Raw genomic sequence first — 57,671 nt, 5'->3', positions numbered from 1 at the left:
GATGCATAGAGAAAGCAGCCGCCGGGGCCGCCGCAGAGCCACTTGAGCACGCCGCCGCAGAGAAAGTCCACTCCCAGCGCCTGCACATCCACCGGCATCACGCCCACGCTGTGATAGGCATCGAGCGCCACCAGCGCTCCAACCTCACGCGCCCGTGAACAGATGCGCGCCGCATCGAGGATGTAGGCCGAACGGAACAGCACATGCGAAATGGCCACCAGCCGTGTGCGTTCGGTGATGCTGGTCAGCAGTCGGTCGATGTCGATGCCCAACCCGTCATCGGAGGGCACCTCCACGATTCGCGCACCGAGCCGCGGGGCCAGCGCCTCGTAGGCGTACTTGACCGACGGGAAGTCGAGGGCCGTCATCACGACCTCGTTGCGCTCAGCCGGATAGTCGAGCGCGGTGAGGATGGTGCTCATGCCCATCGTGACCGTGGGCACCATGACCACGCTGCCGGCAGGTGCACCGATGAGGGGCGCAATGCGTGAGCCCATCGTGACCGGCAACTCCCACCAGCCTTCGGCCCAGGCCCGCACGCCACGCGACTGCCAGGCATCGGTGTACAGCTGCAACTGCGCCGGTACCGTGCGTGGCATGGCCCCCAGCGAGTTGGACACCAGATACGTGGACGTGGCGAGAATCGGGAACTCGTCGCGGAAACGCAGCAGCGGGTCGGGCGCAGTGGTCATGAGCGGGTTACGTGGTCGCGGCAGCCGGAACGGCGTGATCAGGTGCCTGAACAGTAGCACGCACACGCACCTTGCGGCGGCGCTCCAGCCAGGCATACAGCACCGGCAGTACGAACAGCGTGAGCACGGTGCTGGTCACGAGCCCCCCGATGACCACCGTGGCCAGCGGGCGCTGGACCTCGCTGCCCGGGCTGGTGCTGAGAGCCATGGGGACGAAGCCGAGACTGGCCACGAGTGCCGTCATGAGCACGGGGCGCAGGCGATCGGTGGCCCCGCGCCGCACGCGGGTCAGCACGTCCTTGCCGGCCATCTGCGCATCGTGGCGGAGATGATTGAGGTGCTCCACCATGACCACGCCGTTGAGCACCGCAATGCCGAAGAGCGCAATGAAACCGATGCTGGCCGAGAGATTGAGGTTGAGCCCGCGCATCCACAGGGCCGCAATGCCACCCACCAGGGCAAAGGGCACGTTGGACAGCACCAGCACGGCCTGCGGCACATCGCGGAAGGACACGTAGAGCAGCGCGAAGATGAGCAGCAGCGCCAGCGGCACGACGATCTCGAGACGCTTCATGGCCCGCTGCTGGTTTTCGTACTGTCCGCCCCACTCGAGAAACACGCCGGCCGGCAGCGGCACCTCGCGCGCGATGCGCGTGCGCACTTCGCTGACGAAGCTGCCCAGGTCGCGTCCGCGCACGTTGCTGAGCACGAGGGAGCGGCGCTGGGCGTCCTCATGGCCGATGACTTCCGGCCCCGTGGTGGACTCGATCTCGGCCACCGCCGAAAGCGGCACCATCTCGCCACCGGGCGCGCGCAGCATGAGCCGGCCCAGTGCCGCAGCGTCGGCGCGGTAGGCTTCCGGGACGCGCACGGCAATGTCCACGCGGCGGAAGCCATCAATCCACTCGGCCGATGCGCGGGCGCCCATGGCCAGATCGAGCGCGAGCCGCACGTCATCCACCGACAGGCCATACTGCGCCAGAGCCTCGCGGCGCACGGCCATGCGCACCTGCCCGCTGCCCTCTGCCACCTCCACGGCCACGTCGGCATTGCCGGGCACCGAGGCAATCACCCGCCTTATGCGCTCGGCGATGCCCTGATTCTGTTCGAGATCGGGACCCACCACCTTCACACCGAGGTCGGTCTTGATGCCGCTCTCCGCTTCGTCGAGGCGCATGGCCATGGGCTGCGTGAACGACACCTCGAGGCCCGGCACCACCGACAGGGCCGAATCGAAGGCAGCCACAAGATCCTCGCGGTTGGTGGCCGTGGTCCACTCGGACATGGGCTTGAGGATGACGTACATGTCGCCCTCGAAGAGCCCCATGGCTTCGGTGGCGAGATCGGGGCGGCCCTCCTTGGTGACCACCGTGACCACCTCAGGGAAGCGCCGCACGATGCGTTCGGAGGCCAGCGACAGCCGCGTGGCGTCGGCCAGATCGACGCTCGGCATGCGCCGCGTGTTCACGAGAATGGCGCCCTCGTCGAGCTTGGGCATGAACTCCGTGCCGATGCGCGTCATTGACCACAGAGCCACCACCACCAGCACCAGTGAACCACCCACGATGGGCAGCGGCCGCGCCATCACACGCGCCAACATGCGGTCATAGGCAGCGGTGAGGCGCACGATCCAGGGCGCCGGCGCCGCGTGCCCGCCACGCAGTGCCCAACTGGACACGGCCGGCACGTAGGTGAGCGCGAGGAAGAGACTGCCCAGCACCGCACACACCACCGTGAAGGCCATGGGCTTGAACATGCGGCCTTCCATCCCGTCGAGCGTGAAGATGGGGATGTACACCGCCACGATGATGGCAATGCCAAAGAGAATGGGACGTCCCACCTCGATGGCCGCGCGCTCGAAGAGGCCGCGGCGGTCACTGTTGCCGTTCTCTTCCAGGCGCCGGATGAAACCTTCCACCATCACAACCGACGCGTCGACAATGAGACCGAAGTCGAGCGCGCCAAGACTCATGAGATTGGCAGAGTACCCGAAGGTGGCCATGCCCACAAAGGCAATGAGCATGGAGATGGGAATGACGCTGGCCACGATGAGTGCCGCGCGTACGTTGCGGAGAAACAGAAACAGCACCGCAATGACCAGCAGACCGCCCTCGATCAGATTCTTGATGATGGTGCGCGACGTACGCCCCACCAGCTCGGTCTGATCGTAGAACGGAACGATCTCCACATGCGCCGGCAACGCCTGCTGGATTTCCGCCATGCGCGCCTTGACGCCCTCAATCACCACCCGCGAGTCGGCGCCCTGCAGCTTGAGCACCATGCCGCTCACCACCTCGCCCACGCCGTCCCTGGTGACCGCACCGTTGCGCGGCAGCGCCCCCCGCTTCACGGTGGCCACGTCTCCAATGCGGACCGGCACGCCGGCGTGGGACCCGATCACCACGCGCGCGAGATCTTCGGGACGTTCCACACGCCCGAGCCCACGCACCGTGTAGCGCTCGCCCCCCTGTTCGAGGTAACTGCCACCAAAGCTCATAGTGTTGGCGGCCAGCGAACGATCGACATCAGCCATGCCGAGCCCACGTGCCGCGAGGCGCACCGGATCGACTTCCACTTCAAGTCGCTCCGTCAGCCCTCCCCAGGAATTGACCTCGGATACACCGGGCACCGTGCGCATGCGCGGGCGCACGACGTAGTCATGCAAGGTCTTGAGTTCGGTGAGCGAGAGCGAGTCGCTGGTCAGCACATACTGATACAGCTCGCCCATTGGCGTGGACACGGGACCGAGGCCCGGTTCGATGCCGGCAGGCAGCGCCGCCTTGGCATCGGCCAGGCGTTGCTGCACCAGTTGGCGCGCAAAATAGACGTCGATGTGATCAGGGAACGGAACCGTGATCAACGACAGACCGAACTTGGAGACGGAGCGTACGCCCACCGCGCCGGGCACCCCCATGAGGTTGGACTCAATGGGATAAGTGACGAGCCGCTCCACTTCTTCTGGCGCCATGCCGGGCGCCACCGTGATGACTTCCACGCGCGTCCCGGTGAGGTCGGGAAACGCGTCAAAGGGTATGCGTTGCAGCGCCACCAGACCCGCGGCCATGAGGGCGAGCGTGAAGCCCACCACCAGGCCACGGCGCTTGAGCGCGAGATGTATGAGCCAGCGCATGGCTCAGTGCTCCCCGCCGCCACCGCCACCGCGGCGGCGCAGCAATTCGGCTTTTGCAATGCCGGCGCCCTGCACAAGTACGGCGGCACCAGCGTCGAGTCCCGCCAGCACCTCCACGCGCTCGGCAGTGCGCCGACCCACGCGCACCCGCGTGGCTTCGAGATGCAGCCCCTCACCACGCTGCTCGGCGCGAAACACCACCGTGTCTCCGTCGAATGCCACCACCGCCGCCGCGGGTACCGTGCGAACCGGTGCCTGCGCCTCACCGCTGATCTCGGCCTGCACAAAACTCTCCGCACGACCGCCCAGCGGTCCGCTGGGCCGCGCCAGTACCTCGAGTGTGCGCGTCACCGAATCGATGGTGGGCGCCACGCGCCAAACCCGCGCTTCGTACGACGCGCCCTGCGCATCGGCGACGGTGTATCGCACACGGAAGCCAGGCTGCACCCCGGCCGCCGCCGACTCCGGCACATGCATGACGAGTTGCAGACGTGAGGGATCGCCCACGGTGAGCAACGGCGTTCCCGGCAGCACCACCGTGCCCGGCTGCGCGTCACGCGAGGTGACCACGCCGCCAATGGGCGTGCGGGTAATCACATCATGTTCATCAGCGCCTTGAGGCAGCGGCGGCGAACCGGCCAGATGCTCCACCAGCGCTGCAGCACGATCGCGCTCCGAAACCGCGCGGGCGTGCGCGCTGACCGCCACGGTGCGTGCCACCTGCGCGCGTTCCAGCTCTGCGCGTGACATGGCCTTGCTGTCGAACAGACGTTGCGCTCGGTCAGACGCACTCTCCGCCAGACGGCGTTCTGCGTCGGCGGCCTCGACCGCCGACTCCGCACTTCGCAGCGCGGCGCGCGCGTCCATGATCTCGTGACTGTGAATGAACACGAGCCCCTGCCCTGCCCGCACACGATCACCCACACGCACCACGACATGGGTGATGCGACCTTCGGTAATGGAGCCGATCGTTTCGAACGCTTCAGGATCGAGCTGCAGGCGGCCCGGCACGGTCACCACCGCGCGCCACGGCGACGTACGCACGCTGTCCACGGTAAACCCGGCGATACGCACGGCCTCAGCCGATAAGGTGGCGGTGTCGGCATGCACGGTAGCGGCGGTCGTATCCGGCGGCGTGTCCGTGCTCTCGCCTCCGCAGGCAGCAAGCACGCCACAGAGCAGAGCAAGTGACCCGGCCGAGCGGGTGCGCAACGGGGAACGCGTAGCGGGAGACAGGAACGATAGCGGGCGGGACGTCATCGGCCACTCGGAGTCGAGGGAGTCAGGAGAGGAAGGTCGAGCGGGCTCTCTGCATCAAGACGAGCCCCGAGCGCCAACTCGAGTTCGAGCCGCGCCATCCAGGCATCGACCATCCACTGGCGATGTGCGGTGCGGGCGTCTACCGCCGCGCGTTCCGCATCGAGCAGCTCGGTGAGCGTGAGGTGGCCCTCGCGGTAGGCAATGCGCGCACTCTGCACCAGTGTGGTGGCGCGCGCATCGAACGAGGCAGCCGCCTCGCGCGTGTCGCGCAGCGCGACATAGTGCTGCCGGGCGCGAATCACGCTCAGTTGCAGGGCGCGCCTGGCATCGTCATGCAGCAACTGCGCTTCGCGCAGCTCGCCTGCGGCCCGTTCACGCGCGCCGTTGTTGCGATTGAACAGGGGCAGCGGCATGGCGACACCCAGCTGGCCGGTCATGAAGCCACCGGTTTCCTTGGTGCCACCCTGCAATTGCACTTCGCCCAACACACCGCGCTGTTCCGCCGAGAGACGTTTGCGCGCCTCTGCCACGGCGAGTTCGCGCGCCAGCAGATCGGGTCGACCGCGCTGAGCGGTTTCCACGGCCAACAGCGAGTCCGGCGCGTCCGGCAGGCCCGGCGCCATGAGGGCCGCCAACTGCGCAGCCTGCACGGTCGCGCCCAACTGCCGGGAGAGGGTGAGCAGAAGCTCGCCTTCGCTCTGACGGGCGCGCACCGCCGTCATCCGTGCCCGGTCGGCCTCGAGCGACGTCCTGAGGCCAACGGCTTCAGCCACCAGGCCTTCGCGCACCCGCGTGGAGTCCACACGTGCCAGTTCCTGCAGCGCCGCCGCCTGCTCGGTCACGACACGGGCCAGTTCATGTGCCGAGGCGGCTTCCAGCCACCCTCGCGCCACCGTCAACTCGGCCATGCGGCGCTCGTGCTGCAGGTCGGCTTGCACACGACCGCGGCCCGCCGAGGAAGCACCGCGCAGGGCCAGCCGCCGGCCCGCGAGATCGAACGGCACATAGGCCGTGGCGAAGATGTCGGGCTGCAGCGGGCTGCCGAGGTTTTCGCGCCGCCACTCAAGGGTGGGGTTGAGCCACTGGGTGCTTTCACGCACCCGGCCATCGGCAATGCGCCCACGGGCATCGGCCAGCTGGCGCAGCAGGCCTTGCTGCCGTGCCATCTCCACGGCGGCGGTGAGGTCGAGTGACGAGCTGTGCGGCGGGGTGCCTGCGGCCTGCGCCGGCAGCTCGGTGCCGACGGCCGGCGACAGCGCGAGGGCCAGCGCCAGGGCCAGAGCGCGAGGCACCGCTGACAGGGGGGGAGTTCGGAGCATTCCCAAAGCTGCAGCCCGTGCATGAATACGACATGAACACGGCGCCACGTTCAGCTCAGAACGTCTGGTGTCACGCCCAGTGCGCCATATCACACGCTGTTGCCCGACTTTTGTATCTGTCGTTCAAGTCCTGGAAGGGGGAAGCCGACACACTGAATCAGCGCCATAACGGCGCCCATGTGACTTCAGCTCCTCGAGCCGTGCCAATTCCTACGCCTGCCATGTCGTTTCCGGTGATCGACGTCGATCACCAGGCTGTTTCCGATCCGCTCGCGCGTCTTATGCGAGCCTACGATCGAGCCATTCGCGCCTGCGAGGCCTTCGATCCGTCTGGCGCACGCCGGTCGATCGGCCTGCTGCGGGAAGCGCTGGACCTCGAGTCGTCGGCGTCGCGCAGTTTCGACGCGCTCTACGCGTGGTGTGAGGATGCGGTGGCGCAGCATGACTTTGTGGGAGCCGCCCAGTGCCTGCGCACGTTGCGGGACGCCTGGCGTCGCGCCACGCAGCCCGATCTGCCCTGGCGCATTGAACCGCGCGCGGATCTGCCGCTGAGCTGAGCGACGCGAGTTAGGCGCGCGGCAGGGTCACGCGGAAGGCGGCGCCCCCCAAGGGACTGTCTTCAATGCGAATGCTGCCGCGGTGCCGCTGCACCACCCAGGCCGCGATGGCCAGGCCGAGACCACTGCCGTCCGCGCGCCGACGTCTCGCGTCCTCGCCGCGAAAGAAGCGATCGAACACGCGTTCACGCTCGGCCGGAGCAATGCCCGGCCCGCTGTCCTCGACGAGCAGTTCGACCTGTGTGTCGTGTGCGGCCACCTTCACGCGCACTCGGCCCGTTGCTTCCTCGGCCTGAGCGTCCTGAGGCGCGGCGTAGCGCAGGGCATTGTCGAGCAGCACCCCCAGCAGACGGCGCAGCAGCACGGCATCGCCCTGTACCGGCGCTTCCTCCGGCGTCTCCATGTCGAGGCGAAGTCCGGCCTGCTCGGCCTGTGGCCGCCATCGCGGCACCTCGTCGCTGACGAGGTCGTCGAGGAACAGATGCTCACGACGCAGCGGTGCGTCGTCACCGGCGGCATCGGCCTGCGCCAGCTGCATCAACTCATCGAGATGCTGCGACACCACACGCAGCTCGGCCTCGAGCGCGCGCAGCGTGTCTTCGTGTGAAGCCGGCGATGCCGTGGTCAGCCCCCCGGCCGCGGCCAACTGCGCCACCTCCACACGCGCGCGCATGCGGGCGATGGGTGTCCGCAATTCATGCGCGGCGTCGGCCAGGAACGCGCGCTGTTGCACGAGCGCCCCGTCGAGTTGGTCCAGCAGCGCGTTGAAGCGCTCGCCCAGTCGGCCCAGCTCATCACCCGGGTTGGCGAGCGGCAGGCGCTCGCCACTGACCGGGGCGATGCGCGCCGCGGCGTCGGCCATCTGGCCGACGGGCCGCAGTGTGCGCCCCGTGAGCCACCACCCCACCATGGCCGCCACTCCAACCAGCGCCGGGATGCCGAAGCCAAACCAGCGATCGATGCGCCGCAGCAGGGCGTGCAGATTGGCCAGCGACGCATGCACTTCCACGTCCCACCCGGGCGCCAGATCCTTGTCGAGCGGAAAGCGTACCGCACGCACCGGCGCCGACAGCTGACCGCGGGCCATGCGCGACACGGTGCCACGTGGCATGGACACGGAGTCGCCAAAATGCGAATCGTCGGGTCGGCGGATATGCATGGCACGGTCTTCAAACACCAACTCGCCGCTGATGTGCGTGAGCGTGGCCTCGATGCTGCGATACTCCGCGATTTCGGTGCGGAAGAACTGCGACACAAGGGCCGCCGAGGCGCGCACCGATTCGTCGAATTCCTGCTGCAGCGTGGCGCGCAGTGCCTGCCGCGTGACCGTGGCCGCGACCAGCAGCAACAGCAGCACCGTGGCCGCATAGAGCAGCGTGAAGCGGGTGCGAATGCGGGAGCGAAGCCCCACGCGCTCAGGCACGGTTCGCACCAGGTGTGGACTCCGGCGGAGGCAGCATGAGCCGATACCCGGTGCCGCGTACCGTTTCCAGCAGCGGCACCTCGCCCTCGGCGTCCACTTTGCGGCGCAGGCGCGCAATGTAGACGTCGATCACGTTGCTCATGGGATCGAAATTGTCGTCCCAGGCGTGCTCGCCCAGATACTCGCGGGTGAGCACCCGACCCGGCGCGCGCATGAGCACCTGGAGAATGGCAAACTCCTTGGTGGTCAGCGGGATGTCGCGCCGGCCGCGTCGTACCATCCGGGTGGCAGGATCGAGGTGCAGATCTCCCACCACCAGCACTGTGGGCGCGTCACTGTCCGGGCGGCGCAGCACCGCGCGCAGACGCGCCACCAGTTCGCGCAGCGCATACGGCTTGACGAGATAGTCGTCGGCGCCGAGGTCGAGCCCGGCCACGCGATCCTCCAGCGTATCGCGAGCCGTGGCCATGACGATGCGCGGCGCCGGCGTGCGCGCACGCAGCGCCGTGCAGATGGCCAACCCGTCATCGTCAGGCAGACGCAGGTCGAGCACCACGGCATCATATGGGCTGACGGCCGCCAGCTCGCGCGCCAACTTCCCCGTGGCCACCGGATCCACCGCAAACCCGTTGGCACGCAGGAAGGCCGCCGCGCTGTCCCGCAGCGTTTCGTCGTCTTCCACCAGCAGCACGCGCATGGGTGTAAGATACCAGTGACAGATGAACCGTGGGTGAACAGCGCATATCGTGGACCGCATGACGTGCACCGTTTGACGTGGACCGTATGACGTGGCAGGAGAGGCAGGCGTGAGTCCGTTCAAGGCACCGGTGGACAGCACCCCGATGGACCGCACCGGCATCCATCAGGCGCTGCCGCGCATTGGGGTGGTACTGGGCGGCGGCGCGCTGAAGGGCATGGCCCACATCGGTGCGCTGCGCGCCATTCGCGAGGCGGGCATTACGCCGCATCTCTTTGCCGGCACCAGCATCGGCGCCATGATTGCCGCCGCCGCGGCCAGTGGCGTCACGCCCGATGTGCTGCAGGAGCGCGCGCTGTCCTTCAAGCGCAAGGATCTCTTCCGCATCAATCACGTCGGCATGATCATGGACCGCATGTTGTCGCGGTCCATCTACCTCGAGGGGCCGCTGCGCGCGCTCTGTGACGAGCTGGTGGCTGACGGCAGCTTTGACGATCTCAAGACCAAACTGCTGGTGGCGGCCGTGGACCTCGAGCGTGGCACCCCGGTGGTGTTCGGACGCCCGGGGTTCCGACAGGTCAAGGTGCGGGATGCCGTCTATGCGTCGTGTGCCCTGCCCGGCTTCTTCCCGCCCGGCGTGGTGGGTGACCGGGTGTGCATAGACGGCGGCACCATGGACAATCTGCCGGTCGAAGTGGCGGGCCTCGACGTGGACGCGCTCATTGCCGTGGACGTGGGCATCGCCAACGTGCCGCTGGCCGCCGGCGTGGCCGAGCAGGGCTTTGCCACGATCTTCATGCGCGCCGCCACGATGATGATGCACGAAATGCAGCAGGCCACGCTGGAGACCTGGAAGGGGCCGCCCATGCTGCTCGTGCGGCCGCCGGTTTCGCACATCGGCTGGTTCTCCTTCCGGCACATCGAAAAGCTGCTCGATCTGGGCTACACGGCCACCCGTGAGGCGCTTGGCCACCTGCTCAATGCCCTGAGCGCCCCGGGCGGCATCTATCCGCGTCGGCTCATGCGCATCGAGGTGGACCGGCCCGCCTGCACCGGCTGCGGCCTCTGCGCGGCCCACGCGCCCCACCTCATGGCGCTCGACGAGGAGCTCAAGGCCTACCCCATGCTGCCCGTGCACGAGTTCTCCCCAGCCGACGGCGGCTTTGCGGGCTGCTGCCCCGTATCGGCCATCACCGTGGCTCCCATCGAGACCTGGGACGAAGCCGGGGCAAGGCTGGCGCAGTCAGCCTGAGCCCGTCAGGGCCGCAAAGGCTGGCCGTCGCCCGTCCCCCGGCCGATATTCCCTGCAGCCTCGTCGGTACCGGATGCTGCAAGTGGCAGCGTCGCGGCGCGATGAGTGGCTCCGTTCCGGACGCGTGGCGCCACCCGTGGGGTCGGCCCGCGCAGGACACTCCCTTCATGTCACACCCCAATTCCTTCGGCGCCCGCTCCACGCTTACGGTGGGCGCCCGCCAGTACACGTACTTCCGCCTCGATGCCCTCGACGGCCTCGCCGGCAGTACGGCCCGCACGCTGCCCTTCTCCCTGCGCGTGCTGCTCGAGAACATGCTGCGCGGTGAGGACAACGCCTTCGTCAAGCAGGCCGACGTCGAAGCGCTGGCGCGCTGGAACGTCAAGGCACCCGTGGACAAGGAAATCGCCTTCCGCACCGCCCGTGTGCTGCTGCAGGACTTCACCGGCGTGCCCTGCGTCGTGGATCTCGCGGCCATGCGCGATGCCATGGTGGCCCTCGGCGGCGATCCCACCAGGATCAATCCGCTGCAGCCCGTCGATCTGGTCATCGACCACTCGGTGCAGGTGGACGAATACGGCACCGAGGCCGCGTTGCTGCTCAACACCGAACTCGAGTTCGAGCGCAACCGCGAGCGCTACCAGTTCCTCAAGTGGGGCCAGACCGCGCTGCGCAACTTCCGCGCGGTTCCGCCGGGCACGGGCATCTGCCACCAGGTCAATCTCGAGTACCTCGCGCAGGTCGTGTTCACCGCGCAGGACGGCGGCGAGACGCTGGCCTACTGCGATTCGCTCGTGGGCACGGACTCGCACACCACCATGATCAACGGCCTGGGTGTGCTGGGCTGGGGTGTGGGCGGCATCGAGGCCGAGGCGGCCATGCTGGGCCAGCCGGTGAGCATGCTCATTCCCGAGGTCATCGGCTTCAAGCTGCACGGCAAGCTGCCCGCGGGTGCCACGGCCACGGACCTCGTGCTCACCTGCACTGAGATGCTCCGCAAGAAGAAGGTCGTGGGCAAGTTCGTCGAGTTCTACGGCCCGGGTCTCTCGAGCCTCGCACTGGCCGACCGCGCGACCATCGCCAACATGGCGCCCGAGTACGGCGCCACCATGGGCTTCTTCCCCGTCGACGACGAAACGCTCAAGTATCTGCGCCTCTCGGGCCGCAGTGACGAGCAGGTCGCGCTGGTCGAAGCCTACTGCAAGGCGCAGGGGCTCTTCCGCACTGACGCCACGCCCGACCCCGTCTTCACCGACACGCTCGAACTCGACCTGAGCACGGTGGTGCCAAGCCTCGCGGGCCCCAAGCGTCCGCAGGATCGTGTGCCACTCTCAGAGAGCAAGGCCATGTTCCGCGAGGCGCTGGCCACGCAGCTCGCCACGCAGGCGGTGGCGGCGGCGCCGGCCGGTTCGGCCGCTGCGGCCATGGTGTCGGAAGGCGGACACGTGGAAGCCGACCAAGGGGTACCCTGCGACTACAAGGGTCAGTCGTTCAAGCTGCAGCACGGCCATGTCGTCATCGCCGCCATCACGAGCTGCACCAACACCAGCAACCCGAGCGTGATGCTCGCCGCTGGCTTGCTGGCGCGCAACGCGGTGAACAAGGGCCTCAAGACCAAGCCTTGGGTCAAGACCTCGCTGGCCCCCGGCTCCAAGGTGGCCACGGAGTACTTCCACAAGGCGAATCTCATGGATTCGCTCAACGCCCTTGGCTTCAATGTGGTGGGCTACGGCTGCACCACCTGCATCGGCAACTCGGGTCCGCTGCCCACACAAATCAGCGAAGCCATCGATACGGGCAAGCTCAACGTGGCGGCCGTGCTTTCGGGCAACCGCAACTTCGAAGGCCGCGTCAATCCGCAGACGCGCTTCAACTACCTCGCGTCGCCGCCGCTGGTGGTGGCCTACGCGCTGGCTGGCCGCATGGACATCGACATGGCCACCGAGCCGCTGGGCATCGGCACCGACGGCCCCGTGTTCCTGCGTGACATCTGGCCGTCGCCGCAGGAAGTCGAGCACACCATTCTCGAGAGCGTCAAGCGCGAGCAGTTCACCACGCAGTACGCCGATGTGTTCAAGGGTGACGAACACTGGCAGGCTATCGCGGCCCCCACGGGCAATCAGTACGCCTGGGACGCAAGCAGCACCTACGTGCAGAACCCGCCGTACTTCACCGGCATGACGATGACGCCGCCGGGCATCCGCCCCATCACCGGCGCCAAGGTGCTTGGCATGTTCGGCGACTCCATTACCACCGACCACATCTCGCCCGCGGGTTCCATCGCGGCCGCGAGCCCGGCCGGCAAGTACCTCACGTCGCTCGGCGTGGAGAAGAAGGACTTCAACTCCTACGGCGCACGCCGTGGCAATCACGAAGTCATGATGCGCGGCACCTTCGCCAACATCCGACTCAAGAACGAACTGACGGGTGGCAAGGAAGGCTGGTGGACGGCTACGGCGCCCGGCGCCGAGCCCGAAGCCATTTACGATGTGTCGATGGCGCGTCAGGCGGCCGGTGTGTCGCAGATCGTCATCGCCGGCAAGGAGTACGGCACGGGCTCTTCGCGCGACTGGGCGGCCAAGGGCACCATGCTGCTCGGCGTGCGTGCGGTCATTGCCGAGAGCTTCGAGCGCATTCATCGCTCGAACCTCGTGGGCATGGGTGTGCTGCCGCTCGAGTTCGTGAACGCCGAAACGCGGCAGTCGCTGGGCCTGACCGGCTTCGAGACCTACGACATTGTGGGCCTCGATGCCTCACTCGCACCGCGGGCCACGCTCACGGTCAAGGCCACCGCGGCTGACGGCAGCGTCAAGACCTTCAGCGCACGTTGCCGCATCGATACGCCGGAGGAAATGCAGTACTACATCCACGGTGGCATTCTGCCGTACGTGCTGCGCAGCCTCGTTGGCAAGTAACGGGTCGCACCGCTGAAAACAGATCAGTTCCGGGTTCTGGGTTGAAGTTCCGGGTCGTGAGTTGAAGAACTCATGACCCGGAACTTCAACGCAAAACCCGGAACTGATTCGTTTTCAGCCCTCAGTCACGCAGAACCGTCAGTCTTCCCGCCCATCGCGATTCTTGTCTCGGAAGGCCTTGAACGCGAAGCGAATGTTGTTCTCCACGCGAGCCCGAATGAGGCCCGGCGTGTTGGCCAGCGCCGGTGCATACAGACCACCGACCGGGTTCACGAACCACGCACCGAGATCCAGCGTGACCGTGACGTTCGTGACATCACCGCCAATGGTGACGGGTGCGGTGAGCGGCACATCCAGCTTGGCATTCACGTCCGACACGAACACGAACGGCTGTCCGTTGTAGCTGCCTTCGAGCCGCACGCTGATGTCGCGGAAATCCGGATTGGCCTGACGGAAGGCCAGATCGTCGGAGCGGCTGCTGGTCACCTTGTGAATGTCAAAACGAATGCCGCTGTAGTTGCCCTCGGGCAGATCCACCGACAGCCGCCCGCGCTCTTCACCAGTCACGCCAAGATCCACCAGATACGGGCCGGTATGCACGGTGGGGCAGCGATCGTCCCGTCGCCGATCATCATCGTCATCATCATCATCGTCGTCATCGTCATCATCGCGGCAGGTGGCGCCCGCGCGCGTGAGCTTGACGTTCTTGATGACGAGCTGCGCCTTGGTCACGAGCAGCTCATCGTCACCGCGGGTGACGAGGAAACCCAGTGGGGTGGGCTCGGCATTGACCGCCGCGCCAGACACCACGCCGTCGGCCGTCTGCGCGGCCATCATGCCATCAGCGGTGAGGGCGCGGCCTCCGGATGACTGGGCCAGTTGAAAGCCGATGCCGACGTCGCCCGACGCGTTGGGGCCCGTGTTGTCGCTGCCGCAGGCAGCCAGCGCGGCCGTCGCCGCCAGCGCAAGAAAAGTTCGCATGACTCGCATGGTGTACTCCGTGTTGAAGACCCTCACAATGTGTGGTGGCCCTTGCCAATTGTCCGTGACCTGCGCCACCATCTCACGCGTATTTCATCTTGGACATGTCGCCCGAGGCGCAGGGCGTCACATGGCCGGTGCGCGCCGCCTCGATGTTCCCGTCATCCCTCTCCACCTGCCACACGCCACACCATGATTGCGCTGCTGGTCAATCCCGCTGCCGGTGGCGGGCGGGCGGCACCGCGCGCCGACGCCATGGAACGTGCGCTGGCCGCTGGTGCCACGGTGCGTCGCTACACCACCACGGGCCGTGGCGACGAAGCCCGGCAAGTCACCCGCGCGCTCGACGATGGCGCACAGGGTCTGGTGGTGGTGGGTGGAGACGGCGCCGTGCATCACGCAGTCTCCGCGCTATACCGCGCAGCTCGGGCGGGACGCACGACTCCACCGCTCGCCGTGTGCGCCGCCGGCACGGGCAATGACTTCGTGAAATCACTCGGTACGCCGTCACATGATGTAGCGGCCCTCGCGGCATTGGTTCATCGGGGCCAGACGCGTCGCATCGATTTGGGGATGATGGGCGACGTCCCGTTCTGCAACGCGGCCGGGCTCGGGTTCGACGTGGACGTACTCACCCGCATGCAGCGGCCGTCCATCTGGCGGGGGACAGCCGCGTACGTAGTCACCGCCCTGACGGCGCTGCGGGGCTTTCGCGGCCTCGATCTCCAGCTCGACGACGCCCCCAGGCAGCGTCACCTGATGGTGGTGTTCGCCAACGGCCACGTGTTTGGTGGGGCCTTCCGCATTGCGCCTGGCGCGCGACTCGACAACGGGCAACTGCACGCTGTGGCGATTGGCGAGGTCGCGCGCTGGCAGCGGCCGGCGGTGCTCGGACTCGCCGTACTTGGGCGGCACTTGCAACATCCAGCGGTTACAAGCCGTCAGCGCAGCGCATTCGTTCTCCGTGGCGATGACCGCACGCCGCTGCGTTTCGAAGCCGATGGCGAGTTGTACGATGCCCCGTCCGGCGAGATCGCGGTGTCCGTCCTGCCCGCTGCGCTCACGGTGTACGGCTGACGCGTGGGGCAAACGACATAGGGCGAGACAACCGCAGCGCATACAGCAACACCCGCCGCGGCGATCTGGCGCCACGACGGGTGTTCCTGTTGTCATCCCGCCCCCTCCACGAAGCGATCAGACCGTCCTACCCCTCTCTCTCTCGGACACGGCAACCGCTTGGAAAGTTGCCGACCGTTCGTGTTGTGTTGGGTCGCAGCGCACAGTGGCGTTCAGCAGGTGCTGCACGACGCTGCTTGCTGCCAATCGATTCAGCGCGGCGTCTTCACCTGATGGCCGATCACGCCACCAAGCACGGCACCCCCCAGTGCCCCGATAGCCGCACCCTTCACCCGATCACGTGACGTGGCCACGCCAATGGCCGCGCCGGTGGCCGCGCCGATGATGGCGCCCTTCTGCGTGTTGCGTTGCTCCTGCACGGCGCCCCTGCCCGTCCCGCCGCCGGTACCCGAACTGCCGCTGCGCCGCGCTGGCGCAGGAGCCGGGGCATACACCACCCGCTGCGGCGCCTGCGGATAGGCGGCCGCCGGATAGCTGGCTGGCGGATACGCGCCGTACGGCTGCCCATAGGGCTGCGGGTAACCGTAGGCGCCATACCCCGGCGCCGGCGCGTACCCGGCGCCGTACCCCATTTCCATGGGCGACATGTACTGACCGCGCATGGGCGCCGCCTGCGAGGCGGCCTGAAGATCCGCCTGCATCTGTGCATCGACGCCGCGTTCGCTCCCCCCACAGGCCGTCAGGACTGCGAAGGCCACGGGAATCAGCACAGGAAACACCGCCCGGCGCAGACGAGTACGTGTCTGAACCTGGGGCATCGAAACGGTCGTGGCAGCCAGCATGGGATCTCCGGGACAGGTGACGGGCTTCATGCGCCGTCCTCACCCACCTCACGTTGCAGACGCCGTGCCAGCACGAATCGGCCGTTTTGGTGTCGGAAACCACAGAACTCTGCGGGGTATTGTCCTCCGAGGGAGTCACCGGGCGTCCCGGGTTGGCGACAGGTCCCGCAGCACACTAGCGTTCCTGTTGCGTCGGTCTCCCTTCATTTCACCCTGCCAGGAGTTCCTGATGTCCGTTCGTTCGCGTGTCGCGGCCCGCACCGCGGCCTTCGCCGCCGCCTTTGGCCTGCTGCCAGCCCTTGCCGGCGCGCAGACCACGCTCAAGGTCGGCGACATGGCGCCCGACTTCACCGTGCAGACCGTCACCGCCAAGGGCGTTGAGGCCAAGCCGTTCAAGCTCTCCGAGCACCGCGGCGAAACGGTGGTGCTGGCATTCTTTCCCAAGGCGCGCACGCGCGGCTGCACCGTGCAGATGGAGTCGTACCGGGACCGCTACGCCGAGCTGTTCAAGGGCGGCAGCAAGGTCACGCTCGTTGGCGTGAGCACCGACCCGGACTCGGCACTGGTCTCCTGGGCCAATGATGCCAAGTTCCCCTTCCGCTTCGCCGCCGACACCGCGCGTGCGGTGGGTGTGGCCTACGGCGCCAACAAGGGCACGGGCTTCCATTCGCGACACCTGTACGTCATCGACCCCACGGGCCGCATTGCGTACATCACGACCCCGTTCAACCAGATGGCCGCCGACGCGTACACCGAGCTGGGCTCCGCGGTGAGCAAGGCCACCGCCAGCAAGTAAGGTGAGCGTTCGACCCTCGGTCGATACACACCGCGCCCTGCTCTCGGCTCTCTATGAGGCCGCGGTGCAGGGCGCGGCGCCGTTTGAGCGCACGCGGGGCGCCGTGTCGGTGTGGTGCGACGAACACGGCATGGCTCCCGGCGTTCGTGTACATGTCCTGGCCCTCGGCAAGGCCGCGCCGGCCATGCTGCAGGGCGCCGTGGCCGCGCTGGACGCACGCGGTATAACGCCGACCGGCGGTGCGCTGGTGAGCCATGCGCTGCCCGACACATGGGTGCCGACGGCGGGGATTCGTGTGGCACTGGGTGACCACCCGGTACCCGGCCCGGCATCACTCGCTGCAGCCGAAGCACTCGAAGACGCCATCGCCGATGTCGCCACCAACGACGTGGTGCTCGTGCTGCTCTCCGGTGGCACGACCGCCCTCTGCGCGGCCCCCATCCCCGCACTCTCGCAGGCGGCCGGTGACGCCGCCGCGGCGCAGGCGCTTGTCGCCAATCTGGCACAGACGCTGCTCGAAGGTGGACTGGCCATTCACGAGATGAACGCCATCCGCCGCCGCGTGCTGCGTTTTGGTGCCGGCCGGCTGGCCACGGCACTACATCAGCGTGGTGCCGCGCACATTGCCACCTTTGCCATCAGCGATGTCATTGGCGACGACGAGGCCGTGATCGGTTCGGGCCCTTGCACCCCCGATCCCTTCGACGACGCGACCTTTCTCGCGGTGCTCGACGCGCACGATCTCCGCAGTCGACTGCAGCGCGAGATGTCCACCGTGCTGGGGCTCGCCGGAAGCGGCACACCGCCTGCCGTACCGCCTGCAACACACCCGGCCTTCGCGCACACCTCGTACCGCATTGTGGCGCGCAATGCGCTGGCCGTGGCCGAAGCGTCACGCGCTGCGTCACAGCATGCGGTGACATCGGTGATGGTGGATGACACGCCGCTCGAAGGGGATGCCGCGCTGCTGGGTGAGGTGCTGGCACAGCGCGCGATCGCGCTCGCCCGCCAGACGCCGCGTGGAAGCCGCGCCGTGTTGCTCGCCGGCGGTGAGCCCGTGGTGGATCTGCACGCCACGATGGCGCGCGCCATGGAATTCGGAGAAGACGACGACGCGCGACTGGATGCGGATGACGCCGTCGCGCGCGCCGAAGGCTTCGCCCTGCCGCGCCGGCCGTCGGCCGCTGACGAACCGCTCAAGGGCGGGCGCATGCAGGTGCTGGCATTGTCGGCGGCCCTGGCACTCGAGGCTGCGACGCAGCGTGGCCACGCCGACGCATGGCGCGTGCGCGTGCTGGCCGCCGGCACGGACGGCCGCGATGGTCCCACCGATGCGGCCGGGGCCATTACAGACGCCGCGACGCCCGGCTTGGCCCGTCGTCACGGTCGCGCGCCGGAAACCGATCTGGCGACCGGTCGCTCCTATCTCGCCCTCGACGCCGCCGACGCCCTGCTGCGCACCGGGCCCACGGGCACCAACGTGATGGATGTCGTGGCGCTGCTCGTGACCGAGTGACCCACTGACCGAGTGACTGCAGCGCACCGCATGTGAGCGCGCGCGGACCGGTCCACCATCGGACCCGCGCGCGTTGTCAACATCCGTTCCCGTCGGTATCCTCTCGGGATGCCCGCCAAGCGCCGTAGCTCGCCGGCTCCCGCCGCCGCGCCCGATCCCGATGAGGCCGTCGAACAGCTCGCGCCGCCCGATGCGTCCGACCTGCTCGACCCGCCCGAAAGCAGCGATCGCAGCGCGGAATTGAGCGCGCTCGCCGACGACGCGTATCGGCGGCGCCCACGTCAGTCCCGTGGCCAGCGCCGCGTGGAACTGCTGCTCGAGGCAGCGGCCACGGTCATTGCCCGCGATGGCATTGAAGCGGCCACCGCCGAGGCCATCGCCGCCGAAGCCAAGACGGCCAAGGGCTCGCTGTATCAGTTCTTCCCCAATCGTGATGCCGTGCTCGCGGCGTTGGCGCTGCGCTACGCCGACGAGATGCGCGCCATCCACGAGCGCGCGCTCCCGCTCGACCCGCTGGAACTGCCGCTCGAGCGCCTCATCGATCGGGTCGTACGACCGCTCGCCGATTTCCATGACCGCACGCCCGCGTTTCGTCGGGTCTTCGCCAGTCACGACGCGCCGCCCGGTGCCACGGGCGCTGCGCCCGCGCGCCTCCGGGCGCAGCTCTTCGAGTCCTTCGTGGATCGGCTCGACGTGCTGTTTGCCACGCGCAATCCCCGCCTGCCAGCGCGTGACCGGCGGCGCGCGGCGCTCATGACCGCGACCATCGGTCAGGCCATTCTCGCCCAGCGCGGACGGACCAGCGTGGCCGCTGACCGCAAAGCCATGCTGGATGACCTGCGCCGGGCCCTGCTCGGCTACCTGCAGCCGCTGCTGGATCCCGAGCCGGCGAAAAAGAGCAGGAAGTAGCCACCAGGGCAACTCGCAACCCGGAACTTGAACCCAGAACCCGAAACCGATCAGTTCCGGGTTTTGAGTTCGAGTTCCGGGTCCTGAGTGAGCGTTTCGCCTCACGAGTTTGGCTATCTTTATCGCATGCCCAACATCGTCACCATCGGGATCGTGCAGGACACCGCGTCCGACGATCTGGCCGCCAATGTGGCCAAGGCCGTAACACGCGTGCGGGAAGCCGCGGCGCGTGGTGCGCAGATCATCTGCCTGCAGGAACTCTTCAACGCGCCGTACTTCTGCAAGACGGTGCGTCCGGAGCGGTTTGACATTGCCGAGCCGGCCGACGGTCCCATCGTGCACACCTTTCAGGCGTTGGCGAAGGAGCTCGCCATCGTCATCGTCGTGCCGTACTACGAGCGCGAGGCCCCGGGCCTCTACCGCAACTCGGCCACCGTCATCGATGCCGACGGCAGCGTACTGGGCACGTATCGCAAGATGCACATCCCGCACGACCCGCTCTTCGAGGAGAAGTACTACTTCGCGCCCGGTGACCTGACGGGTGACCAGCGGCACGAGCGGCATCCGGGCTACAACGGCTTCCGTGTCTGGCGTACGCGCTACGCTGACATCGGTGTGCTCATCTGCTGGGATCAGTGGTATCCCGAAGGCGCGCGCATCACGGCGCTGCTCGGGGCGCAGGTGCTGTTCTATCCCACGGCCATCGGCTGGCATCCCGCGGAGAAGGCCACATTCGGCGACGCGCAGGTTGATGCGTGGCGTACCGCGCAGCGCGCACACGCCATCGCCAACGGCGTCTTCGTGGCCTCGCCCAATCGTGTGGGCTTCGAGCCCGAGCCGGGCACCGACGGGCTCGAGTTCTTCGGGCAGTCGTTCATCTGCGATCCGTTTGGCCGTTACCTCGAGCAGGCCGGGACCGAGCCGGCCATTCTCGTGGCCCAGTGCGACCTGAGCCTCATCGAGGAGACGCGGCGCAACTGGCCCTTCCTGCGTGACCGGCGCATCGACGCGTATGGTCCCATTCTCAACCGTTGGATGGGGCCGTCGTGAGCACAGCGGCCAGCATTGCCGCCAGCGCGGCGGTGATCGCCGCCAACGCCGCGATCACGGCGGCGCAGGCGGCCGGGACCGCGGCGCGGGCCCAGGCCGTGCCCGCGCGTCGTATGCCCGCGGAGTGGGAGCGTCACGACGCCACCTGGATTGGCTGGCCGCACCACGAGCCCGACTGGCCGGGCAAGTTCGCGCCCATTCCGTGGGTGTACGCGGAAATCGTGCGCGCACTCGCGCCCTACGAACGTGTGGAGATTCTCTGCCACAGCGATGAGGTCGCCGACGAGGCGCGCAGTGCACTCACCATGCACGACGTGGACGCGTCCCGATATCGCCTGCATGTGCAGCCCACCGATCGCGTGTGGTTGCGTGATTCGGGGGCAACGGCCGTGCATACGGCAGACGGCACCGTCGAGTGGATCCGCTGGGACTTCAACGCCTGGGCCAAGTACGACAACTTCGCGCTCGACCGCGAAGTACCGGCGCGCATGGCCAGTGTGTCGGGGCTGCCTATGGTGCAGGCCCTGCGCCATGATACCGGCGCAGCTCTCGTGCTCGAAGGCGGTGGCATCGAAACTGATGGCCGCGGCACCATGCTGGTGACTGAGGAGTGGTTGCTCAGCGACGTACAGGTGCGCAATCCCGGCTATACCCGCGCCGACTACGAGCGCGCATTCGCCGAGTACCTCGGCATCAGCAAAACCATCTGGCTGGGTGAGGGCTGTGTCGGCGACGATACGCATGGGCACATCGACGACATTGCGCGTTTCGTGGCGCCCGGGGTAATGGTGCTCGCGCACGAGGAAAACCCCGACGACGAGAACCACGCGCGCTCGCTGGACAATCTGCGGCGACTCGAAGGCGCGACGGACGCGCGCGGCGAAGCCCTTCGTGTCGTCACTTTGCCCTATCCGCGCCCGGTCATCATGGACGGCACGCGCCTGCCGGCCAGCTACGCGAACTTCTACCTCGGCAATGGGGTTTGTCTCGTACCGACCTTCAACGACCGCAACGATCGCGTGGCGCTCAACACGCTCGCGAGTCTGCTGCCGCAGCACGACGTCATCGGCATTCATGCCGTCGATCTCGTGTGGGGGTTGGGCACGCTGCACTGTCTGTCGCAGCAGCAACCGAGCGTGCGGCATGTGCCCGCCGCTGGCGCCTGAACGGAAGCCGAGATGACCGAGTCCAACTCCCCGTCCGACCGACCGGAGAACCAGTCCGCGCCGCCACCGCCCGAGTTGCCACGCTGGGCGCAGGCCGGTGGGGCCGCGGCGTCACGCGACGAAGCGCTGCTGGCCGCATTCATCGGCCCGCGCTGGGAGTCGGTATATCGACGCAAGCTCCAGGTGTTCGTCGACGATCCGCAGTTCGTGCCAACCTGGAATTGGAGCGCCGCCCTGTTCGGCCCGCTCTGGTTCCTCTATCGCAAGCTCTATCTGCAGTGGGCGATCTTCTTTTTCGCGCCGCTCGTGGCCATTCGCTTGCTCGGGCCCGACATGGAGTTGCCGCAGACGCTCGATGAGATGATGAAGCCCGAGAATCAATCGGTGGTCAATCTCATCGCGGCGGTGCGGATTTCTCTGTCGATTGCCGCCGGCGGGACAGCGAACTGGTTTCTCTTCCGTCGCGCCCGCGCGGCCCGGCGATTTGCGGAGACCCAGGATGTCCGCATGAGTGACACCCCGGCGGTGATGCAGCGTTTGGGCGGGGTCAACCGGCTGGGCATGGGGCTGTTCCTGGCGGTAATGGCGGTCCAGGTGTTGGCTTCGCTGCGCGGATGACCCTGGCTTCATCCGCGGGGTACCAGCTGTCATCGAGCCGGTCCGCCGCGGTTCACCAGCGGCCCGACGGCCGAGCCACTGTGACGAGTGGCGTGGCTGCGATGTTGACTTGGTGATGACGGACGCGGAACTGGTCGTCCGGACGCGCGCCGGTGACGGGGAGGCCTTCGGTCTTTTGGTCTCGCGCTATCACGACGCGTGCTGGCGGTTCGCATACCACATGCTGGGAGAGCGGGCGGATGCGGAGGACGTGGTTCAGGACACTTTTCTGCGGGCCTATCTCGCGATCGGGCGGTACGACGAGCGCGATCAGTTTCGCGGTTGGCTGTTCCGCATCCTGACCAACCAGTGCCGCAACTTCCTCACCTCCCGTGGCCGGCGCACGCGCCGGTTCATTCAGGACGACGCCGCCATCGATTCGGCGACCGCGCCCACATCGACCACGCCAGTCGGTGTGGAAGATGCCGCGTTGCTGCGGGCCCTGGCGCAGCTCGATCCGTTGCAGCGGGAAGCGCTGCTGCTCAAGTACGCCGAAGGGCTGGAGTACGGCGAGATGTCGGCCATGACAGGCGCAGGCGAGTCGGCGCTCAAGATGCGCGTCAAGCGCGGCAGCGAGCGGTTGCGGGCGCTGCTGGGCCGCGACTTCGAGGGGCCGGCGTCATGAGTCGCAATGCGCCCACCGGGGAGGTCTGTCATGGCTGACCAGCCTTTGCCCTTCCCGGGTCCCGATGATCAGAGCGGCGTCGACGCCGAATTGGAGACGCGCCTCACGCAGCGGCTCAGGGCGTCGTATGCGGCGCTGCCGGCCTCTACGCCACACATGGCGGCAGACTGTGCCCGGGCCGTACTGGCCGAGGCAGGCCGGAAGCATGGCGGTGGTGGCGGCAAACCGGGAACTCGGCGTCTGCCCCGTCCGCAGTGGTGGTGGGGCGCCGCGGCAGCGGCCGTGTTGGTCGTGAGTGTGGTGCGCCCCTGGCGGCCCGAGGCCAGTCAGCGCCAGGCCGACAGCGCGTTTGTTGCCGGCTCGGCGCACACGCTTGAGGGCAGCACGCGTGCGGTGGGCGACGGAACGGTGCGTTTTGAGCTGCGCCTGCCCGCAACGGCGCGTGAAGTCTCGCTGGTGGGCGACTTCAATGGCTGGGACGAGCAGGCCACGCCCATGGTGCAGCAGGCGGCCGATGGCACCTGGTCGGCCCGGGTGCCGCTTGAGCCGGGTCGGCACACCTATGCCTTTGTCGTCGACGGTCAGCAGTGGCTGGTCGATCCGCTGGCGCCACAGGTGCCGGATGCCGGGTTTGGCCCCACCAACGCCGTGATCGTCGACGAGGCTGCGCGTTGAAACGGGAGCACAGGAGTCTGAGCTGGCGACTGTCGGCGAGGCTGCCCATGCTGATGCTGGCCTGGGCACCACTGGCAGTTGCCGCACGGCCCCTGGGCGCCCAGGCACGGCCGGACACGCTGCGTGCCAGCGCGTCGCCGGTGTTGCCCGCGACCACGCAGGCTGCGGCCTCGCAGGTCGCGCTGCAAAGCCGTGCACAGATTCAGTTCGACGAAAGCCGTTTCGACTCACTCACGGCCAACACCCTGCGCGGCCTGTTCGAGGACGCGCGCGACATGGGCCTGCCAACGCGGCCGCTCATCAATCGTGCGCTTGAAGGGGCGGCGCGTCGCATGAGCAGCGAGCGTATCCTGCGCACCGTGCGTGAATTCGCCGCCGCCCTCAACTCGGCACGCGAGACGCTCGGGCCCACGAGTTCACCCGACGAACTGGCCGCCGGCGCGGCCGCCCTGCGTGCGGGCATTGATGAGGCCACGCTGCAGTCCGTGCGCCGCAACAACCCGCGTGGCTCCACCGAAATTGCCCTGGTCGTGCTCACGGATCTCGTGAGCCGCGGCGTGCCTCGTCCCAATGCCCGAGACGCCGTGAATGCGCTGTCCCCGCTGCCCAAGGGGGACGAAGCGCTGCTCGGTCTTCAGGCACTCGTCGCCAAGAACGCGCAGCGTGGCCCCGGTATGGCCCTCGAGGCCCTCAATCGCTATGTTCGAGGAACGATCCCGCCTGGCGCTTCGCCGTCCACACCTGCGACGACGGATCGCAAGCCGATTCGCCCACCTGACCCGTGACGATCGCCCGCCGACCCCTTCGTGCGACGCAGCGTCCGTGGCCTGGGACTCCGGCTCCGTCGAGTCGTAGTTCCCGGAGTCACCGTTGGGCGGTGCCCTGCGCCCTTTCGGCGGCGCTGGCCTCGCTGGCGGGCGGGCGTGCGCTCATGGCGCAATCGCGGACCGAGTCGCCCATCGCGCCGTCGGCCAACATCGGCAGCGTCACGGAAACGGCCAGCTTCTCGCTCCTCGGCGTCGCCCTGCTGCCTGACGGCAGCGGCAGCGCCCTGTCGCAGCGCAACGACGTGTGGCTGGGCGCCACGCAGCCCATCGGGCGTCTCGGTCGAGTCAAGTTCACGGCCCTCGCCAGCGGCAATGCGAGCCTGCGCGATGCCATGAGCAGTCATGAGGCAACGCAGGGCACGCTGGCCTTGCGCGCGCGTGCACGGTTTGGCGAACAGCGGGTCTGGGGCGCGGTGTCCTTTGGCCATGGCTCGCTGGACGGCGCACCGGGGCGGCTTGGCGGTTTGCCGGTGGTACAGGCCTCGGGCGGCCTCGATGATCGCGGCGCCGACACCACCATTTCGCGGCGTGTGGACGTGGGTCGCGTTGGGCGGGCGGAGGCGGGGCTCATCACGCGCTACGCCGGTGTCGAACTGGCCTTCGGCATGTCGCTCGAGCGCGCCAGTCGCATGACCACGCAGACCATCACGGTGGACGAGCCTGATCAGATGGCGGGCTTGCCGAACGATGCGGGACGCATGGTGAGCAGTCGCACTTTGCGCACCGTGCAGCGGCGCGATCTGGCCACGGGCATTGCCTCGATGGGCTTCCAGACCGGTGCCACGGGCTGGCTGGTGTCGGTGACGGCGCCGGTGGCGACCTGGATCAGTCGCGACGCGCTCGCGCCGCGTCCCCAGGCGGTGCCCACAGTGGCCTCGGTGGCCGTGGTGCAGCCGGTGACGGGTTGGCTGTCGCTGGTGGGGTCGGCGGCGTCCAATGCGGCCACGGTGGGCGGCACGTCGCTGCGCGATGACCTCAGTGACCGACCGCGTCGCGGTTTCTCGCCCATTGTGGGCATCGGTGTGCGCATTTCGCGTCTGCCTTGGCGGGACGATCATGCGGGCACGCCCAACGGCATTTTGTCCTTCGAGGCCCGCACCCTCGGCCGCGTGGATGCCGCCAGTCTGCGTGGCGTCACCGTGGCGGCGTCAACGACGGGTGTGGACAGCGCCTCGCTCGAGTCCGGAACCGCTGCCGGCGAGGGCGCGGGTGACACGCTGCGCGTCGTGCTGCTTGTTGATGCGCCGCGTGCGGAAAGCGTGGAGCTGATGGGCGATGCCACGGCCTGGACCGTGACGCAGCTCAAGCGGCATCCCAGCGGACGCTGGCGCGCCGAGCTCAAGCTCGCGCCGGGAACCCACCGCCTCATGGTGCGCGCGGACGGAGGCCAATGGATGGCGCCGCCGGGCCTGCCCATCTCGAACGATGACTACGGCGCACCCGTAGGCATTGTCCTCGTCAAATCCTCTCGCTCCCTTGAGAGGTGAGATGGGGAGAGGATGAGATGTGAGATGGTGGGAGATGGGACAGAAATAGATGATTGGGATGTGAGCAACGAATGATGTGAGAGATGCGATCGTGGGCGGCTGGGCGCCGACCGGGACTATCGCGAGGGGGGCACCTTGACCTTGACCCCGACCCGACCCCGACCCCGACCTGGACCGCGACCCGACCCCGACCTGGACCGCGACCCGACCCCGACCGCAGTCCCCTCCGCATACGATCGGGATTCCCATCTCATTGGTTGCTCACATCGCAATCATCTATTTCAGTCTCATCCTCCCACCTCACATCTCGGACATCAGACATCTGAAGTCTGAAATGCGAAACGAGAGGTGAGAGGTGTGCCTACCTCCCCGACCTCACGCGAATGGTCTGCGTCGTGCTGTCGGTGATCCCCGATCCACTCACGACCAGCGTGAGCCGGTAATCGCCCTCCGGCACACTCGGGAAATTGAGCGTCAGGCTGCGCCCCGCCCCGCCATCGGGCCGCCCGTTGTCGTTGTACTTGATGGAGATCGGCTGCAGGGCCTTGGACAAGCCGATGCTGCTGCCCAGACGCTGCATGAAACTCGCGCCCAGTCGTGTGGCCCGCACGGACACCTGCAGTGGTGCCTGCGGGCTGGCCGGACGGTACATCTCCCAGTACAGGCCGATCTGCGTACCGCCGACCACATCGCGCGACCCATAGGCCTGCTCGGCATTGCGCTCGAGGCTCGGGGTGAGCGACGGATCACCACGCTGCAGCAGCAGGAAGTCCGAAAGGCGCGTGTCTGCGGGCAGCGGCTGCACGGCCGCACGCACCCGCGCGGCCCGCTTGCCGGTGGGCGCGAGCACTTCGAGACTGGCCAGCATGGGCGCGGTCATGGGCGCGAGCAGCGCGCGATTGGCGCCGGCATCGTCCTTGGTGACCTGCACCGGCGTCTGCCCATTGAGTGCGTCGAGCGTCAGGCCGGCGTTATACGGCGCGCGCCCCATTTCGAGCTCGCGCATGAGACGGAAGCCACCGGCCACCAGCGTCGTGTCCCCGCGCTTGAAGCGCGCGAACTGATGCGGCAGCTCACCGTACCCCGCCGCGTATCGCGTGGCGTAGCGCATGCGCGCCTTGCGACGCTTGGGCTCCCACGACTCCTCCTTGGCCGCCAGCGGATTCTCGATCACGGCCGGCACGGGCATGAAGTCGTAGCTCGGTGTCGGCTCATGACCGATGACCTGCGGCGGTCGCGGATCGGCCACGCCACCATTCTGCACCGACCAGGACATCGGCCAGCCGTAACGCAGCTGCGACTCGAGCAGGTCATCGCCCCACTGCAGATCGTAGGGAATGCGGCCCAGCGAATGAATGCGCGACATGGTGTGCCGCGCATACCACTCACTGGCCGCATCATTGCCCGGCAGCATCCAGAGCGGCTGCGCCAGACGCAGCACGCGCGTGTTGTACGAGGCGCGCGCGTCGCAGCTCATGGCCTTGTAGGCTGCATGCGTAGACGGATCCAGCCACGGCGTGAGATCGGTCCACTCGCAGCGCTGCGCCGCCGGCATGGCCGACAACGCCCGCTCAAACGCTGCCTGCGCCTCGCGGTGCAGGTTGGCATTGTGCAGCGCCAGTCCCTGCAGGGCGTCGCACCACCAGCTCGTGCCGCCGCAGGCGCGCGCCGCCTCCACCGCCAGCTCCGGCTTCTGCCCCTCAATGGCATAGCGCACGCGCATGCCGTTCACCCAGTCATCCTTGGGGTCGGCACTCTGCGCCCGCGCGAGCAGATCCAGCAGTTGCTCGCGTTCGATCTTCGCATCGTTGCGCTCGGCCGGCGGCGGTACGTCGCCGTTGTTGTTCCAGTAGCAGATGCGGCCCAGCGGTACCTCGCAGCTCGCGTCGGCTCCGCCATTGTAGAAACGCAGCCCGAGCCGGTGATTGCGCTCGAACGCATCCTGCTGTGAGCGCGCCTGTGCACTCAGCGCACTGAGCGCGCCCACGTTGCCACGCAGCGGGTCCACCCCCGCGCGCACACTGCGTGCCGTATCGGACAGGACCGAGGCGGCGCCGGCCGCATTGCCCTGGCCACTGGACTGGGCCGGCAGCGTGGACACGGGCAAGCCGCCGGCGAGGGTCGCGACGGCAAGCGCGAGAGCCGCAAGCGGCCACCGCGGAGCTGGCCCCTGCGGGCCACGAGGGAAGAAACGGAATGCGGACACGGCAATGCTCAGCTGGAGGATCAGACGATCGCGTAGTCTAGCACGCGATCGCTCCGGCCGACATCACACGTGTCCGCCCCGACATGACTACGAGGTCAGAATACGAAGCGAATGCCCGCCGTAAGCGCGAGGTTGTGCGCGAGGTTGCCTTCGGCCCGGAAACCCACGGCATCCTCGGAGTTGAAACGGCTGATGTAATCCTTGGCCTGCAGACGCAGCGTGATACCCGGCGTGATACCCACATCCAAGCCGCCACCCAGCGTATAGGCCACGCTGGTGGAGCGGGTGTCGAGCACACTCACGCTGATGTCGTTGGTCATGCCGCCAATGCCACCCTGGATGAACGGCGCAAAACCACGCGTGGTGCCCCCCAGGCCACCGAGCTCGAGCCCCACGTCGTACATCCAGGTCGTGGCACTGCCCACGTTGACACCGCCCAGCAGGGGCAACCCGATGCGCAGGTCGCCCGAGGCATAGGCGAGGTTGCCCACCAGGGACAGACCACGGGCCAGCGGAATGCTGCCCTGCACGCCCACCGTGGGCGCGTTGGTGGTGCTGATGCTCGTTCCCACCGGACCGTCGTACCAGTTGCCGGTGATCAGGTACCCCGCATAGGGCGTGAGAGTTGCGCCCACGGCGGCCGGGCCGCTGTTGCCGGACGACTGGGCCACGGCCTCGCCGGCCACGGTGACGGACAATACGAGCGTCGCCAGCAGGCGACGGGATGTGACGAAGACAGACGTCATGCAGGCACTCCGGGAAAAAGGGTCGCCCATCTTGAGGGCAAGAGTCAGGCCAACGCGGCGGCGGGCCTCAGGCCCGGCGCCGCACGCGGATGTTGAGCATCTCCACCGCCACCGAAAACGCCATCGCGAAATAGGTGTAGCCCTTGGGAATGTGCTGTCCCAGGCCTTCCGCGACGAGGTTCGTGCCAATGAGCACGAGGAAGGCCAGCGCGAGCATCTTCACCGTGGGGTGCTTGTCCACGAAGGCGCTGATGGAGCCCGCGGCAAACAGCATCACGGCCAGCGCCACCACATTGGCCAGCACCATGATGCTCACCTCGTCGGCCATGCCAACGGCCGTGATCACCGAGTCCAGCGAAAACACGATGTCCAGCACCATGATCTGTGCCACGGTGGCCCAGAGCGTGTTGCGCGCCTTGGCCGCCTGCTCGGTGTGCTCGTCGGGCCCCTCGAGCTTGTGATGAATCTCGAGTGTCGCCTTGCCGATCAGAAACAGGCCGCCCAGCAGCAGGATGAGATCACGCCCCGAAAACTCGCGCCCCAACAACCCGAACAGCGGACGCGTGAGCTGCATGACCCAGGTGATGGACAACAGCAGCAGAATGCGCGAGACGAACGCGCCGGCCAACCCGAGCGACCGCGCACGCGGCTGCTCGGCCGGCGGCAGCTTGCCGGCCAGAATCGAGATGAAAATGATGTTGTCGATGCCGAGAACGATCTCGAGCACCGACAGCGTGAGCAGGGAAATCCACGCCTGCGGGTCGCTGAGCCAGTCGAACATGCCTGCAAGCTGGAGCCTCGCCGAGCGGAACTGAACTCCCCCCGGGTGAACCCTCCGGATCGGTTATCTTTGCCGGATCATGTCCACGCTCCGCTCTTCGCCTCCCGACCAGCCAGCTGGCGGTTCGCCCAATGACGGCCCGCCGGCCGTGGTGCTCCTGTCGGGCGGCCTCGATTCGGCCACCGCGCTCGCCGTGGCGCGCCGTGAGGGCTACACGCCCTACGCCATGACCTTCCGCTATGGCCAGCGCCATCTGGTTGAAATCGACGCCGCGCGCCGCGTGGCCGCCGCCCAGGGCGTGGCCCGGCACGTCGTGGTGGACATCGATCTCCGCCTCTGGGGCGGCTCGGCCCTCACGGCCGACGTGGAGGTGCCCAAGGATCGGGACGTGTCACCGTCCGCTCAGGAGGCCAGTGACGCCATTCCGGTCACCTATGTGCCGGCCCGCAATACAATCTTTCTGTCCTTCGCCCTCGCCTGGGCGGAGGTGCTGGGGGCGGACGCCATCTTCATCGGGGTGAACGCGCTGGACTATTCCGGCTACCCGGATTGCCGGCCGGAGTACGTGGCCGCGTTCGAGACCATGGCCAATCTGGCCACCGCCGCCGGCGTGCAGGGCGGACAGCGTCTGCGCATCCATGCGCCGCTGCAGCACCTCACCAAGGCGCAGATTGTGGCCCTGGGCCGCGAGCTGGGTGTGGACTACAGCCTCACCACCAGCTGCTATGACCCCGCGCCGAATGGCACGGCCTGCGGCCACTGCGACGCCTGCCAGCTGCGTCTGCGCGGCTTCGCCGAGGCGGGGTCGGCCGACCCCATCGCCTACGCCGACCGCTGAGCGCCGCCCCCATGGCATACACGGTCAAGGAGTGCTTCTACACGCTGCAGGGCGAGGGCGTGAACGCTGGCCGGGCGGCGGTGTTCTGTCGCTTCGCCGGCTGCAATCTGTGGACGGGACGTGAGGCCGACCGCGCGTCGGCCGTCTGCACGTTCTGCGACACCGATTTTGTGGGTGTCGGGCCTGACGGCGGCAAGTTTGCCACCGCCGAGGCGCTGGCGGCCTTCGTGAAGTCCCGCTGGCCGGCTGACGCGCCGGCCGACGTGCGCCCCTTCGTGGTGTGCACCGGTGGCGAGCCCCTGCTTCAGCTGGATGCGGCGGCGGTGGACGCCTTGCACGCGGCCGGCTTCGAGGTGGCGGTGGAAACCAACGGTACACAGCCCGCCCCGCCCGGCCTCGACTGGATCTGCGTGAGCCCCAAGGCCGACGCGCCGCTGGTGCTGACCTCGGGCCATGAGCTCAAGTTGGTCTATCCGCAGGACAAGGCGCCGCCGGAGCGCTTCACCGGTCTCGACTTCCAGCACTTCCTGCTCCAGCCCATGGACGGCCCCGAGCAGGCGGCCAACACCAGAGCGGCGCTGGCCTACTGCCTGGCGCATCCACGCTGGCGCCTCTCGGTCCAGACCCACAAGACCCTCGGCATTCGCTGACCGGCCAGGCTGGCCCGAACGTTTCCCGCAGCGTGACGGCCGAGGCTGGTGCGAGCCCCGACTCCGAACTAGTTTCCCGCGTCGGCTCCGATCGCCCTCCCACCGCGACCGTCTCCAACCCGCCCCTCGTGCCCCTGCTCCGCCGTCACTGTGTGCCTGTGCTCGTCGCTGCCTGCGTGGCCGCGTCGGCTGTCGTGGCACCGACGGTTTCTGCGCAGGATGCCAGCACGCTCGAGTCGCGCAAGCCCTTTGCGGCTTTCAGCGCCTCGGCCGAGAAGATGCGCGACAGCATTGTCGCCAAGGCGCGCTCGTCTCTGGGCACGCGCTACAAGCTCGGGGGCAGCAAGCCCGGTGTGGGGCTCGACTGCAGTGGCCTCGTGCGCTACGCCATGAGCGTCGTCGACATGGTGCTGCCGCGTACGGCGCAGGGGCAGGCCAAGGTCGGCACCGAGGTGCCCAAGGACGTGGCCGCGCTCAAGCCGGGTGATGTGCTCACGTTTGGCCGCGGCAAGCGCATCTCCCACGTGGGCATTTACGTGGGCGACGGCAAGATGATTCACGCCAGCACCTCACAGCGTCGGGTCATCGAAACGCCCATCACCAAGCGCAATCCGCTGATCCGCCAGTGGCAGGGTGTGCGGCGACTGGTGGACAGCTCCACGCTGGCCCTGCGTGACAGTCTGCTGGCCATGGCCGATTCCCTGCCCTAGCGCAGGACGTCTCGTGTGTTGCCGCCGCCTCGTGCCAACCGGTACGGGGTTTTTTCTTGCCCGGTGCTTCCGAGGCCATGCCGAGATGCCGCCGCGACGTGACGCCCGCCGGACATGACGATGGCGTTCCATTCGCACTCACGCGTGTCGGATGATATCCTCTAGGGGTTCCACCTTCCCTCAGGAGCACCAGATGCAGCCAGTGATGCGCCATCGCATCCCGTGGCGACGCGCCCTCCTCGTCGCCACCCTCCTCGTCCCGGCCGTCGCCCCTCGCCTTGCGTCCGCGCAATCCGCGAACGCCCTCCGCGACCGGCTCACCATCCACGACTACTTCAACTGGGAGGACGTGTCCGCACCGGCCCTCTCACCCGACGGCAAACAGGTGCTCTACACGCGCACCTGGATCGATCAGCTGAACGATCGTCGCGAGTCGTCGGTGTGGATCATGAACGCCGACGGCACCCGCAACCGCTTCCTCGTGAAGGGCTCCAATGCGCGCTGGAGTCCCGATGGCTCGCGCATCGTGTTCGTTGCGCCCGGTGAACCCGGCGGCGCCCAGATCTGGGTGCGCTACATGGACGCCGAGGGCGCCACCACGCAGATCACGCGACTCACCGAATCACCCAGCGACGTGGAGTGGAGCCCCGACGGCAAGACGCTCGCGTTCGGCATGCTGGTGCGCGACAACGAACAGTGGCGCATTCCCATGCCCGCCGCGCCGCGCGGCGCCAAGTGGGTGGAGCCGCCGCGTGTGGTCACCAAGGTGCGCTACCGCGCCGATCGGCAGGGCTTCCTCGAGAATGGCGTGCGCCAGCTCTTCACGGTGCCCGCCGATGGCGGCACGCCGCGTCAGGTCACCACGGGTGACTGGCCCGCCAACGGCAACACCTGGACGCCCGACGGCAAGGCGCTGCTGTTCACCAGCAATCGGGTGAGCGACGCCGAGTACTCGTGGCGCCAGAGCGACATCTACAAGGTGGACGTGGCCTCCGGCAGCATCGTGCAGCTCACGAAGCGTAACGGGCCCGACAACAATCCGGTGCCGAGCCCCGATGGCCGCCATGTGGCCTACACGGGTTACGACAGCACTGATGCCACGTGGAAGGACGCGATTCTCTACGTGATGGACGCCGACGGCAGCAACCCGCGCGCGCTGACGGAGAAGCTCGATCGCAGCCCGAGCGGCATGATGTGGGCGCCCGACGGCAGTGGCATCTACTTCAACGCCGAGAACGAGGGCTCGCGTCACCTGTATCACGCCTCGCTCAAGGGCGAGGTGAAGCAGGTGACGAAGGGCGCGCAGGTGCTGTCGGTGAGCGACATCGGCCGCAACTTCCTTGCGGTCGGCACCATGAGCACCGCGGACAAGCCCACGGACATCGTGGCCTTCGACGTGCGCACGCCCACGCCGCGCCAGCTCACCGAAGTCAACGCCGACGTGCTGGCAGGCAAGAAGCTCGCCACCACCGAAGAGGTGTGGTACACCTCCGTGGACGGCTTCCGCATTCAGGGCTGGATTGTAAAGCCGGCGGACTTCGACCCCAGGAAGAAGTATCCGCTGATGCTGGAGATTCACGGCGGCCCGCACAGCATGTACAACGTGGGCTTCAGCTTTGCGCGTCAGGATCACGCGGCGCATGGCTATGTGGTGCTCTACACCAACCCGCGCGGCTCAACGGGCTACGGCAGCGCCTTCGGCAATGCCATCAAGAACGCCTATCCGGGCAAGGACTACGATGACCTCATGGCCGGTGTGGACACGGTCATCAATCGTGGCTTCGTGGACAGTAATCGCCTCTACGTGTTCGGCTGCTCCGGTGGCGGCGTGCTGACCAGCTGGATCGTGGGTCACACCAACCGCTTTGCGGCGGCCAGCGCCAATTGCCCGGTGACCAACTGGCTCAGCTTCGTTGGCACCACCGACGGCAACAGCTGGTACAACAACTTCGCCAAGTATCCCTGGGATGATCCCAGCGAACATCTGCGTCGCTCGCCGCTGATGTACGTGGGCAACGTGAAGACACCCACCATGCTCATGACCGGCGTCAACGACCTGCGCACGCCCATGGGGCAGACCGAGGAATACTACGAGGCGCTGAAGGTGCTCAAGGTGCCCACGGCCATGGTGCGCTTCAACAACGAGTGGCACGGCACCAGCAGCACGCCGTCCAACTTCCTGCGCACCCAGCTCTTCCTGCGCAGCTGGTTCGAGAAGTACCAGCAGCCGCCCACCACGCGGGTCACGCAGGACAACTGATTGCCCACCTCCGGCTGTCCAATGTGCCGGAGACGCTGGTCGTGATATGGGTCACCGTTCCTCGTGCGGACGGTGACCCATGCCACTTTCTCCCGGCTGCCGGCTTCCCTACGTTCCTCAGCAGTCGTTCCACCTCACTCCCCGCTCCGCCATGTCCCGATCCTTGCTTCGCCCCCGTCTCGTTGTGCTGTCGGCCGTCCTGGCCACGGCCCTGATGGGCGCGTGCACCGACACCGCCTCACGCGCCCGTGCCGACTCGCTGGCGGCCGTGCTGTCCGCCACCACCACCGAGCGCGATTCGCTGCAGGGCCTGGTGAACGGCAACGCCGCCGACCGGGACCGCGCGCTGGCCCAGGTGGTGGAAGCGTCCAAGTTTGCCGACGAGGTGGACAAGGAGCTCCGCCAGGTGCGCGGCCTGTCGTCCAAGGTGGGCGTCAACACCAGCGACGAATCGGGCAAGACCGAGGCGGCGGCGGCGCAGAAGGACATTCTCGACCGCCTGCGGCAGATGCGGCAGCGGCTCGCGGCCCGTCAGGCGCAGGTGCAGAAGCAGCTCGAGGAACTCAAGGCCCTGCGTGAGGACTCCACGGCGGCGGCCACGCTGCTGGCCGACCTCAACGCGCGCCTCGCGCAGCGCGACAAGGAAATCGCGGTCTTCCAGGACGAAGTCCGTCAGCTGCGTCAGGCCAACGAAACCCTGGTGGCGGAAAAGGCCGTGCTCACGGACACGGTGAAGGCCATGGACGTGCGCGAGAATCAGGTGTTCTACACCGTCGGTTCGCGCCGCCAGCTCCTCGCCGACGGCGTAGTGGCCGAGGAAGGCGGCTCACGCGGTCTGCTCATTGTGAAGCTCGGCAAGACACTGGTGCCCGCGCGTACGCTCGACGCGGCGCGCTTCACCATGGCCGATCGTCGCCAGACGCTCACCATCCCGCTGCCTCGCCCCGATCGCGCCTATCGCATCGTGTCACGCCACGATGTGGGACTGATCGAGGTGGCCAAGAAGGAAAAGGACGGATCGTTCCGCGGCGAAAACATCCGCATCACCGATCCGTCCAAGTTCTGGGCCTCGTCCAAGTACCTGATCATCGCCGAGAAGTAAGACCTCGGCAGACAGCAGCAACAGAGAGCGGGAGCGGCCTCAGAGATGCGGCAGCTCCCGCTCTCCCATTTCGCCCCCTTCGCGGTGCCAGGCCAGCTCCTCGGCAGTCAGTGGGCGAATGGCCAGATCCACCGCGAGCCAGGTGGTCTTGGCAAAGGGATAGCACAGCAGACAGCCGGCCAGCATGAGAAAGCCGGTGATGTAGGTGATGGCGTCCCAGGGCGGATTGGGCCAGGTGAACCACACAAAGCCGCACACGCAGAAGAACAGAATCAGTTCGACGGCGATGAGATTGAACAGGTAGGCGCCCACGAAGTAGTCGCTTTCGCCGCGCTCGAGACGGAGTCCGCAGCTTGGGCAGGTGGCACGCAGCGCGAAGAAGGACTGGAAGATGCCGCGGCCGCCGCAGTGCGGGCAGGACAGGCGCAGCGCCCGCGCCAGCAGGCGCGTGACACCGGGTGTCTGCAGAGACACGGCGGAAGAAGCGGTGGCGGACGACGCGGCCAGAGTTGCCGGGGTCATGAGCTGCTCAGCGTTCGGGAAGGGTCGAGAGAAACTCCCGCAGCAGGCCACCCCAGATGCGCGGCTGCGAGTGCGTGCCATGGCCCCGGGTTTCCCTCGTGATGGGCAAGAGCACGAATCGGGTCTTCGGCATCATCGCCGCATAGCGTTCCGCCAGCCCGAGTTCCGGCGGGTTCACCTGGTCGTCGGCCGAGTTGATGAACAGGGCCGGCGCCGACACACGCTGCAGGTCCTTCGACGGATCGTAGTCCCGCGACGCGTCGAACTGATAGAGAAAGTCGTTCGCGTCGGTATTTCGCATGCGGCTGTCGAGATACGCGCGGATGACCGAATCCGCCTGATCGCGTGTGGGCGCCTGCTCCTGCTGCAGCAGCGGTGCGCTGCCCATCATGTACAGGAGACCGAGCGCCGAACGCAGGCCCAGAGGCTGACTCTGGTAGTTGCCGTTCTGGTACCCCGGATCCAGCCGGATGGCGTCCATGGCCATGGTGCGGATCATGCGATTGCGGCCGGCGATCTGCGTGGGCACACAGGCCAGCGGCGCGAGGCCGTCCATGAACTCGGGCCAACGTACGCCCCACATCCAGGCCTGCATGCAGCCCATGCTCGTGCCCATGATGAGCCGCAGGTGGTTGACGCCGAGATGCTCGGTGAGCAGGCGATGCTGGGCCGTCACCATGTCCGTGTAGCCATAGTGCGGGAAACGCGCGCGCAGCCCGTCACTGGGCTTGCTGGAGCCGCCGTGCCCGATGCCGTCGGGCAGAATGATGTAGTAGCGGCTGCTGTCGAGCAGTTGACCGGGACCAAACAACTCGCCGGCGTACCCAGCTGACATGAAGCTGCGTCCACTTCCGCCCGTGCCGTGCAGAATGAGCACGGCATTGCGGACCACCCCGGCCGCGTCGCGCCGCGGCGTGCCCAGTGTGGTGTAGTGCAGACGCAGCTCAGCCAGACGCTCGCCATTGGCGAAGGCCACCTCCTTCCAGACGGCGTCCCCCTGGGTACCGGCGGTATTCCAAGTGGGGCGGGACGCGACGGATGGTGCCGCGCCTTGTGCACCGAGTGGAATGGCCATCGAGCCGATCGTCCAGACCAGCCCGAGGCCAAGAGTCCCGACGCGACGCAGCGGTCCCAGTCCCGGGAATGCTGATGTAATGGGCATATACCAAGATACCCAGGGGCAACCTCCCTATATACCTCCCGCTTGCCAAGTCTTCGCCTGGGCATAGCTTGGCAGACTGTGAGCACCAGAAAGGTTTGCCCCCAGTGCGGGGAAGACTACGACGCGGATGTGGCTTTCTGCGCGAAGGACGGCACCTCATTGGTGCCGGCCGGTGAGGCCAATCTCATCGGCAAGATGGTCGGCGGCCGCTACAAGGTGCTCAAGCAGCTTGGCGAAGGCGGCATGGGCCAGGTGTATCTGGCCGAGCATGTGCGCATGAAGCGCAAGAGTGCCATCAAGATCATGCGCCCCGCCTTGGTGCACGAGCCCGAGGCGTTGCAGCGCTTCACGCGTGAAGCTGAAAACGCCAGCAAGATCTCGCATCCCAACGTGGCGGGCATCTTCGACTTCGGTGAAACCGACGAGGGGCTGGTGTACCTCGCCATGGAGTTCATCGACGGCGAGTCCCTGTCGGCCACACTCAAGCGTGAAGTGGCCATGCATCCGGTGGTGGCCGCGGACATCATCGCGCAGGCTTCCGACGCGTTGCAGGCGGCGCACGACCTCGGCATCCTGCACCGTGACATCAAGCCCGACAACGTGATGGTGTCGCAGCGCAACGACGGCACGTTTGTCGTCAAGCTGGTGGACTTCGGCATTGCGCGCACCATGGATCGTGGCGCGCAGCAGGTCACGCGCACCGGCTTTGCCGTGGGTACGCCGGAGTTCATGTCACCCGAGCAGCTGTCGGGTGATGTGCTCGACGCGCGCTCCGATCAGTACTCGCTGGCACTCGTGGCGTTCATCACGCTCACCGGTCACGATGCGTTTGCCAACTCGAACAGCAAGGAATCGCTGATCGCGCGCCTCACCAGCCGTCCGCGGCGTCTCGACGAAGTGCGCAGTGATCTCGAGTGGCCCGAGTCCATTCAGGAAGTCTTCGACAAGGCGCTCGCACCCGACCCTGCCGACCGTTTCCCCACGGTGGCGGAGTTTGGCATGACGCTGGCCAACGCGGTGTCCGAAATGACACCGACGCAGACCGCCGAGATGTACCGGCACGCGCTGGGGCAGCGCATGTCCAGCGTGGGCGCGCGCACACCCATCGACAACAACAGCATCCGAACGCCCGCGGCGGCGGTGGCCACGCAGAAGACCAAGGCAGCCAAGGCCGCCGCGCCGCGCCGCAAGGATCCCGCCTCATTGGGACGACGGCGCTCGGTCTTCCCCTACATCGTCATGCTCGGCGCGATGACCTACGGGGTGTGGTGGTACGGCTCGCAGAAACCAGCGGGCCCCGCGCGCGAGGCAGCCGACACCATCGGCGCCTACGCCTCGTCCTTCAAGAGCTGGGCGGGCGGCCTCATTGGCAAGAGCGATACGGCGGTGGTGGCCGACACCACGACGGCCGCCGAGAAGCCGGCGGCGGCCCCGACGCCCCGTCGCAACCGGCGGCGCGCGGACTCGACGACTGTGACCAAGCCGGTGGATACGGCGACCGCAGCCGCGGCGCCGGCCGACTCGAGCACGGTGAAGCGGGACAGCACGGTTCCGCCCGCGTAGCCGCCGTCAAACTGAAAACTCAAAACTTCAACTCAAAGCTCAGAGCTGACCGGACTGTCGGTAAGCTCTGAGCTTTGAGTTCAAGTGTTGAGTCTTGGGTTTACGACTACTTACGACTCGGAACCCGAACCCAATACTCAAAACTGATCAGTTCCGGGTTTTGAGTTCAGGTTTCGAGTTGTGAGTTGTGACTATCCCCTCACTTCCCCGCGTCCAGATCGTTCCAGTTCAGGATCGCGTTGAAGCCGAGGAAGTACGTCCCCTGCGTCTGCCAGCGCCAGAACGGACGAATGGCGAACATCACCACGTGACCCTTGCCGAGCGGCGCGTCCACCAGCTGCGCGCGGTTGCTCAGCGCCTCACCGCCGGCCAGCGTGCCGGAGAGCAGCATGTCATTCGGGTTGGCCGGGAACTGCAGAATCACGCGCGGCCGCGTGCCGTCAATGCTCGTGGCACCACCAAACGCCGCTCCACCACCAAAGCCACCGGCACCGCCTGCTCCACCGCGCGCGGCGGCCGCAGCCAGACCCGCGCCGCTGGGGCGTGGTGTTGGCGTGCCCGTGGTGTCGCCCATCCCCCAGCTCCAGGCCGATACCTGCACCGGGTTGGCGTTCGGTGTGACGTTCTGCTGAAGCGCCGCCGCGCCCGCTCCGCTGCCACCGCCGGCAAAGAGGCCTGCGGAGCCGCCCACGTTGATGACCGGATCCTGATTGAAGTACACCGGCACCTGCGCGTCAAAGCCGTAGGCCAGCGGGCTGGTCTTGTCGGTCACGACACCGCGCATCACCGAGCCACGTGCAAACAGATCACGCGGCGACTCGAGCGTGATGCCGCTGGTGAGGTTGTAGGCCGGGAAGATGGTGGACGTGCTGCCTTCCACAATGAGCGTGCCGCCGGCCTGTACGAACTTGTACAGCTCCGTGAGACCCTCGATGCCGAGGCCGCCGCGAATGTCATCGGCGGCGTCGATGGCGCCCAGGTTGGGCGTGGATGCCGTCTTTCGGTACGGCAGCGGTGTGTCGCCGTTCTTGATGATGCCGGCGATGTGCGACTGCGCGCTGCCGCCAACGTGCGGATAGATGATGACATCGTACTTCGCGCGCAGGTTGCCCTTCTTGAGCTCGATGTCGCCGAAGTATCTGTACGGCACGCCGTAGGTGTCGAGCGCCGCGCGCACCCAGCCTTCGTCCTGTGTGCGCTGCCAGGCGTGGGCGTAACCGATGCGCGGCAGGTCCAGCTCGTGCATCTTGACCGACGGCATGGTGGCCACGGCCTGCGCGCTGAGTCCGAGTTCCGTGAGCGCCGCGGAGAGCTTGGCGCGGTCGCCGGCGGGAATGATGAACGCGCCCGCCTTGAACTGCCGGCCACCCGCCTCAAAGTCCGCTTCCGCCGCGTGCATCTTGGTGGTCGCGAACTGCGTGCGGAACTTCATGAGATTGTTGTCGCTGGTGTGCGCCACGATGAGCACCGGGCCCGTGCCTTCCACACCGCCGGCGGCCTTCACCTTGTCGTTCACCATCGTCATGGGCTGCGTGAGCACGCTGCGGTCGCCCACCGGCAGGATAGCCACGTTGCGCATGTACTGGAACGTCCAGCCGGTGTCGTCGTAGGGCCGCGGGTTCTGCGGCGAGTAGCGCTGAATGCCGAAGTACATGTCGGCCAGTGTGCGATACGGCTGATCGCCGCGCACGATCCAGTCCCCGGCCTTGACGTTCACGCCACCCACCGAGAACGCCGTGTTGGCCACGTGCACTTCGAGTCCCTGCTTGCGCAGTTCATTCACCGCGTCGGCGGCGTCGGCCTTGCGCTTCTGCGTGGACGGAATGACCCAGGCGTAGGGACCAGCGCCCGTGGTGCCCTTCTCCACGGCGCGCTTGTTCTTGATCCAGTAGTTCTCGAGGTAGCTGCGCCGATTGTCGGCGAAGTGCTTGAGTGAGACCAGCACACCCGACTGCTGGATGTTGGCGTTGTTGCGCGGGCCCCACTTGATGTACGGCAGCGGCGGATTGGGGCGGAACCACTCGCGGCTCGTGGTGGTGGCCGGCGGCCGCACCTCGTAGTTGTCCGGTCCGTAGCTCTGCACTTCGTAGAAACGACCGATGGCGTTCTTCGTGTGCGCCACGAAGAACATGTAGTTGGGCGTCCAGCCGTCGTAGAAGCCGTAGGTCCACACCCCCGGCACGCCGCGCTTGGTGAGTTCGCGCACGTCTTCCTGGGCCATGGTCCACCACTCGGTCACCGTGATGGGATCGATGGCGTCGTTGTACGGGCCCGTGCCCGTGCTGCTGTAGAGATAGGTGACCGACTCGTGCAGGTCGTGCATGACCTGCGGCTTCCACTGCAGGAAGAAGTCGTTCACGTGCCGCGTGAGCGCGAGGAACTGCCCCATGCCATCGCGGTTGTTGTCGTGGGCCACATACTTGCCCCAGTACATCAGCGGCAGACGCGGCGCGCCGGCGGGCAGCTTCTTGTTGTAGTAGTAGGTGTCCACCTGCTTCTCACGTCCGTCCACTTCGATGACCGGCGTGATGAAGGTGATGATGTTGTTGCGGATGGCCTGGATGTACGGCGACTCCGACACGATGAGCCGATACGCCAGCTCTTGCAGCACTTCCGGACCGCCCGTTTCCGGCGAGTGCATGCCACTCGTCAGCCAGTAGATGGGCTTCGTGGTCTGGATGAGCCGCTGCGCCTCGGCCTCACTCGTCTTGCGCGGGTCGGTGAGCGCGGCGAGATCGCCCTTGTACTTGTCGAGATTGGCGATGGCCTGCTCGTCACCGATGGCCAGCACCACCATGTCGCGGCCTTCTTCAGTCTTGCCAATGGTCCAGTACTTGGCGCGCGTGGGCGCGGCCTTGGCCAGCGCCTCGAAGTAGCGGTGAATGTCTCTGGCGTAGGTGAGCTCACCCGGCGTGCCGACAATGCGGCCGTGGAACTTGAGCGGCGTGGGTACCGTGCTGGACGCCGGCAGATGATCCACCAGTTCGGTGGTGATGCGCGGGTCCTGCAGGAATTCCTTGATCTTGGCCGTGTACTCCTGATCGATGGCCTGGGTGGGCTGGGCGCTGAGCAGCGCAGGCAGTGCCAGGGCAGCGAAGGTCGTGGCCAGAGACATGGTCACGCGGGGAGCGCGTTTCGCGGCGTTCGGGCGCCATCGCGACATCGGGATACTCCGGGTGTGGGGAGACGGGTCTTTCCCATCATACGCGGCAGCCGGTCACCTTGCTCGGCGGCGTTTCCGGTGGCCACTTATACGCATGCCACACACTTCCATTCTTCGCGCTGGTGCCGCATGGGCCCTGGCTCTCGCCTTGGTGTGCAGCGCGTCCGGTGCCCAGGCTCAACGCCCGATCAACACGCCCACTGCGGCTACGGCCACGCCGCTGCCCTGGCCGCCGGTGGCCACCTTCTCCATCCTCGGCTATGACCCGGAAACCGGCGAGGTGGGTGGCGCGGTGCAGTCGCGCGTGTTCTCGGTAGGCAACGGCGTGCTCTGGGCCGAGGCCGGTGTGGGCGTGGTGGCCACCCAGGCCATTGTGGACGTGAGCTACGGCCCTCAGGCGCTCGCGTTGCTCAAGAGCGGCATGGCACCCGACGCCGTGGTGAAGACCGTGTGGGAGCGCGATCCCGATCCGCGGCCGGAGAACTGGACCAAACAGGGGCGGCAGTTTGCCGTCATGGACGCCCAGGGGCGCGTGGCGGCGTTCACGGGGCCCAAGGCCTCCACCTGGGCCGGCGACAAGCAGGGCGTCTATTGCAGCGCTCAGGGCAACATTCTTGCCGGCCCGGCGGTGGTGGCGGACATGGTGAAGGCCTTCGAGAGCACCACGGGGCATTTGTCACTGCGCCTCCTGGCCGCGCTCGAGGCCGGTCAACGCGCAGGCGGCGATACACGCGGCATGCAGAGTGCGGCCATGCTCATCGTGAAGAAGAACGGTGGCGTGTGGCTCAACAACGACGTCGTGCTGCGCCTGCAGGTGGACGACAATCCGGAGCCGATTGCCGAGCTGCGGCGACTGGTGGAGAAGGCGGCGACGATGCGGCGGCCGGTGAGGCGGTAGTGACGCCGGTCAAAAGCTCAATTGGCGCTCATCCACCGTTCCGTGCGACCCACGCGGTCGGGAGTCTGGCCGCCTTGGGGTCACTCACTCTTGATCTGGCCGCCAGCGTGCGCAGTGCAACTACTGACTCCTGTTGATGCGTAGCACTTGGGCTGATACCCAGCCAACTTCCACCTGACGCATCGGTGATGAGAAAGTTGATGGCATCATACGCGAGGGGATCGTTGGACTCCGCCACCTGCTTGAGTCGCGACAAAGCGTTCGTATGAGATCCAACCGCAAGCAGACCACCAAGCGCTCTGGCGCGCATATCGCGCGATGAGGAAGTCTCGAGCACCCGTACAAGCCGCGTAAATGCGCCCGCATACGGCGTGCCCTTTAGTTCTGCATTGCTGCCCGACATGATGAGTAGGTTCAGCGCCGAAATAGCTGCGGCTCCGCCCTCGGCGTTCGGCGAATCTAGAGGCCTGATCGCTCGCTCAGCCAGACTGTCAGCAAGCTCATCCAGCTTGGAACCTGGCAGACGCGAATCCGCCTGACGAAGCATATCGCGCAGCCATGTCGCACTCGCCTGTCTCCCCGCACGCTTCATGATTCCGGGCACCGTCGAGTCGACAGGCGCTGCTCCCTTGCCAACCTGTGCGTTGGCGTTGGCTGCACCGAGAGCGAAAGCGAACATCGTGGTGGCGAAACGTTTCACATTTGTCCCCAGTACGAGAACACCGTTGCTCGGTGACAATTGAAGCTGCACGTCACTCTTGCGGCGTGCTGATCGGACGGCTCGCGGCCGGGCGCAGGTTGCCCAATCGCAGCATCACGTGCACGGTCGCCAGCGAGTGGCCACCTGACAGAAGTCCGTACTGTACGCCGAGTCTCGGACCTATGCGTCGCAGCACACCAATATCCATGCGCACCCCGGCGCCCACCTCGGCGCCATCGAAGTCCGTGTAGAACAGCGAGGGACCGAAGGCGATCCCGATCCGCTCAGGTGCTTCGGCGATGATTCGACGCTGCACACTGGCTGTAGCGGCTGGGCCGGTGCTTGGGCATACGTCGGCGCATGCGCCGGGGTTGAAGGCGAACTCCCCCTCGACGAGCCAGTTCCAATTGTCCGCAAACTCGCCTTCAACCCCCGCGGTCAGCATGGCACTCAGCGGCTTGCTGTCGCGAGCTCCGGGCAGCGGAGTGAAGGGATATCGACCGGCACCGGCGCCAATCAGTAACGCAGCCGAACGGCTGCTCGCAGCGCCTTGCGCCGCTGCGGTCGATGACCATGTCTGAGCAAGCGACACCGCGAACGCAACAAAACCGAGTGCTCGGCGAACGTGATTCATGATTACCTCAAGGATAGCGCACGACAGTCACAACGCACGAACGGGCACAAGGCGGCAGTACCACCGCATCGTGCCCGTTTGCAGCATACCCCGCAGCGCGCTACTTGGCTACAGTCACTCCCGCCGCTTCGAGCGCCTTCACGAAGTCAGGCAGGCTGATCTCCGACAAAGCGCGCAGCTTGCTCTCTTCCGTGACCAGCTGACGACGCAGCTGCGCAACCAGCTCTCGCTGCGCCCGCGCCGCCGGGAAGGTGGAATTGAGCACACTGTTGAGTGTACCCGCGCGCCCGCTGAAGCTCATGTCCGGTGCACCCGAGGCGCCGCGATTCTCGTCATCCTCGTCGTCTGCCGGCACGGCACCGGCGCGCGGCGCCAGCGCTGACCGTGAGGCCGTCGAGGCACCCACTTCACGCACGAAGGCGTTGAGCTCACGCTCGATGCCCGACAACTGCTCGTTGAGCGCCGGCGTGACCTTGTCCTTGGCAGCCTCCACTGCCTTGCGCACCGCCGCATAGCGAGCAATCACGCTGTCGGCCTGCTGCTGCGCCGTGGTGACCGACTTCTGGAAGCGCACCACCTCCAGGCGGAAGGCATCGAGTTCTTCGAGCGCGCCCTGAGCCATTTGCTGCTCGGGGTCGGGCAGCAGCGTGAACTTGCGCGTGAGTACGGTCGCCGTGCCGCTGGCCGGCTTGAGGGTGAGTCGCGCCGTGTAGCTGCCCGGCACCGCCAGATAGGTGGGCGCGCCACGATTGAAGCCGCCAAAACCGCCACCAAATCCACCGCCACCACCGCCGCCGCCCTGCCCACCCGTTGGCGCCGACGTGCGCGGCATTTCTCCCGTGAGCGGCGCACCCACGCGCATGTCCCACACCGGCCGGTGCAGGCCGGCGCGGGACGGCACCACGAGGCGCCGCACCACACGACCTCGGCCATCCAGAATATCCATGAAGGCGGAGTCGCCGGCCGACACGCTGTTCAGCAGGTAGGCGAGCCGCACACCATGCTCGGGGTTCTGGCCCACATAGCCGGTGGAGCCCATGCCCGAGTTGCGACTGGTGTTGGGCGCGTACACCAACTCGTTGCGCGCGGGAAAGAGATAGGCCACGCTTGCGCGCTTGGCTTCGGCCAGATGTTCGAGCGGCGACAGATCGTCGATGATGTACACGCCGCGTCCGTGCGTGCCTATCACGAGATCGTTCCAGCGCTCTTGGATTTGCAGGTCCCACACCGGCACGGTGGGCATGCCGGCCTTGAGCGCCGTCCAGTTGGCACCGCCATCGACCGTGAAATACACGCCAAACTCCGTGCCCACGAACAACAGGTTGGACTGGCGATGATGCTCACGCACCGCCTGCACCGTGGCCATGGGCGGCAGATTGCCGCTGATGTTGGTCCACGTGCGCCCGTAATCGGTGCTGCGCGCCACGTAGGGCTTGAAGTCGTTACTGCGATGCCCATCGAAGCTGGCATACAGCGTACCCTCGGCATGCCGCGAAAACTGCACTCCACTCACGTAGCTGATGTCGGGCACACCCGGGAAGCTGGTGACCTTGTGCCAACTGAGGCCATCGTCACGCGTGACCTGCACCACACCGTCGTCGGTGCCCACTGCCAGCACACCCGCGCGGCGCGGCGACTCACTCACCGCACTGATGTTGCCAAAGGCGGCCGTGCCTTCGTGCAGGCCCAGTGCATCCTTGGGCGGCACGCTGCCACGCATGGGCAGCTGGTCCCGATCGATATTGCGCGTGAGATCGGGGCTGATGGTCTTCCACGAATCCCCCATGTCCGTGCTCTTGAACAGGTAGTTCGCGGCGAAGTACACCACACCCTTCTGGTGCCGCGACGGCACGATGGGCGCGCTCCAGTTGTAGCGGTGCTTCTCGCCATCCCGGGCGGGCGGCTTGATGCCCTTGAGCTGCCCCGTGCGCGCGTTGAAGCGCTGAATGCCACCGTTCTGCGACTCGGCGTACACGATATCCGGATCAAAGCGATCCACCACATTGAAGAACCCGTCGCCGCCGGCCATGCGATACCAGTCAGCATTGGTCGGACCGAAGGCGTTGCGCGTACGATTGGGACCGCCCCAGGTCTGATTGTCCTGCAGACCACCATACACGTGATAGAACGGCCAGCGATCGTCGGTGGAGATGGCGTAGAATTGCGCGCCGACGATGTTCTCCACGTTGTACCAGCTGCGGCCGCGGTCGTTGGAGATGTCCACGCCACCGTCGTTGCCAAGCACGTAGTGATCGCCGTCTTCGGGATTGATCCAGAGCGCGTGGTGATCAGCGTGCACGCCGCCGCCCTGCGCAAAGGGCCGCCAGGTGCGACCGCCATCGAACGATTCCGTGCTGCCCACATTCAGCTTGATGACATGCTCGGCGTCGGTCGGATCGCAGCGCACCTGCCCATAGAACCACGCCGTGCCGTTGCTGTTGTTGACCTGCCGCCAACTGCTGCCCGCGTCGTCACTGCGATAGAGCCCGTTGGCCGGGCCCTTGGCGTGAATGAGCGCGTATACCGTGTTGGGGCGCGAACGGCACACCGACAAGCCAATGCGACCAAGCTCACCGCTGGGCAAGCCACTCGACAGCTTCGTCCAGGTCTTGGCGCCGTCAGTGGTCTTCCACACCGCCGCTTCGGCGCCGGCCGGCAGGAAGCCATAGGCACGACGCTCGCGCTGCTGCGACGCCGCATACAGCACGTCTGGGTTGGCCGGGTCGATGACCACTTCCGTGAAGCCCGCAGTCTCGGACAGCGACTTGGTGTTGGTCCAGGTCTTTCCGCCGTCCGTCGTCTTGAAGAGACCACGTTCACCGCCCGGACCCCAGAGTGGGCCGTTGGCCGCGACGTACACCACGTTCGGGTCGCGTGGATCGATGACGATACGGCCGATGTGCTGCGTGCCCGGCAGCATGGGCTTGGACCAGGTCCGTCCACCATCGGTGGACTTGAACACGCCAATGCCCCACGACGAACTGCGCATGTTGTTGGATTCGCCGCTACCCACCCAGACCACGTTGCCGTCGGAAGGCGCGGCGGCCACCGCGCCAATGGATCCCACACCAATGGCGTCAGAGACCGGCGACCAGTTGAGGCCTCCATTGGTGGTCTTCCAGATGCCACCGGTGGCGACGGCCACGTACATGGTGGTGCCAAGTCGGCCACCGCGCAGCACGCGTGGCGCCTCAGCGACGGCGATATCCACGATGCGGCCGCTCATGCTGGCCGGGCCGATATTGCGCGCCACGAGACTGCGCACGAGCAGGGAATCCGCCGGCAGGCTTTGGGCAGAAAGCGGCGCAGTAAGCGCGACGCAGGCGGCGATTGCCGTAGCTGCGTTACGCAACGCGGTGGCGTGAGAAGACGAAGGGAGGGACATGGAGTGGGATGAGGCGGGCAGTGAACACCATCCGCGACGCGGTGGACAACCGGCGGCGGTGGGACGCGGAGAAGTCTACGCAGGCCCACCGTCCGATGCTGCCCCACCCATGCCCCATGCTGCCCGATTCAGCCAGTGACGGCGGGGGGCGGCATCCGGTATGGCAAGGCGTCCACTTTCCGGAGTCTCCATGAACCTGACAGCCTTACGTCGCATCGCGCCGGTCCTGGCGCTGAGTGCTGCGACCAGCTTGACGGCCTGCGCGTATGACAGTCCTGCGGCACCTGAGCCAGGCCCTACACTCGAGGCCTCGCATGACCTGCTCTTCGAGCAGGCGGTGCCTGGCAACATCAACGAATCGCAACTCAAGGTGCGCGACGACCGCACCGGCGTCGTACGTGACCTCTTCGGCCAGACGATCTCCGGCGCACAGCCCACCGTGTCCGCCGATGGACAACGCGTGGTCTACGCCGCCATCCGCTCGCTCGACGATTACGATTTTCAGGATCTCTTCCTGGTCACGCGCACGAGCGCCCCGCGGCGCATTGCCCTGGCCACTGGTCCCGAGTTCTCGCCGGCTCTCTCGCCCAACGGGCAGCGCCTGGCCTTCATCAAGATGACCGAGGAAGGCAACACTCAGCTCTACGTGGCCGACGTGGATGGCCGCAATGAGACCGCGGTGTCCCTGGCCCTCGCCCCCGGACTGCGCTACGGCTACAGCACCCCGGCCTGGTCGCCCGACGGCACGCGTCTCCTGTTCTCGGCTGGTGAGCCGGGGCGTCTGCATCTGCATGTGGTGAACGCCAACGGCAGCGGGCTCCGGCAGCTCACGGATACCAGCGTGAGCGACATCGACGGGGCCTGGGCGCCCGATGGCCAGACCATTGCCTATGTGCGTACGGTGTCGCCGTCGCAGTCGCAGATCATGATCCGGCACCTCAGCACCGGCGCCGAGCGCGCGTTCAGCTTTCCGTGGCGCAACCGGCAGCCGGCCTGGTCACCCGATGGGCAGCGCATCGCCTTCGTGTCCAACATGACCGACAACCAGGATCTCGAGCTGTACACGGTGCGCCCGGACGGCTCGGGGCTCACCCGGCTGACGGACGACATGCTGCGCCAGCAGAGTCCGCGCTGGATCGCGCGCTAGGTTGACGCCAGGCGAGGGCGGGGGGAGGGTGTTCAGCGAAGCGGCCCGCTGTGCGTTCAATTAGGGGAGGCCATTTCGACGGTGGAACGGCCGCCCCCTTCCTGCCATCCCCTGCCCCATGCGCATGTTCCGTTCCTCATGGTCCGCCGCGCCGCGTCGTGTGACGCCACTTGTGCTCGGCGCGACGCTGACCCTCCTGACCCTCGCCCCCGCCGCCGCCGAGGCGCAGAACAGTGGCCGCGCTCGTCAGGTGGTGCCCATCGTACCTGGCCGTGATTCGCTGCTGTATGTAAGCAACCGGCCGGAAGATCATCCGGTGTCGGATTACGAAGGCGCGATGCGCGGCAAGAAAGTTACCGACAGCATCTTCGAGGCCCGCAGCAAGGGCCACATGAAGTTCTCCAAGGTGACCTACAAGAGCAGCGCCGATGGCATGACCATCCCGGCGTATCTCTTTGAGCCGCTCAATCCCAAGGGTGCCCGGGCGCACGGTGCCATGGTGTGGGTGCACGGCGGCGTGCACGGCAACATGGACCAGAACTACCTCCCGTTCATCAAGGAGGCGGTGGCCAAGGGGTACGTGATCATCACGCCCGACTACCGCGGCAGCACCGGCTTCGGCAAGGAGCACCACAACGCCATCGATTACGGTGGCATGGAAGTGGACGACGTGGAGTCGGCGGTGTCGGTGCTCAAGGGCCTGTCCTATGTGAACCCCGACCGCATCGGTGTGATGGGTTGGAGCCACGGCGGTTACATCACCACGCTGCTGCTCACGCGTGAAGCGCAGGGCTCGCCGTTCAAGGCCGGCGTGGCCATGGTGCCGGTCACCAACCTCTTCTTCCGCCTGTCGTACAAGGGCCCGTCGTATCAGCGCTCCTTCTCCACGCAGGCGGCCGTGCGCGGCCTGCCGTTCGAGAAGCGCGAAGAGTATGTGCGCCGTTCGCCCTACTACTGGGTGGACAGCCTCAAGTACCCCATCCTTGTCCACGTGGCCACCAACGACACCGACGTGAACTTCGAAGAGGCGCGTCCGCTCATCGACGCCCTGCAGGCGCGGCAGCCCAAGCTGGCCGAGACCAAGGTGTACGTGAACCCGACGCCCGGCCCGACCAGCGTGGGCCACACCTTCAACCGCCGCGTCAATCGCCAGACCCTCGAGCGCGATGATTCGCCCGAGCAGATCGACTCCTGGAACCTGACCTGGGCGTTCATCGAGAAGCATCTGGGCAAGAACTAGGGAAGAACAGCAAACCGCGGGAGCGGTGGGGCGGAAGCCGTAGGGCAGAAGCCTTTTGTCGGAAGCCGACCGTTGCGCCCCCCGGACCGGGAGACTGGTTCTGGGGGCGTGCGTTTGGGGGACCCGGGGATGGTGGTGATAACGAAGGTCTTGTCCTTTATATGCGTATATGGTAATATCTTGATATGCGCACTTCACGTCATTTCCCAGCCGCCTTCCTTGCGCTCGCCGTTGCGGCGGGCGGGGCGGGCCGCGCGGCCCAGGCTCAGGCCCAGGCCCAGACGCCGCTCCGGCTGAGCGACGCCCTGGCCGAAGCCCAAAGCCGCGCCTTTGCCAATCGTCAGGCCCGCGCCAGCGCCGAGGCCGAGCAGGCCCGAGCCGGACTGCCACTCAAGGGCATTCTGCCCTCGGCCCGGGTTGAAGCCGGGTTCGTCCGCACCACCGACCCCATCGGCGCCTTCGGGACCCTGCTCCGCCAGCGACAGGTCACGCCCGCCGCCTTCGATCCGGCGCGTCTCAACGCCCCCGCCCCCATCAACAACGTGCAGGGCGGCGTAGTGCTCGAGGTGCCGGTGCTCAACGCCGACGCCCTCATGGGTTGGCGGGCGGCCCGCACCGCCGCCCGCGCCACGCAGGCTGCCGCAGACTGGACGCACTACGATGTGCGCCATCAGGTGGTGCGCGCCTACTACGGCGCCGTGCTGGCCGAAGAAAAGGTGCGTATGCTCACGTCGGCGCAGAACACCGCCGCGGCTGGTGTGCGTCAGGTGGAGCGCATGGTGCAGCAGGGGCTCGTCACCAAAGCCGATGCGCTGCAGGCCAGTGTGCGCGCCGCTGACGTGGCCGCTCAGCTCAGCGCCGCACGCCATGATGCCACGACGGCCGCACAGCAGCTTGCCCTCCTGCTTGGCCGCAGCAACACCGCGACCTCGCCCGGCATTCAGCTTCCGGACAGCCTGCCCGCGGATTCCGCCCTGCGGGCCATGATCGCACGCCAGGTGATGAACACCACCGCGGTCAATGCGTCCCGCGAGCAGCAGGCTGCCTCGCGCGCCGATGTGGAGGCCGCCACCCTCGGCCTCGACGCCGCTCGGCTCGATACGCGTCGCGCCAACGCGACCTTGTTGCCGCGGGTGAACGGCTTTGCCCGGTATGACTGGAACTCGCCCACGGCACTCTACGCCGGCCGCCCCAATTGGACGGTGGGCGTCATGGCGTCGTGGTCGCTGTTTGGCGGCGGCAGTGAACTGGCCGATGTCGCCGGTGCCCGCGCACGCGCCACCATGGCCGCCGTGGGACACGAAGCCGCACGCGCGCAGGCCGAACTGGAAGCGTCCGCAACCCAGCGCGCCCTGCTGGTGGCGCTCGAGCGCCTCGATCTGATGACGCAGGCCGCCACGCAAAGCCACGAGGCCCTGCGACTGGTGGACAAGCGCTACGCCGGCGGCCTTGCCACCATCGCCGAGCTGCTGGCCGCCGAAACAAGCGCCACCGGCGCCAGCCTGCAACAGGCAGCCGCGCGCTACGAGGTCATCGTGGCCGCAGCGGCCCACCGATTGGCCATTGGTGCCGATCCGGGACAGCTCGCCGCGCTCGACATGGCGCCATCCGGCGGGAGTGACACCTCGTCCGCCGCGTCCTCCACCTCTTCGACCGCTCGGGAGTAATCCGATGACCGATATCACGATGCTACAGCATGCCGCGCGGTCCACACCGCGCTCCAATATGTCCACGCGCCATCTCCGCTTCACCGCCGCAGGACTTGCCGCGGCCCTTGCCCTTGCGGCCTGTGGCCAGAGCAACGAACCCGCTGTGGCCACGGCCAACGCGGGCGTGGCCTCTACCAGATTCGCCGGCACCGCGCTCGTGGTCGCCGACACCACACTGACCACGTCCTTTGCCGCGGCCGGTGTGGCAGAACCCCTGCAACAGGCCACCGTAAGCACGAAGCTCATGGGGACGGTCAACGCCGTGCTGGTGCAGGAAGGCGACATGGTGCGCGCCGGGCAGTCGCTCGTGCAGATCGATGCGCGCGACCTCGAGGCCAAAGCCGCGCAGGTGGCAGCCGCCATCGCCGACGCCGAGGCCATGCAGAAGGAGGCCGCCACACACGCCGCGCGCTTCACCGCACTCTATCAGGACTCGGCCGCCACCCGGGCGCAGTACGACGCCGCCATGACCGGTCTGGCCCGGGCCGACGCCGGACTGCGCGCGGCGCGAGCGAGCAACAGTGAACTGGCGGCCGTGCGCAGCTACGCCACGGTGCGTGCCCCCTTCAGCGGCATGGTGACGCTGCGCCTGGTCGATGCGGGCAGCTTTGCCGCGCCGGGTGCACCGCTCATCACGCTGCAGGACATCTCGTCGCTGCGCCTCAGCGTCACCGTTCCCGCCGACGTGGCGCGTCACCTTGCGCGCGGACAGCGAGTGCAAGCCACCGTGGACGGCGACAGCGCCACCGCACGCATTGAAGGCGTCGTGCCGGCTGGTGCGGGCGGTCTCTACACCGTCAACGCCTTGCTCGACAATCGCCACCACGCGCGGCGCGCGGGCAGCGCCGTGACACTGCAGCTCTCCACGGGTACGAAGCAGGCGCTCGTCGTCCCGCAGCGTGCCCTCGTGCGCGACGGCGACCTGGTGGGCGTCGTGGTGCGACACAATGGCACCGACGAGCGTCGCTGGATTCGCATTGGCGATGACCGCGGCGACCTGGTGGAAGTCACCAGTGGCCTGCGCAGCGGTGAAACCATCGTGGTGCCTGCCGCCACGAACACTGGCGGCAACTGATCATGTCCACGTCCTGGGGTATTTCAGGCCGCGTGGCCAAGGCCTTCCTCAACTCCAAGCTCACGCCGCTGGTGACCGTGGCGTCGCTGGCCGTGGGTGTGCTGGGCATTCTCGCCACACCACGCGAGGAGGAACCGCAGATTTCGGTGCCCATGATCGACGTGATCACGGCCATGCCAGGCGCCACGCCATCTGAAGCGGAGAATCTGCTCGCGCGTCCCGTCGAGCAGCGCATGATGGAGATTCCCGGAGTCGATCACGTCTACACCATGTCGGGCGACGGCTACGCCATGGTGACCGTGCGATTCAAGGTTGGCGAGGATCAGGAACGCAGCGTGACCAAGGTGCAGGCCAAACTGGCGGGCAGCATGGACCGTGCGCCACTCGGCGCATTGCCTGTTGGTGCACTGCCGCCAATCGTCAAGTCGCACTCCATTGATGACGTGCCCGTGCTGGCGCTCACGCTGCATGGCAAGGACGTGGACGCCAACGCGCTGCGTCAGTTGGCGGTACATCTTGAAGACGAAATTCGCACCGTGCCCGAGGTGGCCGAGACGTTTGTGACTGGCGGGTCGCCGCGGCAGATCTCGGTGCAGCTCGACGCCGCGCGTCTGGCTGCAGCCGGCGTATCGCCCGGTGAAGTGGCCATGGCGCTGCGCAGCGCCAACGCGCGCCTCGATGCCGGCAGCTTCACCACGGGCGACAGTGTGGTGCAAATCGCCGTGGGTGCGCCGCTCACCGACGCCCGCGAAGTGGGCAGTGTCGTGGTGGCCACGCGCGTCGGTCGTCCCGTGTATCTGCGTAGTGTGGCCGAGGTGCGTGACGACTTTGGCGAGGTCACATCGTACGTGTCACACCGTGCCGGCAACGCCGCCGCCGAGGCTGCGGTCACGGTGGCGGTGGCCAAGCGCCAGGGCGCCAACGCCACCCAAGTCACGCACGCCGTGCTTGAGCGCGTGAATCAGGCCAAGGGGCGTCTGCTGCCGTCCAGTGTGCAGCTCGACGTCACCCGCGACTACGGCGAAACGGCCGGCGAGAAGGCGCAGGAACTCATTCTGCACCTCATCATCGCCACCGTCTCCGTCACGCTGCTCATCTGGCTGTTTCTCGGCTGGCGCGAAGCGCTCGTGGTGCTGGTCGCGGTGCCGGTCACGCTCGCGCTCACGCTCTTCGTGTACTACGCGCTGGGCTACACCCTCAATCGCATCACGCTCTTCGCACTCATCTTCTCCATCGGTATCCTGGTGGACGACGCGATTGTCGTGGTGGAAAACATCTATCGTCACCTGGCCATGGGCAACCGCCCGGCCGATGTGGCGGCCATCGATGCCGTGGATGAAGTGGGCAACCCCACCATTCTTGCCACCTTCACCGTCATTGCGGCCATCGTGCCCATGGCCTTCGTGAGCGGCATGATGGGTCCCTACATGCGTCCCATTCCCGTGGGCGCGTCGGTGGCAATGCTCGCGTCGCTGGCCGTGGCGTTCATCGTCACACCGTACATGGCCTATCGCCTGCTCAAGGGGCATGTGGTGGCGGGGCAGGGTTCCATCGCCCATCCGGCTGAAGCCGAAACGGGCACGGGGCGTTTCTATCGCCGCATCATGTCTCCGCTCATCGAGCGTCGCGGCACGCGCCTGGCCTTTTACGGCGTGGTGGGCGTGCTGCTGCTCGGCAGCATGGCGCTGGTCGGACTCAAGGCGGTGCAGGTCAAGATGCTGCCGTTCGACAACAAGAGCGAGTTCCAGGTGGTGCTCGACCTGCCCGAGGGCACGTCGCTCGAAACCACGAACCGCGCGGCATCGGAGATTGCCGCCTATCTGGGCACGGTGGACGAAGTCGTGAGCACGCAGGTGTACGCGGGCACGGCGGCGCCGTTCAACTTCAACGGACTCGTACGTCACTACTTCATGCGCAGCGGTCCCAACGTGGCCGATGTGCAGGTCAACCTGGCGCCCAAGCACGAGCGCGATCGCCAGAGTCACGACATCGCCGTGGCCGTGCGCCCGGCCGTGGACTCCATTGCCCGGCGCTATGGTGCCTCGGCCAAGGTGGCCGAGATTCCGCCGGGACCGCCGGTGCTCTCCACGCTGGTGGCCGAAGTGTATGCCGCCGACGATGCCGCGCGTCTCGAGGCGGCCACGAAGGTCAAGGCCATCTTCGAGCAGACGCCGGGTGTGGTGGATGTGGACTGGACGGTGGAGTCCCCGCAGCACCGCAAGACCTTCAAGGTGGACCGCGTGCGCGCCGCGGAAAGCGGTGCGAGTGTGGAGCAGCTGACGCAGACGCTGTATCTGGCACTCTCCGGCAACCGCAGCAGTCTTGTGGCTTCTGCCACGGCGCGTGAAGCGGTGCCCATCGTGCCACGGCTGCCCGAGGCGCAGCGTTCGAGTGTGGAAGCGCTGCTGGCCTTGCCGGTAGCGACGGCCGCAGGCCCGCAGCCGCTTGGGCGCTTTGTGACGGTGGTGGACGGCGTGCGTGAGGGTGTGCGCATCCGCAAGGATTTGCGGCCGGCCATCTACGTGACCGGTGACGTGGCGCGCGAAATCGAGGCGCCGGTGTACGCCATTCTCGAGATGAATCGGCAGATCGAGGCGCTGCAGGTGGGCGGCGCGTCGGTGGGCATCTACAACGCCGTGCCTCCCGAGTCGCTCACGGAAACAGCCATCAAGTGGGACGGTGAGTGGCAGGTGACCATCGAAGTGTTCCGTGATCTGGGCCTCGCGTTTGCCATCGTGCTGCTGCTCATCTACGTGCTGGTGGTGGGCTGGTTCCAGAGCTTCACCATTCCCCTGGTGATCATGGCGCCCATTCCGCTCACGCTCATTGGTATTCTGCCGGGGCACGCGCTCAGCGGCGCCTTCTTCACGGCCACGAGCATGATCGGCATGATCGCACTGGCCGGCATCATCGTGCGCAACTCCATCCTGCTGGTGGACTTCATCCAGCTCGAGGAGGCGCGTGGCCGCCAGCTGGTGGACGCCGTGCTCGAAGCGGGCGCGGTGCGCTTCCGGCCCATTGCGCTCACTGCGGCCGCGGTGGTGGTGGGCGGCCTGGTCATGGTGCTCGATCCGATCTTCCAGGGTCTGGCCGTGGCCCTCATGAGTGGAGCCGTCGTGGCCACGCTGCTCACGATGGTGGTGGTGCCGTTGCTGTACTGGGAGCTGCGCAAGAACGCGCCGCCCACTGTGGACTCACCCCTGCATACGGAGCACGACAACTGATGTGCAACGACAAGATCATCCGCCGCATGGCCGGCATCATGGTGCTGCTGTCCGTGGCCCAGGGCTTCACGGTGTCGGACAAGTTCTTCTGGTTCACCGCCTTCATCGGCGCCAATCTGCTGCAGTCGAGCTTCACCAACTTCTGTCTGCCCGAAAAGCTGTTCGCGCGCTTCGGGTGGTTTGGGTGCAGTACCGCGCCGCGCGGTTGACAATGAAAAGCCGGCATCGGACCCTCCGATGCCGGCACTTTGTCGTACGTCGAAGTTCAATTCATCCCACATGCGCCTAGGTATGCTCTTAGGCCCTAAGCTTCCGTGGATGACTCGGCTTGGCAGACCCAGTTCTCTGGCGAGGAAGCAAAGAGGATCTGTTCGAGCGTGCGGCCTACTGCACGTTAAGGATGACGACTAGAGAACTGGGCGATGAGGTCGGGGTCGATAGGCACCTGTGCGACGACGTCCCCATCACAACCGAGAAACTGGAGTGCATTTCGCTCACGGTTGAGTTCTACGGAGTCGTCAAGCAGGATCTCCGCGAGGTCTTCCTCATTCCGCGGCACGGAGGCTGCCACTAAAGTGGCGAGGTCCTCGGCGCGCTTGGTCACGATGCATGTCGGATGAGGACACTGCGTCTCGTAGGACTGGCAACCGTGACTGGGCCCATAGTTCGCAGTCCCAGAGACGTTTGCGTGCGCACTCGATGAGAGGCAAGCCTCTTGGGAACACTGATTAGCGCACCCGGCGAGCATGGCTGAAACATGAACCGTGGGGAAACTGCGCTTTGCCCCCGATTCGCCGGCTTCTCCGGCGAACGGGAGAAATGCAGTAAGTGCCAGCAAGATCGGCGAGACCGATAGAGCTAGAATCATCTTGCGTACTTTGCCTTTCATCTTCTCTCCCTTGAACTTTGTGTTAGCTTCACTCGCCAGAGTGCGATCTTCGGGACTTCACTATTCGATTGCTGACTTGCGAAAAAGCCTGCTGCCGGCGCGTACAGAATTGCATGAGGGACGGTAACACGCGTCACAAACTGTCTCCTCCGAACGTCGAGGACGAGTATGACTGTGTCGAAATAGTCGTCGTAGTCATCAATCTCGATTGAGACTCCGTCTGGACCATTCCTCTTGACTATCGCTTTCTCCCAACGATCGGATGGAACCAAGACAGCAATTGCGAAGAGGGCATCGCCTAGTGGTGTGATTGCTTTTACGTGTGCCCCCTGTGGTGATCCTTCACTAACAACTCGACGCCCACCATCACTGAACCACGGAGCAACTACACGCAGGACTATTGAGCTAGCAGGATCTGCTGTCACACAACCAACCGCAAGATTCCATTCACGAACCGCACAACGGAAAGCCGAGGTAGCAGCGACGTGATAGCGTTCATACCTTGCATCGCTCGGTGGTGCATCGAGGCCCGAGATTGTGAAAGACTCGACAGGAACACCTTCGGCAGAAAGCTGATGCAATCTATGGCCGAAATTTTGTCTCGTACTGATCTGTGCGGCCGAGAACACTCCGCCCTGAAATGCAACGGCGTCGTACGGCGCAGCCGGCACCTTAGTTCCTCCCTTAATTGAAAGATCGGGACCAAAGATGCTCGTTCGACGGTGCGATGCGTCGAATACAAGAACATCGCCATTATCTGACGCAACTATCGCGGCTGGCATCCGGAACTCACCAGGACCGTCACCAAGACGCCCTGCCATGCGCAGGAATCGCCCAGAACTGTCGAATACTTGCGGCGGACCTCCGTCCTGAAATGTCAACCAGACTCGGCCACTCTTGTCGCGAGTGACAATGCGAACAGAACCGGCTAGAGCGCCGTTGCCCGTGGAGTTTCCAAAATCCCCAGCCTTGGCGAGGCTTAGAACGCATGTCCTGCAACTTGGCTGTCGCAAGTTCGATATTCGTGGCGCCTCTTGCGCAACGGCGATTGACGACGGCGCTGCGATCACCGCGTAAAACAAGACTGCGATTGATGCGATCGCCTTTCTCCAACGACTTGCGCTTGGCATAAGAGATTTCGGACCAGGTGAGAAGGCTGCTATGCAGCGGAATTGGCGCAGACTAGACCATTTAGCAGGGTGCTGAAAAAGTCG

45 protein-coding genes and 1 pseudogene (1 of these 46 running past the window's edge) are annotated in these 57,671 nt (G+C 66.6%); 27 read left to right on the top strand and 19 right to left on the bottom strand.

Annotation, left to right across the window (positions count from 1 at the left end):
* The 4 genes in view from B2747_RS07235 to B2747_RS07220 are tightly spaced (at most 7 nt apart) and all read right to left on the bottom strand, a layout consistent with a single transcriptional unit that may run on beyond the window.
* Positions 1-692: the 5' portion of an aminotransferase class V-fold PLP-dependent enzyme gene (locus tag B2747_RS07235; RefSeq protein ID WP_291158509.1), read on the bottom strand. Its footprint begins 508 nt before the window's first position; 692 of the gene's 1,200 nt are visible here — the first part of the coding sequence; the start codon lies at positions 690-692; the stop codon falls past the left edge of the window.
* Between the two features lie 7 nt (positions 693-699).
* The gene (locus B2747_RS07230; RefSeq protein WP_291158507.1) at positions 700-3,822 is read right to left on the bottom strand and encodes an efflux RND transporter permease subunit; all 3,123 of its coding nucleotides are present in this window, start codon (positions 3,820-3,822) and stop codon (positions 700-702) included.
* Between the two features lie 3 nt (positions 3,823-3,825).
* Positions 3,826-5,082 carry an efflux RND transporter periplasmic adaptor subunit gene (locus tag B2747_RS07225; RefSeq protein WP_291158505.1) on the bottom strand — a complete coding sequence of 419 codons (1,257 nt, stop codon included), beginning with the start codon at positions 5,080-5,082 and terminating at the stop codon, positions 3,826-3,828.
* The gene (locus B2747_RS07220) at positions 5,079-6,374 is read right to left on the bottom strand and encodes a TolC family protein (RefSeq protein ID WP_291158503.1); all 1,296 of its coding nucleotides are present in this window, start codon (positions 6,372-6,374) and stop codon (positions 5,079-5,081) included. The genes B2747_RS07225 and B2747_RS07220 overlap by 4 nt, the downstream gene beginning before the upstream one ends.
* A 248-nt stretch (positions 6,375-6,622) precedes the next feature.
* Here B2747_RS07220 and B2747_RS07215 point away from each other — a divergent pair, with 248 nt between their 5' ends.
* A complete protein-coding gene (locus B2747_RS07215; RefSeq protein WP_291158501.1) occupies positions 6,623-6,958 on the top strand; it encodes a hypothetical protein in 336 nt (111 codons plus the stop codon).
* 10 nt (positions 6,959-6,968) lie between these two features.
* Here B2747_RS07215 and B2747_RS07210 read toward each other — a convergent pair whose 3' ends face one another.
* Both B2747_RS07210 and B2747_RS07205 read right to left on the bottom strand, forming a co-directional pair.
* Positions 6,969-8,390, bottom strand: coding sequence for a sensor histidine kinase (locus B2747_RS07210; RefSeq protein WP_291158499.1), 1,422 nt, complete (start codon positions 8,388-8,390; stop codon positions 6,969-6,971).
* Positions 8,374-9,078, bottom strand: a complete 705-nt coding sequence (locus B2747_RS07205; RefSeq protein WP_291158497.1) for a response regulator transcription factor — start codon at positions 9,076-9,078, stop codon at positions 8,374-8,376. The genes B2747_RS07210 and B2747_RS07205 overlap by 17 nt, the downstream gene beginning before the upstream one ends.
* A 109-nt stretch (positions 9,079-9,187) precedes the next feature.
* Between B2747_RS07205 and B2747_RS07200 the strand changes: the two genes are divergently transcribed.
* Together B2747_RS07200 and acnA are read left to right on the top strand one after the other, a co-directional pair.
* The gene (locus B2747_RS07200) at positions 9,188-10,330 is read left to right on the top strand and encodes a patatin-like phospholipase family protein (RefSeq protein WP_291158495.1); all 1,143 of its coding nucleotides are present in this window, start codon (positions 9,188-9,190) and stop codon (positions 10,328-10,330) included.
* 167 nt (positions 10,331-10,497) lie between these two features.
* Positions 10,498-13,245, top strand: a complete 2,748-nt coding sequence (acnA, locus tag B2747_RS07195; RefSeq protein ID WP_291158493.1) for an aconitate hydratase AcnA — start codon at positions 10,498-10,500, stop codon at positions 13,243-13,245.
* A gap of 138 nt (positions 13,246-13,383) precedes the next feature.
* Here acnA and B2747_RS07190 read toward each other — a convergent pair whose 3' ends face one another.
* Complete coding sequence (locus tag B2747_RS07190; RefSeq protein ID WP_291158491.1) at positions 13,384-14,226, bottom strand: hypothetical protein; 843 nt, start codon at positions 14,224-14,226, stop codon at positions 13,384-13,386.
* A 192-nt stretch (positions 14,227-14,418) separates the two neighbouring features.
* On the opposite strand from B2747_RS07190, the gene B2747_RS07185 reads away from it, so the two are divergent.
* Positions 14,419-15,303 (top strand): diacylglycerol/lipid kinase family protein, encoded by an 885-nt coding sequence (locus B2747_RS07185; protein WP_291158489.1) that lies wholly within the window; start codon positions 14,419-14,421, stop codon positions 15,301-15,303.
* A gap of 251 nt (positions 15,304-15,554) precedes the next feature.
* On the opposite strand, the gene B2747_RS07180 is transcribed toward B2747_RS07185, so the two are convergent.
* On the bottom strand, positions 15,555-16,145 hold the full coding sequence (locus B2747_RS07180) for a YMGG-like glycine zipper-containing protein (RefSeq protein ID WP_291158487.1): 591 nt from the start codon (positions 16,143-16,145) through the stop codon (positions 15,555-15,557).
* 229 nt (positions 16,146-16,374) lie between these two features.
* Here B2747_RS07180 and B2747_RS07175 point away from each other — a divergent pair, with 229 nt between their 5' ends.
* The 10 genes from B2747_RS07175 (at position 16,375) to B2747_RS07130 (ending at position 25,853) form a co-directional block, all read left to right on the top strand.
* A complete protein-coding gene (locus B2747_RS07175) occupies positions 16,375-16,941 on the top strand; it encodes a peroxiredoxin family protein (RefSeq protein ID WP_291158485.1) in 567 nt (188 codons plus the stop codon).
* Between the two features lies 1 nt (position 16,942).
* Positions 16,943-18,457 (top strand): DUF4147 domain-containing protein, encoded by a 1,515-nt coding sequence (locus B2747_RS07170; protein ID WP_291158483.1) that lies wholly within the window; start codon positions 16,943-16,945, stop codon positions 18,455-18,457.
* Positions 18,458-18,565: 108 nt separating this feature from the next.
* Positions 18,566-19,366, top strand: coding sequence for a TetR family transcriptional regulator (locus tag B2747_RS07165; protein WP_291158481.1), 801 nt, complete (start codon positions 18,566-18,568; stop codon positions 19,364-19,366).
* A 126-nt stretch (positions 19,367-19,492) separates the two neighbouring features.
* Positions 19,493-20,416 carry a carbon-nitrogen hydrolase gene (locus tag B2747_RS07160; RefSeq protein ID WP_291158479.1) on the top strand — a complete coding sequence of 308 codons (924 nt, stop codon included), beginning with the start codon at positions 19,493-19,495 and terminating at the stop codon, positions 20,414-20,416.
* The gene (locus B2747_RS07155) at positions 20,413-21,582 is read left to right on the top strand and encodes an agmatine deiminase family protein (protein ID WP_291158477.1); all 1,170 of its coding nucleotides are present in this window, start codon (positions 20,413-20,415) and stop codon (positions 21,580-21,582) included. The genes B2747_RS07160 and B2747_RS07155 overlap by 4 nt, the downstream gene beginning before the upstream one ends.
* Positions 21,583-21,594: 12 nt before the next feature.
* Positions 21,595-22,200 carry a DUF2628 domain-containing protein gene (locus B2747_RS07150; RefSeq protein ID WP_291158475.1) on the top strand — a complete coding sequence of 202 codons (606 nt, stop codon included), beginning with the start codon at positions 21,595-21,597 and terminating at the stop codon, positions 22,198-22,200.
* Between the two features lie 115 nt (positions 22,201-22,315).
* Positions 22,316-22,864 carry an RNA polymerase sigma factor gene (locus tag B2747_RS07145; RefSeq protein WP_291158473.1) on the top strand — a complete coding sequence of 183 codons (549 nt, stop codon included), beginning with the start codon at positions 22,316-22,318 and terminating at the stop codon, positions 22,862-22,864.
* A gap of 30 nt (positions 22,865-22,894) precedes the next feature.
* Entirely contained in the window at positions 22,895-23,539 is a 645-nt protein-coding gene (locus tag B2747_RS07140; protein ID WP_291158471.1) for an isoamylase early set domain-containing protein, read from the top strand.
* A gap of 47 nt (positions 23,540-23,586) precedes the next feature.
* On the top strand, positions 23,587-24,324 hold the full coding sequence (locus B2747_RS07135) for a hypothetical protein (RefSeq protein ID WP_291158468.1): 738 nt from the start codon (positions 23,587-23,589) through the stop codon (positions 24,322-24,324).
* Positions 24,325-24,416: 92 nt separating this feature from the next.
* Entirely contained in the window at positions 24,417-25,853 is a 1,437-nt protein-coding gene (locus tag B2747_RS07130) for a glycogen-binding domain-containing protein (protein WP_291158465.1), read from the top strand.
* A gap of 361 nt (positions 25,854-26,214) precedes the next feature.
* Here the strand turns inward: B2747_RS07130 and B2747_RS07125 are convergent, their stop codons facing one another.
* From B2747_RS07125 to B2747_RS07115, 3 genes are all read right to left on the bottom strand, one after another.
* The gene (locus B2747_RS07125; protein ID WP_291158462.1) at positions 26,215-28,059 is read right to left on the bottom strand and encodes a hypothetical protein; all 1,845 of its coding nucleotides are present in this window, start codon (positions 28,057-28,059) and stop codon (positions 26,215-26,217) included.
* 95 nt (positions 28,060-28,154) lie between these two features.
* On the bottom strand, positions 28,155-28,805 hold the full coding sequence (locus B2747_RS07120; RefSeq protein ID WP_291158459.1) for an outer membrane beta-barrel protein: 651 nt from the start codon (positions 28,803-28,805) through the stop codon (positions 28,155-28,157).
* A gap of 67 nt (positions 28,806-28,872) precedes the next feature.
* Positions 28,873-29,586, bottom strand: a complete 714-nt coding sequence (locus B2747_RS07115; RefSeq protein ID WP_291158456.1) for a TerC family protein — start codon at positions 29,584-29,586, stop codon at positions 28,873-28,875.
* Between the two features lie 79 nt (positions 29,587-29,665).
* Here B2747_RS07115 and queC point away from each other — a divergent pair, with 79 nt between their 5' ends.
* From queC to B2747_RS07090, 5 genes are all read left to right on the top strand, one after another.
* The gene (gene queC / locus B2747_RS07110) at positions 29,666-30,424 is read left to right on the top strand and encodes a 7-cyano-7-deazaguanine synthase QueC (protein WP_291158453.1); all 759 of its coding nucleotides are present in this window, start codon (positions 29,666-29,668) and stop codon (positions 30,422-30,424) included.
* Positions 30,425-30,435: 11 nt separating this feature from the next.
* Entirely contained in the window at positions 30,436-31,074 is a 639-nt protein-coding gene (gene queE, locus B2747_RS07105) for a 7-carboxy-7-deazaguanine synthase (protein WP_291158450.1), read from the top strand.
* Positions 31,075-31,202: 128 nt separating this feature from the next.
* Entirely contained in the window at positions 31,203-31,784 is a 582-nt protein-coding gene (locus B2747_RS07100; RefSeq protein ID WP_291158447.1) for a C40 family peptidase, read from the top strand.
* A 193-nt stretch (positions 31,785-31,977) separates the two neighbouring features.
* A complete protein-coding gene (locus B2747_RS07095; RefSeq protein WP_291158444.1) occupies positions 31,978-34,044 on the top strand; it encodes a S9 family peptidase in 2,067 nt (688 codons plus the stop codon).
* Between the two features lie 151 nt (positions 34,045-34,195).
* Positions 34,196-35,146 (top strand): hypothetical protein, encoded by a 951-nt coding sequence (locus tag B2747_RS07090; protein WP_291158441.1) that lies wholly within the window; start codon positions 34,196-34,198, stop codon positions 35,144-35,146.
* A gap of 39 nt (positions 35,147-35,185) precedes the next feature.
* Here B2747_RS07090 and B2747_RS07085 read toward each other — a convergent pair whose 3' ends face one another.
* The gene (locus tag B2747_RS07085) at positions 35,186-35,668 is read right to left on the bottom strand and encodes a DUF983 domain-containing protein (RefSeq protein WP_291158439.1); all 483 of its coding nucleotides are present in this window, start codon (positions 35,666-35,668) and stop codon (positions 35,186-35,188) included.
* A 7-nt stretch (positions 35,669-35,675) separates the two neighbouring features.
* Entirely contained in the window at positions 35,676-36,830 is a 1,155-nt protein-coding gene (locus B2747_RS07080; RefSeq protein WP_291158436.1) for an alpha/beta fold hydrolase, read from the bottom strand.
* A gap of 129 nt (positions 36,831-36,959) precedes the next feature.
* Here B2747_RS07080 and B2747_RS07075 point away from each other — a divergent pair, with 129 nt between their 5' ends.
* The gene (locus tag B2747_RS07075; RefSeq protein WP_291158434.1) at positions 36,960-38,393 is read left to right on the top strand and encodes a serine/threonine-protein kinase; all 1,434 of its coding nucleotides are present in this window, start codon (positions 36,960-36,962) and stop codon (positions 38,391-38,393) included.
* 199 nt (positions 38,394-38,592) lie between these two features.
* Here B2747_RS07075 and B2747_RS07070 read toward each other — a convergent pair whose 3' ends face one another.
* Positions 38,593-41,508 carry a M14 family zinc carboxypeptidase gene (locus B2747_RS07070; protein ID WP_291158431.1) on the bottom strand — a complete coding sequence of 972 codons (2,916 nt, stop codon included), beginning with the start codon at positions 41,506-41,508 and terminating at the stop codon, positions 38,593-38,595.
* 142 nt (positions 41,509-41,650) lie between these two features.
* Between B2747_RS07070 and B2747_RS07065 the strand changes: the two genes are divergently transcribed.
* On the top strand, positions 41,651-42,454 hold the full coding sequence (locus B2747_RS07065) for a DUF1028 domain-containing protein (protein ID WP_291158428.1): 804 nt from the start codon (positions 41,651-41,653) through the stop codon (positions 42,452-42,454).
* Between the two features lie 28 nt (positions 42,455-42,482).
* Here B2747_RS07065 and B2747_RS07060 read toward each other — a convergent pair whose 3' ends face one another.
* The 3 genes from B2747_RS07060 to B2747_RS07050 all read right to left on the bottom strand — a co-directional run bounded on the left by B2747_RS07060 (position 42,483) and on the right by B2747_RS07050 (position 47,173).
* The gene (locus B2747_RS07060; RefSeq protein WP_291158425.1) at positions 42,483-43,154 is read right to left on the bottom strand and encodes a hypothetical protein; all 672 of its coding nucleotides are present in this window, start codon (positions 43,152-43,154) and stop codon (positions 42,483-42,485) included.
* A gap of 52 nt (positions 43,155-43,206) precedes the next feature.
* The gene (locus tag B2747_RS07055; RefSeq protein WP_291158422.1) at positions 43,207-43,788 is read right to left on the bottom strand and encodes a hypothetical protein; all 582 of its coding nucleotides are present in this window, start codon (positions 43,786-43,788) and stop codon (positions 43,207-43,209) included.
* 100 nt (positions 43,789-43,888) lie between these two features.
* Entirely contained in the window at positions 43,889-47,173 is a 3,285-nt protein-coding gene (locus tag B2747_RS07050; protein ID WP_291158419.1) for a VPS10 domain-containing protein, read from the bottom strand.
* A 190-nt stretch (positions 47,174-47,363) separates the two neighbouring features.
* On the opposite strand from B2747_RS07050, the gene B2747_RS07045 reads away from it, so the two are divergent.
* The 6 genes from B2747_RS07045 to B2747_RS07020 all read left to right on the top strand — a co-directional run bounded on the left by B2747_RS07045 (position 47,364) and on the right by B2747_RS07020 (position 55,777).
* Positions 47,364-48,320, top strand: coding sequence for a TolB family protein (locus B2747_RS07045; RefSeq protein ID WP_291158416.1), 957 nt, complete (start codon positions 47,364-47,366; stop codon positions 48,318-48,320).
* Between the two features lie 118 nt (positions 48,321-48,438).
* The gene (locus B2747_RS07040; RefSeq protein ID WP_291158413.1) at positions 48,439-49,560 is read left to right on the top strand and encodes an alpha/beta hydrolase family protein; all 1,122 of its coding nucleotides are present in this window, start codon (positions 48,439-48,441) and stop codon (positions 49,558-49,560) included.
* 185 nt (positions 49,561-49,745) lie between these two features.
* Complete coding sequence (locus B2747_RS07035) at positions 49,746-51,227, top strand: TolC family protein (RefSeq protein ID WP_291158410.1); 1,482 nt, start codon at positions 49,746-49,748, stop codon at positions 51,225-51,227.
* A 4-nt stretch (positions 51,228-51,231) separates the two neighbouring features.
* Positions 51,232-52,344, top strand: a complete 1,113-nt coding sequence (locus B2747_RS07030) for an efflux RND transporter periplasmic adaptor subunit (RefSeq protein ID WP_291158407.1) — start codon at positions 51,232-51,234, stop codon at positions 52,342-52,344.
* Between the two features lie 2 nt (positions 52,345-52,346).
* A complete protein-coding gene (locus B2747_RS07025) occupies positions 52,347-55,568 on the top strand; it encodes an efflux RND transporter permease subunit (RefSeq protein WP_291158404.1) in 3,222 nt (1,073 codons plus the stop codon).
* On the top strand, positions 55,568-55,777 hold the full coding sequence (locus B2747_RS07020) for a YgaP family membrane protein (protein ID WP_291158401.1): 210 nt from the start codon (positions 55,568-55,570) through the stop codon (positions 55,775-55,777). Before B2747_RS07025 ends, B2747_RS07020 begins: the two co-directional genes overlap by 1 nt.
* A gap of 185 nt (positions 55,778-55,962) precedes the next feature.
* Here the strand turns inward: B2747_RS07020 and B2747_RS07015 are convergent, their stop codons facing one another.
* A complete protein-coding gene (locus tag B2747_RS07015) occupies positions 55,963-56,172 on the bottom strand; it encodes a hypothetical protein (RefSeq protein WP_291158398.1) in 210 nt (69 codons plus the stop codon).
* 281 nt (positions 56,173-56,453) lie between these two features.
* Positions 56,454-57,671: pseudogene (locus B2747_RS07010) on the bottom strand (hypothetical protein); the annotation flags it as partial.

The sequence above is a fragment of the Gemmatimonas sp. UBA7669 genome (assembly GCF_002483225.1).
Taxonomy (GTDB): Bacteria; Gemmatimonadota; Gemmatimonadetes; order Gemmatimonadales; family Gemmatimonadaceae; genus Gemmatimonas.
The sequence above is the reverse complement of the archived record's forward strand: the minus strand, read 5'-3'. Positions and strand labels throughout refer to the sequence as shown.

Coding starts and splice junctions, on each gene's coding strand:
- B2747_RS07230 (WP_291158507.1), bottom strand. CDS start 3,822: ATGCGCTGGCTCATACATCTCGCGCTCAAGCGCCGTGGCCTGGTGGTG.
- B2747_RS07225 (WP_291158505.1), bottom strand. CDS start 5,082: ATGACGTCCCGCCCGCTATCGTTCCTGTCTCCCGCTACGCGTTCCCCG.
- B2747_RS07215 (WP_291158501.1), top strand. CDS start 6,623: ATGTCGTTTCCGGTGATCGACGTCGATCACCAGGCTGTTTCCGATCCG.
- B2747_RS07205 (WP_291158497.1), bottom strand. CDS start 9,078: ATGCGCGTGCTGCTGGTGGAAGACGACGAAACGCTGCGGGACAGCGCG.
- acnA (WP_291158493.1), top strand. CDS start 10,498: ATGTCACACCCCAATTCCTTCGGCGCCCGCTCCACGCTTACGGTGGGC.
- B2747_RS07190 (WP_291158491.1), bottom strand. CDS start 14,226: ATGCGAACTTTTCTTGCGCTGGCGGCGACGGCCGCGCTGGCTGCCTGC.
- B2747_RS07185 (WP_291158489.1), top strand. CDS start 14,419: ATGATTGCGCTGCTGGTCAATCCCGCTGCCGGTGGCGGGCGGGCGGCA.
- B2747_RS07180 (WP_291158487.1), bottom strand. CDS start 16,145: ATGCTGGCTGCCACGACCGTTTCGATGCCCCAGGTTCAGACACGTACT.
- B2747_RS07175 (WP_291158485.1), top strand. CDS start 16,375: ATGTCCGTTCGTTCGCGTGTCGCGGCCCGCACCGCGGCCTTCGCCGCC.
- B2747_RS07165 (WP_291158481.1), top strand. CDS start 18,566: ATGCCCGCCAAGCGCCGTAGCTCGCCGGCTCCCGCCGCCGCGCCCGAT.
- B2747_RS07160 (WP_291158479.1), top strand. CDS start 19,493: ATGCCCAACATCGTCACCATCGGGATCGTGCAGGACACCGCGTCCGAC.
- B2747_RS07150 (WP_291158475.1), top strand. CDS start 21,595: ATGACCGAGTCCAACTCCCCGTCCGACCGACCGGAGAACCAGTCCGCG.
- B2747_RS07145 (WP_291158473.1), top strand. CDS start 22,316: ATGACGGACGCGGAACTGGTCGTCCGGACGCGCGCCGGTGACGGGGAG.
- B2747_RS07140 (WP_291158471.1), top strand. CDS start 22,895: ATGGCTGACCAGCCTTTGCCCTTCCCGGGTCCCGATGATCAGAGCGGC.
- B2747_RS07135 (WP_291158468.1), top strand. CDS start 23,587: ATGCTGATGCTGGCCTGGGCACCACTGGCAGTTGCCGCACGGCCCCTG.
- B2747_RS07120 (WP_291158459.1), bottom strand. CDS start 28,805: ATGACGTCTGTCTTCGTCACATCCCGTCGCCTGCTGGCGACGCTCGTA.
- B2747_RS07115 (WP_291158456.1), bottom strand. CDS start 29,586: ATGTTCGACTGGCTCAGCGACCCGCAGGCGTGGATTTCCCTGCTCACG.
- queC (WP_291158453.1), top strand. CDS start 29,666: ATGTCCACGCTCCGCTCTTCGCCTCCCGACCAGCCAGCTGGCGGTTCG.
- queE (WP_291158450.1), top strand. CDS start 30,436: ATGGCATACACGGTCAAGGAGTGCTTCTACACGCTGCAGGGCGAGGGC.
- B2747_RS07095 (WP_291158444.1), top strand. CDS start 31,978: ATGCAGCCAGTGATGCGCCATCGCATCCCGTGGCGACGCGCCCTCCTC.
- B2747_RS07090 (WP_291158441.1), top strand. CDS start 34,196: ATGTCCCGATCCTTGCTTCGCCCCCGTCTCGTTGTGCTGTCGGCCGTC.
- B2747_RS07085 (WP_291158439.1), bottom strand. CDS start 35,668: ATGACCCCGGCAACTCTGGCCGCGTCGTCCGCCACCGCTTCTTCCGCC.
- B2747_RS07080 (WP_291158436.1), bottom strand. CDS start 36,830: ATGCCCATTACATCAGCATTCCCGGGACTGGGACCGCTGCGTCGCGTC.
- B2747_RS07070 (WP_291158431.1), bottom strand. CDS start 41,508: ATGTCTCTGGCCACGACCTTCGCTGCCCTGGCACTGCCTGCGCTGCTC.
- B2747_RS07065 (WP_291158428.1), top strand. CDS start 41,651: ATGCCACACACTTCCATTCTTCGCGCTGGTGCCGCATGGGCCCTGGCT.
- B2747_RS07055 (WP_291158422.1), bottom strand. CDS start 43,788: ATGAATCACGTTCGCCGAGCACTCGGTTTTGTTGCGTTCGCGGTGTCG.
- B2747_RS07050 (WP_291158419.1), bottom strand. CDS start 47,173: ATGTCCCTCCCTTCGTCTTCTCACGCCACCGCGTTGCGTAACGCAGCT.
- B2747_RS07045 (WP_291158416.1), top strand. CDS start 47,364: ATGAACCTGACAGCCTTACGTCGCATCGCGCCGGTCCTGGCGCTGAGT.
- B2747_RS07040 (WP_291158413.1), top strand. CDS start 48,439: ATGCGCATGTTCCGTTCCTCATGGTCCGCCGCGCCGCGTCGTGTGACG.
- B2747_RS07035 (WP_291158410.1), top strand. CDS start 49,746: ATGCGCACTTCACGTCATTTCCCAGCCGCCTTCCTTGCGCTCGCCGTT.
- B2747_RS07030 (WP_291158407.1), top strand. CDS start 51,232: ATGACCGATATCACGATGCTACAGCATGCCGCGCGGTCCACACCGCGC.
- B2747_RS07025 (WP_291158404.1), top strand. CDS start 52,347: ATGTCCACGTCCTGGGGTATTTCAGGCCGCGTGGCCAAGGCCTTCCTC.
- B2747_RS07020 (WP_291158401.1), top strand. CDS start 55,568: ATGTGCAACGACAAGATCATCCGCCGCATGGCCGGCATCATGGTGCTG.